At 48.5% G+C, this 56882-nt stretch carries 59 protein-coding genes and 4 tRNA genes; 10 read left to right on the top strand and 53 right to left on the bottom strand.

The genetic code is table 11. The annotated features are described in order from the left end of the window. Nucleotides 1-149 precede the first annotated feature (149 nt). From B3N34_RS08600 to B3N34_RS08575, 6 genes are all read left to right on the top strand, one after another. Nucleotides 150-803, top strand: a complete 654-nt coding sequence (locus B3N34_RS08600; protein ID WP_286976895.1) for a histidine phosphatase family protein — start codon at nt 150-152, stop codon at nt 801-803. A gap of 48 nt (nt 804-851) precedes the next feature. Then, nucleotides 852-1700, top strand: coding sequence for a dihydropteroate synthase (gene folP / locus B3N34_RS08595; RefSeq protein WP_286976893.1), 849 nt, complete (start codon nt 852-854; stop codon nt 1698-1700). 5 nt (nt 1701-1705) lie between these two features. Next, nucleotides 1706-2191, top strand: a complete 486-nt coding sequence (folK, locus tag B3N34_RS08590) for a 2-amino-4-hydroxy-6-hydroxymethyldihydropteridine diphosphokinase (protein WP_286976890.1) — start codon at nt 1706-1708, stop codon at nt 2189-2191. A 20-nt stretch (nt 2192-2211) separates the two neighbouring features. After that, complete coding sequence (locus B3N34_RS08585) at nt 2212-2913, top strand: hypothetical protein (RefSeq protein ID WP_286976887.1); 702 nt, start codon at nt 2212-2214, stop codon at nt 2911-2913. 211 nt (nt 2914-3124) lie between these two features. Further along, nucleotides 3125-3841 (top strand): DUF554 domain-containing protein, encoded by a 717-nt coding sequence (locus tag B3N34_RS08580; RefSeq protein ID WP_286976884.1) that lies wholly within the window; start codon nt 3125-3127, stop codon nt 3839-3841. A 58-nt stretch (nt 3842-3899) separates the two neighbouring features. After that, complete coding sequence (locus tag B3N34_RS08575; protein ID WP_040348203.1) at nt 3900-4061, top strand: hydrogenase expression protein HypA/HybF; 162 nt, start codon at nt 3900-3902, stop codon at nt 4059-4061. Nucleotides 4062-4131: 70 nt separating this feature from the next. On the opposite strand, the gene B3N34_RS08570 is transcribed toward B3N34_RS08575, so the two are convergent. The 4 genes from B3N34_RS08570 to B3N34_RS08555 form a co-directional block, all read right to left on the bottom strand. Next, entirely contained in the window at nt 4132-5052 is a 921-nt protein-coding gene (locus B3N34_RS08570; protein WP_286976908.1) for an ArsA family ATPase, read from the bottom strand. A 72-nt stretch (nt 5053-5124) separates the two neighbouring features. Beyond that, complete coding sequence (locus tag B3N34_RS08565) at nt 5125-5400, bottom strand: hypothetical protein (protein ID WP_009201624.1); 276 nt, start codon at nt 5398-5400, stop codon at nt 5125-5127. A 97-nt stretch (nt 5401-5497) separates the two neighbouring features. Further along, nucleotides 5498-7138 carry a carbon starvation CstA family protein gene (locus tag B3N34_RS08560; protein ID WP_286976879.1) on the bottom strand — a complete coding sequence of 547 codons (1641 nt, stop codon included), beginning with the start codon at nt 7136-7138 and terminating at the stop codon, nt 5498-5500. Between the two features lie 6 nt (nt 7139-7144). Then, complete coding sequence (locus B3N34_RS08555; RefSeq protein ID WP_273701970.1) at nt 7145-7678, bottom strand: hypothetical protein; 534 nt, start codon at nt 7676-7678, stop codon at nt 7145-7147. A 204-nt stretch (nt 7679-7882) separates the two neighbouring features. On the opposite strand from B3N34_RS08555, the gene rimI reads away from it, so the two are divergent. Next, a complete protein-coding gene (gene rimI / locus B3N34_RS08550; RefSeq protein ID WP_286976874.1) occupies nt 7883-8368 on the top strand; it encodes a ribosomal protein S18-alanine N-acetyltransferase in 486 nt (161 codons plus the stop codon). Between the two features lie 59 nt (nt 8369-8427). On the opposite strand, the gene B3N34_RS08545 is transcribed toward rimI, so the two are convergent. From B3N34_RS08545 to lpxK, 7 genes are read right to left on the bottom strand one after another with little or no spacing between them, the layout of a single operon-like run. After that, nucleotides 8428-9633, bottom strand: coding sequence for a DegT/DnrJ/EryC1/StrS family aminotransferase (locus B3N34_RS08545; protein WP_286976872.1), 1206 nt, complete (start codon nt 9631-9633; stop codon nt 8428-8430). After that, the gene (locus B3N34_RS08540; RefSeq protein ID WP_286976865.1) at nt 9633-10796 is read right to left on the bottom strand and encodes an iron-containing alcohol dehydrogenase family protein; all 1164 of its coding nucleotides are present in this window, start codon (nt 10794-10796) and stop codon (nt 9633-9635) included. The genes B3N34_RS08545 and B3N34_RS08540 overlap by 1 nt, the downstream gene beginning before the upstream one ends. Nucleotides 10797-10818: 22 nt before the next feature. Then, nucleotides 10819-12015 (bottom strand): 3-deoxy-D-manno-octulosonic acid transferase, encoded by a 1197-nt coding sequence (locus tag B3N34_RS08535; protein ID WP_286976861.1) that lies wholly within the window; start codon nt 12013-12015, stop codon nt 10819-10821. Between the two features lie 60 nt (nt 12016-12075). Further along, complete coding sequence (locus tag B3N34_RS08530) at nt 12076-13095, bottom strand: KpsF/GutQ family sugar-phosphate isomerase (protein WP_286976859.1); 1020 nt, start codon at nt 13093-13095, stop codon at nt 12076-12078. A gap of 5 nt (nt 13096-13100) precedes the next feature. Continuing rightward, nucleotides 13101-13949, bottom strand: a complete 849-nt coding sequence (kdsA, locus tag B3N34_RS08525) for a 3-deoxy-8-phosphooctulonate synthase (RefSeq protein ID WP_286976857.1) — start codon at nt 13947-13949, stop codon at nt 13101-13103. Beyond that, nucleotides 13934-14686: a 3-deoxy-manno-octulosonate cytidylyltransferase gene (kdsB, locus tag B3N34_RS08520; protein ID WP_286976854.1), complete on the bottom strand. Its 753-nt coding sequence runs from the start codon at nt 14684-14686 to the stop codon at nt 13934-13936. Before kdsB ends, kdsA begins: the two co-directional genes overlap by 16 nt. Then, entirely contained in the window at nt 14679-16979 is a 2301-nt protein-coding gene (gene lpxK / locus B3N34_RS08515) for a tetraacyldisaccharide 4'-kinase (RefSeq protein ID WP_286976851.1), read from the bottom strand. Before lpxK ends, kdsB begins: the two co-directional genes overlap by 8 nt. A gap of 144 nt (nt 16980-17123) precedes the next feature. Between lpxK and B3N34_RS08510 the strand changes: the two genes are divergently transcribed. After that, nucleotides 17124-18722 carry a Na/Pi cotransporter family protein gene (locus B3N34_RS08510; RefSeq protein ID WP_286976849.1) on the top strand — a complete coding sequence of 533 codons (1599 nt, stop codon included), beginning with the start codon at nt 17124-17126 and terminating at the stop codon, nt 18720-18722. Nucleotides 18723-18729: 7 nt separating this feature from the next. Here the strand turns inward: B3N34_RS08510 and B3N34_RS08505 are convergent, their stop codons facing one another. From B3N34_RS08505 to B3N34_RS08305, 41 genes are all read right to left on the bottom strand, one after another. Then, a complete protein-coding gene (locus B3N34_RS08505; protein WP_286976846.1) occupies nt 18730-20502 on the bottom strand; it encodes an ABC transporter ATP-binding protein in 1773 nt (590 codons plus the stop codon). Beyond that, complete coding sequence (locus B3N34_RS08500; protein ID WP_286976843.1) at nt 20490-21596, bottom strand: cdisaccharide synthetase; 1107 nt, start codon at nt 21594-21596, stop codon at nt 20490-20492. The genes B3N34_RS08505 and B3N34_RS08500 overlap by 13 nt, the downstream gene beginning before the upstream one ends. Then, the gene (locus B3N34_RS08495) at nt 21593-22696 is read right to left on the bottom strand and encodes a lipid-A-disaccharide synthase (RefSeq protein WP_286976840.1); all 1104 of its coding nucleotides are present in this window, start codon (nt 22694-22696) and stop codon (nt 21593-21595) included. Before B3N34_RS08495 ends, B3N34_RS08500 begins: the two co-directional genes overlap by 4 nt. After that, entirely contained in the window at nt 22693-23499 is an 807-nt protein-coding gene (locus B3N34_RS08490) for an LpxI family protein (protein WP_286976905.1), read from the bottom strand. The genes B3N34_RS08495 and B3N34_RS08490 overlap by 4 nt, the downstream gene beginning before the upstream one ends. A 5-nt stretch (nt 23500-23504) precedes the next feature. Beyond that, complete coding sequence (gene lptG / locus B3N34_RS08485) at nt 23505-24614, bottom strand: LPS export ABC transporter permease LptG (protein ID WP_286976838.1); 1110 nt, start codon at nt 24612-24614, stop codon at nt 23505-23507. Between the two features lie 9 nt (nt 24615-24623). Continuing rightward, the gene (locus tag B3N34_RS08480) at nt 24624-25094 is read right to left on the bottom strand and encodes a KdsC family phosphatase (protein WP_286976835.1); all 471 of its coding nucleotides are present in this window, start codon (nt 25092-25094) and stop codon (nt 24624-24626) included. After that, nucleotides 25081-25902, bottom strand: a complete 822-nt coding sequence (gene lpxA, locus B3N34_RS08475; RefSeq protein ID WP_286976832.1) for an acyl-ACP--UDP-N-acetylglucosamine O-acyltransferase — start codon at nt 25900-25902, stop codon at nt 25081-25083. The genes B3N34_RS08480 and lpxA overlap by 14 nt, the downstream gene beginning before the upstream one ends. 2 nt (nt 25903-25904) lie before the next feature. Further along, entirely contained in the window at nt 25905-26372 is a 468-nt protein-coding gene (gene fabZ, locus B3N34_RS08470) for a 3-hydroxyacyl-ACP dehydratase FabZ (RefSeq protein WP_286976828.1), read from the bottom strand. Beyond that, entirely contained in the window at nt 26369-27220 is an 852-nt protein-coding gene (gene lpxC / locus B3N34_RS08465; RefSeq protein WP_286976825.1) for a UDP-3-O-acyl-N-acetylglucosamine deacetylase, read from the bottom strand. The genes fabZ and lpxC overlap by 4 nt, the downstream gene beginning before the upstream one ends. Next, the gene (gene lpxD, locus B3N34_RS08460) at nt 27180-28247 is read right to left on the bottom strand and encodes a UDP-3-O-(3-hydroxymyristoyl)glucosamine N-acyltransferase (RefSeq protein WP_286976823.1); all 1068 of its coding nucleotides are present in this window, start codon (nt 28245-28247) and stop codon (nt 27180-27182) included. The genes lpxC and lpxD overlap by 41 nt, the downstream gene beginning before the upstream one ends. A gap of 22 nt (nt 28248-28269) precedes the next feature. Then, nucleotides 28270-29433, bottom strand: coding sequence for a hypothetical protein (locus tag B3N34_RS08455; protein WP_286976820.1), 1164 nt, complete (start codon nt 29431-29433; stop codon nt 28270-28272). A gap of 93 nt (nt 29434-29526) precedes the next feature. Next, the gene (locus tag B3N34_RS08450) at nt 29527-31401 is read right to left on the bottom strand and encodes a BamA/OMP85 family outer membrane protein (RefSeq protein ID WP_286976817.1); all 1875 of its coding nucleotides are present in this window, start codon (nt 31399-31401) and stop codon (nt 29527-29529) included. A gap of 16 nt (nt 31402-31417) precedes the next feature. Next, a complete protein-coding gene (locus tag B3N34_RS08445; RefSeq protein ID WP_286976814.1) occupies nt 31418-32068 on the bottom strand; it encodes a hypothetical protein in 651 nt (216 codons plus the stop codon). Nucleotides 32069-32100: 32 nt separating this feature from the next. After that, nucleotides 32101-32670 carry a sigma-70 family RNA polymerase sigma factor gene (locus tag B3N34_RS08440; protein WP_286976812.1) on the bottom strand — a complete coding sequence of 190 codons (570 nt, stop codon included), beginning with the start codon at nt 32668-32670 and terminating at the stop codon, nt 32101-32103. A gap of 22 nt (nt 32671-32692) precedes the next feature. Next, nucleotides 32693-33340 (bottom strand): histidine phosphatase family protein, encoded by a 648-nt coding sequence (locus B3N34_RS08435; protein ID WP_286976809.1) that lies wholly within the window; start codon nt 33338-33340, stop codon nt 32693-32695. Nucleotides 33341-33459: 119 nt separating this feature from the next. Next, a tRNA-Thr gene (locus tag B3N34_RS08430) sits at nt 33460-33535 on the bottom strand. A 14-nt stretch (nt 33536-33549) separates the two neighbouring features. After that, nucleotides 33550-33625: transfer RNA gene (locus B3N34_RS08425), tRNA-Glu, on the bottom strand. 28 nt (nt 33626-33653) lie between these two features. Next, a tRNA-Lys gene (locus B3N34_RS08420) sits at nt 33654-33729 on the bottom strand. A 67-nt stretch (nt 33730-33796) separates the two neighbouring features. Then, entirely contained in the window at nt 33797-35206 is a 1410-nt protein-coding gene (gene argH, locus B3N34_RS08415) for an argininosuccinate lyase (protein WP_414632111.1), read from the bottom strand. Beyond that, nucleotides 35203-36150 (bottom strand): phosphatase, encoded by a 948-nt coding sequence (locus tag B3N34_RS08410; protein WP_286976806.1) that lies wholly within the window; start codon nt 36148-36150, stop codon nt 35203-35205. The genes argH and B3N34_RS08410 overlap by 4 nt, the downstream gene beginning before the upstream one ends. An 11-nt stretch (nt 36151-36161) precedes the next feature. Next, nucleotides 36162-36794: a DUF501 domain-containing protein gene (locus B3N34_RS08405; protein ID WP_286976804.1), complete on the bottom strand. Its 633-nt coding sequence runs from the start codon at nt 36792-36794 to the stop codon at nt 36162-36164. Continuing rightward, nucleotides 36763-37194, bottom strand: coding sequence for a S1 RNA-binding domain-containing protein (locus tag B3N34_RS08400; protein ID WP_286976803.1), 432 nt, complete (start codon nt 37192-37194; stop codon nt 36763-36765). The genes B3N34_RS08405 and B3N34_RS08400 overlap by 32 nt, the downstream gene beginning before the upstream one ends. Before the next feature lie 289 nt (nt 37195-37483). After that, nucleotides 37484-38308 carry a GTP-sensing pleiotropic transcriptional regulator CodY gene (codY, locus tag B3N34_RS08395; RefSeq protein WP_286976898.1) on the bottom strand — a complete coding sequence of 275 codons (825 nt, stop codon included), beginning with the start codon at nt 38306-38308 and terminating at the stop codon, nt 37484-37486. 24 nt (nt 38309-38332) lie between these two features. Beyond that, on the bottom strand, nt 38333-39745 hold the full coding sequence (hslU, locus tag B3N34_RS08390; RefSeq protein WP_286976801.1) for an ATP-dependent protease ATPase subunit HslU: 1413 nt from the start codon (nt 39743-39745) through the stop codon (nt 38333-38335). Beyond that, the gene (hslV, locus tag B3N34_RS08385) at nt 39738-40274 is read right to left on the bottom strand and encodes an ATP-dependent protease subunit HslV (RefSeq protein WP_213698373.1); all 537 of its coding nucleotides are present in this window, start codon (nt 40272-40274) and stop codon (nt 39738-39740) included. Before hslV ends, hslU begins: the two co-directional genes overlap by 8 nt. Continuing rightward, a complete protein-coding gene (locus B3N34_RS08380) occupies nt 40267-41160 on the bottom strand; it encodes a tyrosine-type recombinase/integrase (protein WP_286976797.1) in 894 nt (297 codons plus the stop codon). Before B3N34_RS08380 ends, hslV begins: the two co-directional genes overlap by 8 nt. 90 nt (nt 41161-41250) lie before the next feature. Continuing rightward, nucleotides 41251-42588, bottom strand: a complete 1338-nt coding sequence (gene trmFO, locus B3N34_RS08375; RefSeq protein WP_286976796.1) for a methylenetetrahydrofolate--tRNA-(uracil(54)-C(5))-methyltransferase (FADH(2)-oxidizing) TrmFO — start codon at nt 42586-42588, stop codon at nt 41251-41253. After that, nucleotides 42560-44644 carry a type I DNA topoisomerase gene (gene topA / locus B3N34_RS08370; protein WP_414632110.1) on the bottom strand — a complete coding sequence of 695 codons (2085 nt, stop codon included), beginning with the start codon at nt 44642-44644 and terminating at the stop codon, nt 42560-42562. Before topA ends, trmFO begins: the two co-directional genes overlap by 29 nt. Continuing rightward, on the bottom strand, nt 44625-45749 hold the full coding sequence (gene dprA, locus B3N34_RS08365) for a DNA-processing protein DprA (protein WP_286976791.1): 1125 nt from the start codon (nt 45747-45749) through the stop codon (nt 44625-44627). Before dprA ends, topA begins: the two co-directional genes overlap by 20 nt. Continuing rightward, complete coding sequence (locus tag B3N34_RS08360; protein ID WP_286976789.1) at nt 45739-47241, bottom strand: YifB family Mg chelatase-like AAA ATPase; 1503 nt, start codon at nt 47239-47241, stop codon at nt 45739-45741. The genes dprA and B3N34_RS08360 overlap by 11 nt, the downstream gene beginning before the upstream one ends. Beyond that, on the bottom strand, nt 47242-47619 hold the full coding sequence (locus B3N34_RS08355; protein ID WP_286976787.1) for a YraN family protein: 378 nt from the start codon (nt 47617-47619) through the stop codon (nt 47242-47244). Further along, complete coding sequence (locus B3N34_RS08350) at nt 47612-47833, bottom strand: EscU/YscU/HrcU family type III secretion system export apparatus switch protein (protein ID WP_286976785.1); 222 nt, start codon at nt 47831-47833, stop codon at nt 47612-47614. Before B3N34_RS08350 ends, B3N34_RS08355 begins: the two co-directional genes overlap by 8 nt. Beyond that, nucleotides 47823-48404: a ribonuclease HII gene (locus B3N34_RS08345; RefSeq protein ID WP_286976782.1), complete on the bottom strand. Its 582-nt coding sequence runs from the start codon at nt 48402-48404 to the stop codon at nt 47823-47825. Before B3N34_RS08345 ends, B3N34_RS08350 begins: the two co-directional genes overlap by 11 nt. 1 nt (nt 48405) lies before the next feature. Continuing rightward, nucleotides 48406-49224, bottom strand: coding sequence for a YlqF/YawG family GTPase (locus B3N34_RS08340; RefSeq protein ID WP_286976780.1), 819 nt, complete (start codon nt 49222-49224; stop codon nt 48406-48408). Further along, on the bottom strand, nt 49224-49730 hold the full coding sequence (lepB, locus tag B3N34_RS08335) for a signal peptidase I (RefSeq protein WP_213698412.1): 507 nt from the start codon (nt 49728-49730) through the stop codon (nt 49224-49226). The genes B3N34_RS08340 and lepB overlap by 1 nt, the downstream gene beginning before the upstream one ends. A gap of 92 nt (nt 49731-49822) precedes the next feature. Next, complete coding sequence (locus B3N34_RS08330) at nt 49823-50353, bottom strand: type II secretion system protein (RefSeq protein WP_273003250.1); 531 nt, start codon at nt 50351-50353, stop codon at nt 49823-49825. After that, nucleotides 50343-50903 carry a 2-oxoacid:acceptor oxidoreductase family protein gene (locus tag B3N34_RS08325; protein ID WP_286976777.1) on the bottom strand — a complete coding sequence of 187 codons (561 nt, stop codon included), beginning with the start codon at nt 50901-50903 and terminating at the stop codon, nt 50343-50345. Before B3N34_RS08325 ends, B3N34_RS08330 begins: the two co-directional genes overlap by 11 nt. Then, on the bottom strand, nt 50903-52762 hold the full coding sequence (iorA, locus tag B3N34_RS08320) for an indolepyruvate ferredoxin oxidoreductase subunit alpha (protein WP_286976774.1): 1860 nt from the start codon (nt 52760-52762) through the stop codon (nt 50903-50905). Before iorA ends, B3N34_RS08325 begins: the two co-directional genes overlap by 1 nt. A 23-nt stretch (nt 52763-52785) precedes the next feature. Beyond that, nucleotides 52786-53199, bottom strand: a complete 414-nt coding sequence (locus B3N34_RS08315; RefSeq protein ID WP_286976773.1) for an acyl-CoA thioesterase — start codon at nt 53197-53199, stop codon at nt 52786-52788. Between the two features lie 140 nt (nt 53200-53339). Continuing rightward, nucleotides 53340-53753 carry a CoA-binding protein gene (locus B3N34_RS08310; RefSeq protein ID WP_286976770.1) on the bottom strand — a complete coding sequence of 138 codons (414 nt, stop codon included), beginning with the start codon at nt 53751-53753 and terminating at the stop codon, nt 53340-53342. Between the two features lie 59 nt (nt 53754-53812). Beyond that, nucleotides 53813-54196: a hypothetical protein gene (locus B3N34_RS08305; protein ID WP_286976768.1), complete on the bottom strand. Its 384-nt coding sequence runs from the start codon at nt 54194-54196 to the stop codon at nt 53813-53815. Nucleotides 54197-54356: 160 nt separating this feature from the next. On the opposite strand from B3N34_RS08305, the gene B3N34_RS08300 reads away from it, so the two are divergent. Further along, a tRNA-Ser gene (locus B3N34_RS08300) sits at nt 54357-54444 on the top strand. Nucleotides 54445-54483: 39 nt separating this feature from the next. Next, nucleotides 54484-55380, top strand: coding sequence for an ROK family protein (locus tag B3N34_RS08295; RefSeq protein ID WP_286976765.1), 897 nt, complete (start codon nt 54484-54486; stop codon nt 55378-55380). On the opposite strand, the gene B3N34_RS08290 is transcribed toward B3N34_RS08295, so the two are convergent. Continuing rightward, the gene (locus B3N34_RS08290) at nt 55363-56769 is read right to left on the bottom strand and encodes an MATE family efflux transporter (RefSeq protein WP_286976762.1); all 1407 of its coding nucleotides are present in this window, start codon (nt 56767-56769) and stop codon (nt 55363-55365) included. The two genes, B3N34_RS08295 and B3N34_RS08290, sit on opposite strands and share 18 nt — an antisense overlap. Nucleotides 56770-56882: the final 113 nt, after the last annotated feature.

Here is a 56882-nt window from a genome sequence, read left to right as displayed (position 1 = left end):
CCTACAAATATTTTACGCGATCCAAATAAAGCTCTCTTTGGGAGGCCCCGATGAATTGCGCAAGTTTTACGACATCCCTATCCTGCGTTTTGGCTGAATTTAGGTGTAAAATTATCTGAACGAAGACCCGTACCCTGGAGGATGATAGAATGGCAAATCCGGCTGAAACAACCAAAATTATACTCGTCCGACACGGAGAATGTGAAGGAAATGTAGCGGGTTTATTCAGAGGGCGAAGCGACTTTCCTTTAAACAAAAATGGACTCAGACAAGCCCAATCTTTGGCAGAGGAGATAGCAAATTTGGAAAGGGTGGACTTCATATTCACAAGCCCCCTGAAAAGAGCCGTGGAAACCGCTCAAATAATTTCCCAAAGAATGAGTAATATCCCCGTGACGGCACTGCAGGGCTTTACTAATATATCTCTTGGTCCCTGGGAAGGGAGAAAAAAGAAGGAAATAATGCAGGAATACCCAGAAGAATGGAGCCTGTGGATAAAATCTCCGGAACGCCTCAAACTTCCAAACGCCGAAAGCATTTCAGACGTACAAAAGAGAGCTTTCTCCACTTTGGAATTTTTGGTACAAAAGCACAGAGAAAAGACTTTATTAATCGTCAGCCATCGTGCCGTACTTAAACCTTTGATAGCAGCATGCATTCAAATATCCGATCCCTATTTTTGGCGGATACACGTCGATACAGCTTCATATAGTATAATCGTGCACGACGAAGCTAGAGGCTATTGCCTAACCCTGCTCAATCAAACGAAACATTTAGAAAACTTCACGAGCGAATGGGTGTAAACTTTTTATAAAAAATCATAAAAAGTACCTAGCAGGGAGGTCGAAACCGTGGAAACCTTAATGTTACCGGGAAACCGCAAGTTGAACCTGGGAGAAAGACCCATGATTATGGGCATCTTAAATTTGACTTTCGATTCTTTTTACCCCCAAAGCAGGATAGGAGACGATAGAGAGACCCTTCTTCAAAGGGCGAAGAAAATGATAGAAGACGGTGCAGACATTTTAGACATCGGAGCAGAATCGACCCGCCCAGGAGCCGAACCCTTGTCCCTCGAAGAGGAAATGAAAAGATTGATCCCCGGCGTAGAATGCCTCAGAAAAAACTTTCCCGAGGCAGTGATATCCGTCGACACCTATAAAGCTGCCGTAGCCGAGGCCGCCGTCGAGGCAGGAGCTGATATAATAAACGACATATCGGGACTATCCTTTGATTCCAACATGGCGGATACAATTGCCCGCCTTGGGGTTCCCGTAATAATAATGCACATAAAGGGCACGCCGAAGGACATGCAAAAAGACCCGAGATATGACGACGTAATCGGAGAAATAAAGGAGTTTCTTGAGGATAAGATGGCATTGGCCGCAAAATCTGGGATAAAAAGAGAACAGATCGTCCTGGATCCCGGGTTGGGATTCGGTAAAAGAAACGAGGATAATCTGTGCATATTGAAAAACATCATGGAGTTCAGGTCTCTGGGAAGGCCAATTTTAATAGGGCATTCGAGAAAGGGAACCATTAGCAAAGTATTGGGATGCAAGGGCCCGGAGGAGGCGCTCTACGGCACTTTGGCTATTTCAGCATATTGTGCCTTAAATGGCGTAGAGATTCTTAGAGTTCACGATGTGCTGGAAAACAAACAAGTCGTTACCATGATAAGCGCTATTCAAAGGGCCTGATGGACATGGAAGCGGTAGGAATCGGCCTTGGCAGCAACATGGGAGATCGTTTAAACAACCTGCGCACGGCGGTACAGCTGCTTAAAAACGCCGGTTTTATAGTAAAAGGACAAAGCGATATCTTCGAAACGCCCCCTTTTGGCGTAAAGGAGCAACCATATTTTTTAAATGCATGTCTTATGGCTGAAAGCGACATGGAGCCGAAGAAAATTCTGCGACTTCTTAAAAGCATAGAGCTAAAGATGGGAAGGAAGCGACGGATGCGATGGGGGCCAAGGGAAATAGATCTTGATATTTTGTTTGTGGACAATTTGATCTATAGAGACGACGAATTGGTGATACCTCATCCGCGCCTTCAGGAAAGACCTTTCATAATAGTACCGTTGTTTCAAATATGTCCCAAATGGAAGCATCCTTTGCTTGGGGTTACCGTAGAAGATCTTTACAGAAACGTAAATATATCCGAGATCGTTAAAATAACAAACCTCTGATACGAAGGGAGATTTTGCCGGTGAAAAAAGCACTTCTTTCTATTTTCGTTGTCTTTTTCTTCCTGTTCATGCCTTTGGCGGAAACTGGTGCTTGGGCACTTACCGTTACGACCGCAAAAAAGTGTCCTCTTTATTTAGTTGCTGATGTTAAAAACGGTGTAATCGCTCAAGCTCATCTTGGCACGCCGGCCGGTTCCTACCCAATTAAAACTATAGAGGGCTATCTCTTATCTCGCCATGAGATTTTCACATTGAAAAACAAGGTGGAATCTCCAAGATATTTGTGGAGGCTGCACTTCGTTAAAGGAGACAGCTCCAATGAAATGATGCAGCTATGGATCGCCTATCTTCCCAATGAGCGAATAATAGAGGTAGCAAGCGGCAAAACGATAAATAACGACTGGACCAGGATCGTCTCTAAGCTCCCTTTGCCCGAGAGCGTCTTTCTTTTTCCCTCCTACGACCCCTTGGTAGAGGAACAAGCATTGCCATGCGTTTTCACTATTATCCTATCGCAAAAGGGATTATCCTTCGCACCTATGCCTAAAGTTTACGAACAGATCATTCCTTTGGCCATAACGTTCGCTCAATCAAAGGGCATATTCGAACAGGAGAAGGTTCAAAGGACGATCGGGATATTTACGCAGCTCGCCCAAGGCGAGAACGCCGATAATATAGCAAAAACCTTAAGCCTTAAGAAGGACTTCAAAATCACGTGGTAAACATAACTTCAAAAAAACTTCAAGCCCTATTTCTGCCTCTACAATCGGAAGATGGGGTTTTAGTGATCACCAAAGCTCAGTCGCTTCACGATACCCCCTTCGCCATAGCTGAATGGGGGATTTTCCGGGGATTAAGGTTGAGTATAGAATAAATTCCGTCTACCATGTAAAATTTCTTGCATGTATCTTTCGAGCAAGAGGAGGCTTTTAAATGTTCGACTTCATCAGCGCCATTCCTGCGGCCGGCTCTGTCATAAATGCCTTGGCTATTATTGCGGGCAGTTTAATAGGATTAATTATCAAGAAAAGGTTGCCAGAGCGCATCACAATGGTAGCATTTCAAGTCATCGGGCTTTCTGTATTAACCCTGGGGATACAGATGACTTTGCAGAGTAAAAACGTCTTAATAATGATATTGAGCCTGCTTCTTGGAGCAATTTTGGGAGAGGCTTTAGAATTGGAGGATAGGTTACAAAACGGGCTGAAGGGTCTTAGAACCAGGATGATAGAAAGGGGCTGGCAATTCGGAGGAGATCATCTGGTGGAAGGTTTTTTAACGGCCTTCCTGCTCTTCTGCATGGGATCGATGGCAATCTTGGGAGCCTTTGAAGAGGGCGTGGGGAAACCGCCCAACCTGCTCTTGGTAAAATCCATGATGGACCTGGTGTCCTCCATAGCGTTGGCATCTACTTTAGGGATTGGAGTCCTCTTTTCTGCCATACCGCTACTGTTATATCAAGGAGGTTTAACGCTTGGCGCCTTTTATCTCAACAGCTTCATATCCAACGCTTTGATAGACGAAATAACGGCAGTGGGTGGAGTGCTGCTTTTGGGGTTAGGTTTTTCCCTACTTCATTTAAAACACTTCAAGGTATTTAATATGATACCTTCCCTGCTCTTGGTGGTGATATTTTCTCTTTTTTTGTAAAACATAAATTCTCGAAGTCATGTATAATATAGGCAAAGGTAAGATGGGAGGTGTCATCATGAGAAAATTTCGTTGCCTCGTTTGTAAACATGAATTTGAGACAGAAGACGTCCCCCCAGTAATGAAGTGTCCGAAATGTTACTCTCGCTTTGTGGAATTGGTAGAAGGGGAACCGCTTAAAGGCAAGCCTTGGAGCAGCAAGACCTTCAGCGTACGTTAGAGCCCTTTCAGGTGAATTCGGTTTTAACATAAAAGCAGTAGGGGTANNTACCCCTACTGCTTTTATGTTATCACAACATTTCGGCAATTCGTCTTAGATTGTCCATTCCCCAGATGTCTTCATCGAGCAAATCAATTTCCGCCAATACCTTCTCTTTAAATTTCCCGTGGATTTCCCTTATATACCTGTTTTGAACCTCCCTGCGCTTATTCATAAAGGCGCCCTCCGCCGCTTGAGGTATAACGCCATTTACGACAACACCTGCGACTTTTATGCCCGAATGCTCCAGATATTGCATGGCCCTTTCCGTCTCGAAGATGGGCAACCTCTCCGGTGTCAATACGAACACAAAAGCCGTCTGCCGGAAATCGCTTAAAATATCCCAAGCCCTTTCAAACATGTTCTTCCTATTTTGAAGTATTCGCAAAACAGGATCATCGTTTTTGACCCCTGAGGCTTTTTCCAAAAGCTTTACGGCATTTTTCCTCTTTTCGATCAGGCTATTAATCCATAGCCCTAAAAGCTTGGGCAAAGACAAAAGCCTTAGAGTATGTCCTGTCGGCGCGGTATCGAAAACCACCACGTCGAATTTTCCCTCCGAACTTTCCATTATCTCAAGGAATTTATCGAAAATCGCAGCCTCCTCGGAGCCTGGGGACATGTACGCAGCATCAATTTGTTTTTGAAGTGCCTCTACGACAACATTGCTTACGACGCCAGAAAGTTGTCGTTTTATGCCTTCGACGTACTTTTTAGCCTCTACTTCCGGGTCTATTTCGACGGCAAACAGGCTGTCCGAAAGTTGCGCTCCCTTAGGACCGATGGATGTATCGTAGATGTCCGACAAGGAATGGGCCGGGTCTGTCGAAACGAGCAAAACCTTTTTTTTCATCTCCGAGGCTTTAAGAGAAAAGGCAGCGGCACAGGTAGTCTTACCGGTGCCGCCCTTGCCGCCGAAGAAAACATATTTTTTGTCGAATAAGGCAGCCATATTCAATAAAATTCACATCCTTCCAGTTGCTTGGTATAACCCTTATCGCTCACACGGAGCGAATGATTAACATCAGAAATCGAATTGAGCGGCCTTCTCCTCGAGCACCGTTCCTTTGATCGCCATCCGCTGTTGCCAGCCCTCTATTTCGTCAGCCAAATAGGGCAATAATTCTAAGGTGTAATAGGATGCAGGGTTGGGTATACCCAGAAGATCTCCGAAAAGAAGTAGCATGAAGGCATCGTTAGCTGCATATGCCTCTTTCATGACCATGGGGTGAGTTCTGTCGATGGGCCGCAACAAGGTAGCAAAGAAATCCTTCAAAAATGCCGAGGCTTTTTCGAACATCACCTTTCACCTCCCTTAAGAACTGAGCCGATAAATGGAGGGGCCGAAGGAAGACTTCGAAGCCATCCCTTCGACCCCTCCATTTGCCTTTTATTTTCTACGCTTCCTGTTTTTTTCTCTTCTTCGAAAGCACGTTATAGCTCAATACGATCAGAACGATTGCCAGGACGAAAAGCAGCCCTGCAAAGAATACTAATATGAAATTACCCTTTGCAATGTTGGATTGGACTAAAAAGACCAGGGCCGTCAGGGTAACGATAAACATAAAGATCATTGGGGCGATCAACATCTTGTTATTCATACCCTTGTTCGCCAGCCATGTAGCTACTGCCAGCAAAGCTACAGCAGCTAAAAGCTGGTTTGCCGATCCGAACATTGGCCAAATAACACTCCAACTTGTGAAGGCAAGATAAATCGAGATGCCTATAGTTATAACGGAAGCTACGTATCTGTTCGCCAAAAAGGACATTGGGGAAGAAGAACTACCGCTACTGCCGGCTTCGGCCGTTGTAGTCTCCTGGAAAAACTCCTGGAAGGCAAACCTGCCAAGGCGGGCAGCGGTATCCAGGGTGGTCAGGGCAAAGGCCGACACGGCCAATGCCACGAAGGTTTTGCCTGCCGTAGCCTCAATGCCGAAACTGGTCATGAAAGTAGCCAGGCCCGTTGAAAACACGTTTACGGGTCCGCCCTTCAACAGCGTAGCATAACCATCCGTCGTGAGGTAGACAGCCGAAAGGGTCGCCAAAATCGCCAATGCTCCCTCGATGAGCATGCCGCCGTAACCTATAACCTTTGCATCCCCCTCTTTATCCAGCTGTTTTGCCGTGGTACCTGAGGCCACCAGCGAATGAAACCCCGAGATGGCTCCACAGGCTATCGTTATAAAAAGCATAGGAAAAAGATACCCCTGAGTCGGATGTTTGAAGGTCGTTACCGCCGGCATGGCAATGGTCGGATGGTACAGAATCACTCCTACAAAACCTCCCAATATCATGGCATAGAGCAGAAAGGAATTGAGGTAATCCCTTGGCTGAAGCAGCATCCACACGGGCATGACCGAAGCACATATGATATAAAAGGATATCAAAATCAACCATGCCGATTTGGAGAGCTTGATCGGAAAACTAAGCCCAAGCCATATGCAAAGGGCCAACACTGCCAGCCCAACAAGAGTGCTCACCAACAGGGGCGCGTTTCTCCTGTATATGGAAAATCCAAATACCATAGCCAGCGGTATAAACAAAAGCGACGCCGTGGCAGTCTGCGGTGTAGCCACAAAGGTATCTGCCACGATATTAGCAAAGGCGGCAATGATGAGGACCAAGGTAAGCCAGGAGAAGAGCAGAAAGAGCCTTTTGGCCCCTTTGCCAACGTTTGCATCGATGATACCGCCAATGGAAAGCCCCTTATGCCTGATGGAAGCCATTAAAGACCCAAAATCGTGAACGGCTCCCATAAATATATTGCCGATGACTATCCAAAGCGTGACCGGCAGCCATCCAAAGACGGCGGCCAAAACGGGACCGTTGATGGGACCTGCTCCGGCTATCGAAGCAAAATGGTGACCCAGCAGCACCGGTGCCTTTGCTGGAACATAATCAACTCCGTCGTAAAGCTCATGGGCAGGGGTCTTCCCTTGAGGGTTCAAACCCCACTGCTTCGCTAGCCAACCACCGTAAAATATGTAAGCCAAAATAAAAAGCAAAAAGGTAACCAAAAGCAATAAAACACCACTCATATTACTTCACCTCCAAAACAGTATTTTTTCAAGGAAACCGCTCGATGCCGGTTTAACCTCAAAGTCTTCTTTCACTCCTTTGCCGCTGCCGTTACACCAAATCCTGCCGCTCGTCAAATCGACCAGTAAAAACCTCAATTCGCACCAACCCCTGAGGCCGAATCTGAAATAACGATTATGTTTTACTTTTTTAGAAAAGCTGATGACATCGCTAGCAGGCTTTTCGCTTAATATTACCACTAAGGTGAGAAAAGTGCACATATGATCGTCCCTTGGATTAACCCAAATATCACAGTGCGATGTAACCCAACTGCACAGCCCTTCTATCTCCCTTAAAAGAGGCCTGTCGTAACATTTAACCATCCTGTAATCGTGACTCTCGTAGGAATCGAGAGGAAAACCCAAGACAGTGCGTTCCGTCTTTACGTGGCACTCCGCATATAGATCAAAGGTCATCTTTTCTATTTTATAATCTTTGAAGACATCGAAATAATGCCTGTGCCTTTGCTCCAACATGGCCAGATAAGATCCTTTATCCAAAGCCGAACACCTCTTGCCAACTCGCTGAAAGGTAGCGAAGACGTCAAATATAAATTTTTATATATTCTACACCTAGATTATATAAGCAAGGTCACATATTCTCCACCCCTTCGACAATCTATCGTAATATTTAAAGGTTTGCCAATTCGCTTATAATTAAAAACAGAGGTAAACTTCGAGAATAACGATTGGAGTCCTTCTGAGATGTTGTTAGTCGATATTGAGTTTTGCGATTTTCATGATCTGGACGATATTTATTCGATAGAAAAGGAGGCACATCTCAACCCCTGGCCCTACGATGTCTTCGAAACCGATTTGAAATATAGAAGCAGTAGCATCTTTTACCTTGGGGCACGGTGGAGGGGAAAACTGTGCGGTTTTGGCGTATGCCGCCGAGAGGGGAGGGCTCTCAAAATAATGAACCTGGCAGTCCTCCCCGAGTTCAGGCGCCACAAGGTGGCCTCCCAGCTACTACTTGCCCTGGGCGAAGTAGGGCAAGAGCTCAACTGCAGGAAGGCCCTTCTGGAGGTGAGGATTACCAACCGTCCGGCCATAACGCTTTACGAGCAATTTGGATTCAAGAAATTGCGCGTCCTCTCCCGTTATTACGAAGACGGGGAGGATGCCTATCTAATGACTTCGCCTCTTCCGTTTCCAGGAGTCAAAGCAGAGGAAAGTGTCGATGCATAAATGCGAAAAGGCGATCCGGCCGTAAAAGGTCGGATCGCCTAAGCAGACCACAAAAAATCCTATAGTGCCGCCTTTATTCCTGCGTTAATGGCCGATACAAGCCTTTCGATCCTGGCATCGTCCATAACAACATCGATGGCGAACATAACCGACCGCGTCAAAATTTCGTCGGTTTGAGTCCATTCGATAGGACGATACAAAGGCATGTCCTCGGCATAAGGACAATCGAAGGGACATCGTGTCCTGGAATAATATTTGCCCTCTCTGAGAGTAACCCAATGTTTGGCGTAATGCCATGTGTTGTCGGACAAAATAGAACAGCCCGCTCCTGCATCAATGCAGGCTTTTTTGAACCGCTTGGCAGCATCGCCGTCGGGCAAAATCAGCACCAGATGGGAAGCGATCTCGCCGTCACGATCGGGAAGATCCCGCAAAGAAATCCCTTCGACGTCGCCAATGGCTTCCAATATCTTTCTCTTATTCTTTTTCTGGGATTCGATGGCGATATCGAGCTTCGAAAGTTGAACCAATCCCAAGGCCCCCTGGAGCTCGCTCATCCTGAAGTTGAACCCGAGACAGGCCTTCCCCTCGGCTCCCCTTTCTATGCTTGCATTATGAATGTGACCATGGTCATGATAATACTCCATCTTCTTGTAAAGCTCTTCGTCGTCGGTGAAGATCATTCCGCCTTCGCCGACGGTAATCACCTTGTAAGGATCAAAGCTGAATGCACCCCACATTCCCAAACCTCCGCAGGCTTTTCCTTTATACGTAGCCCCCACCGCCTGACAGGCATCTTCTATCAGGTAAAGACCGTGAAGATCGCAAATTTCCCTGAAGGCATCCATATCGGCAGCCGCACCGAACATGTGTACGGGCATTATGGCCTTAGTCCTATCCGTGATCAGGCTTTCCACGGATGTGGGGTCCAAGTTCAGGCTCTCATCTATATCGCCCAAAACAGGGACGGCGCCGCACTCCAGAATGGCTTCGATGCTGGCTATGAACGTAAAGGCACTGGTTATTATTTCATCACCCGGCCCTATCCCCAATGCCTTAAGCCCCACGTATAAAGCTGCGGAACCGTTACTTACTCCCAAAGCGTATTTAGCTCCAACGCGCTTAGCAAAGGCATCCTCAAATTCGGCCACCCTGTAAATCCCTTCTCTGACACCTTGAAAGGAATACCTATGGACCACTTTTCTTTTAATTACGTCAGTCAGAGCATCTATTTCCTTCTGATCGAACAGCTCAAAACCCGGCATTACTTCATCGCCTCCTCATAAATTTTGATACAAAGATCCTTGTCGAAAACTCTTGGATTATTCTCCATTGGCCTGCTGACTGCTAAAGCTTTTTCCGCCATCTCAGGAAAATGTTTTTCCGTGATGCCCACGCCGAGAGACTCTAGACTTGTAGGCAGCTCTAAATCCTCGAGCAGTTCCTCAAGGGCCTCCGCACAAAGCAAGGCACCATCTCTTGGATTAATTTTGGCTTCTTCGTCAATATATCCCAACCATCTCAGAACGTCAGTGTAACGCTCGGGACAGCATAAGGCATTGGCACGTACCACATGGGGGATTAACAGGGCGTTTGCCACTCCATGTCCGACTCCAAACATCCCCCCCAAGGGATACGAAAGGGAATGGCAGGCCCCCACCCCCGCATGGACCAAGGCCAATCCTGCCATATAGGCTGCGTATTGCATCTGGCTTCTTGCCTCCAGGTTTCTGCCATTCCAGGTGGCCACCCTGATCCATTTTCCTATTCTTCTTAGGGCTTCTTCGGCAAACATGTCGCTGAACCAAGTCGCATACCTGCTGGTATAGGCTTCCAAAGCATGTATGAGGGCGTCCATCCCAGAGGAGGCTGTAACTTTTGGAGGTGCCGTCACCGTGAGCTCGGGGTCCAATATGGCGTAATCGGCAAACAATTTTTCGTCGTTGATGCCGCCTTTGAAACCGTCGCTTCTTCTGATCAAAACGGCGGTGAAAGTCACTTCCGAACCGGTACCGGCCGTGGTAGGTATCATTACCTTTAAAACACCGGGGTTTGTGACCAGTCCCAAGCCCTGGTAGTTGGCAGCCGACCCCTCATTCGTTAAAAGGACGCTTACGGCCTTTGCCACGTCCAAACAGCTTCCTCCCCCTAAACCCACTACAGCCTGGGCGCCAAATTTTTTGGCCAAGGAAGCAGCTTCGTCGGTAGTTTCGACAGACGGCTCAGGTTCCACCGAATCGAAAATTACCGTATCTACCCCTCTGGCTGTAAGAATTTGCTCGACCTTTTTCGCCGTACCGTGCTTCGCTAAATTCTTATCCGTGACTATAATGACCTTTTTCATGCCATCTCCCATCAAATCCCCTACCTTAGAAACGCTGCCGATTCCAAAAAACGCCTTTCCCGGAACGAACATCTCAAAAGACAAAGCAACCCCTCCTGTTAATGCGTTAAATTCTACCTTTCAAGCAATTCAGTATCTCTTTTACGGCAAGTCCGGCTGCTCCGCCCAGGCTCTCTGCATATTCAACGGCTCTTTTCCTGCTTTCGGTCTTCATTTTCAGGGAACTCAGCCATAAGCGAGCCAAACTTGCGCTGTCTTCCACCACTTGAGCAATACCGATCTTGCTGAGCTCAGAAGCGTGCATCGAAAAATCCTCCATGTGGGGACCAAAGGCTATGGGCACGCCAAAGCAGGCCGGCTCGAGCACGTTTTGACCTCCTTTAGGAACCAAACTCCCGCCGACGAAGGCCGCATCGGCCAAAGAATAGAGCTCGAACAAAAGACCGACTTCGTCTATCACCAAAATGTCCCATCTTTCCTTCAATCCTGAATATAATGATACTCCGAATTTTTCGCCGATCAAAGCGCACACCTCGGGAGCTCTCTCGGGGTGCCTGGGCACCAAGATCAGCTTGGCTTTTGGGAATTGTTTCTTCACCAATTCAAAAGCCTCGAGGACAACGGCTTCTTCCCCATTATGGGTGCTACCGGCTATCAGACATTGTTCTTCCTCGCTTATATGCAATTTATCCCTCAAAGCGCCGGAGTCGACCCTGTCACGCCTCAAAAGCAAGGCATCAATTTTAACGTCGCCGATGATCTTTATTTTATCCGGACTAACGCCCAAATAGTAGAGTTTATCGGCGTCATCGTAGGAACGGACCAATATCCTGGAAAAACACTCGAGGGTCTCTTTCCAAAACTCGCGGGATCTGCAGGCCTTCTTAAAGGACCGCTCCGAAAACCTACCGTTTACCAAAAAAGAGGGTATCTCCCTTTTTTTCAACTCATGAAGCAGACAGGGCCATATCTCCGTCTCCAGCCCCACATAAATCCTGGGAGTGAGGTCATCGAGAAAACGCCTTATAATCCAAGGCACATCCCAGGGAAAATAAAAATGCCCGTCTACAAGCTCCGAAAGCAGCTTTTCGGCCATCTTTTTTCCCGTACAAGTCACGGTTGATAAGAATATAGGAAGAGAGCAGCCGTCTTTTCTGGCCTCATATATGAGAGGAAAGGCGGCCTGGACTTCCCCTACGGAAACGCCGTGAACCCAAATTGGGCTATCCTTTGTATTATTAAATTGCCCTTTTGCAAGCTTGCCTATTCTCTGATGAAACCCCTCCCTATAACGTATTCTCAAATAGGGGAAAAGCCCCAAATAGGCAAGGCTGATCAACAAAGAATAGGACTTTAGGTTCAGTTAGGCCACCCCCGCCTTGAGCATATCGTGTAGATGCACCATGCCTATGGGCAATCCATCTTTTTCCACTACCAAGACGCTAACTTCATGTTTTTCCATTAGAAGGACGCCTTTGGCGGCAAGCTCGTCAGCGTCTATGGTCTTAGGATTTTTCGTCATCACCTCTGCAATGGGAAGAGAAAGGACGCCACCCTCTCCTCGATCCTCTATTAATCTGCGCAGGTCGCCATCTGTAAATATCCCTTTCAGCTTGCCCTCGTCGTCCACGACAACCGTAGCCCCATATCCTTTACTTGTTATCTCGAATAGAGCCTCTCTCACCGTGGCCCTATGGGATACTGAGGGAAGTTTATCCTCACTGCCCATGACATCTCTTACCTTTAAAAGGAGTTTTTTCCCCAGGGAACCTCCCGGATGAAAAAGCGCAAAATCCTCTCTCTTCAGTTTTCTCAAGTCCGCGACCATAACTGCAAGAGCATCTCCGATGGCAAGCTGAACCACGGCGCTGCTGGTAGGAGCCAATCCCAGGGGATCGGCCTCTCTTTCTACGCTCGCATCAATAACGAGATCCGCCTCTTTTCCAAGCCTAGATGAAACGTTACCGGTTATCGCTATTATGGGGATACCGAATCGCTTAAAATAGGGGACCACTTCCAGCACCTCGTTGGTTTGCCCGCTGTTGCTCAAAAAAATCCCCACATCGCCGCGGCATACCATTCCCAGATCTCCGTGCACCCCTTCCGTGGCATGAAGGAAGATGGATGGCGTGCCTAGAGATGCAAAGGTGGCGGCAATCTTTTTGGCTATGATGCCCGACTTTCCCAGGCCGCATACCACAACGCGACCCTTGCAGTCAAATATCAACTTTGCCGCCTCTATGATTTCCCTCCCGAGACGCGACGACGCATTGACCAATTCCTTCGCTTCCTGCTTTAATACCCTTCTGCCGACCTCGAGCAACTTTCCGTCCTCTCGAGACAAGGTAAGCTCTCTGTCGTCTTTATATATTGCCTTTTCCATATCGGTTACGCCTCCTCGATCTCGACACAACCCAGCTTGTTTTTGACCAAGTCGTCAAGGGCAATCAATTCCTCGAGAAGCCCCCTCAAATTCGAAAGAGCAACCATGTTCGGGCCATCGCTTTTAGCGTTGTCGGGGTCGGGATGGACCTCCATGAAAAGAGCGTCTATGCCCATCGATACCGCGGCACGCGAAAGAGGTAAGACGAACTGTCTCTTCCCGCCGCTGGAGGCCCCCTGACCGCCTGGCATCTGAACGCTGTGGGTGGCATCGAACATCACGGGGCAACCGAAGGAACGCATTATGGGAAGAGAACGAAAATCCACCACCAGCTGCTTATATCCGAAGGTGGTGCCTCTTTCGCACAAAATAACCTGATCGTTGCCCGATTCCTTCGCCTTTTCCAGAACAAAACGCATATCATAGGGGCTCAAAAATTGTGCCTTTTTGATGTTCAGGGGTTTGCCCGTTTTGGCAGCTGACATTATCAGGTCGGTCTGCCTGCAGAGAAAGGCGGGGATCTGAATGATGTCAACTACGTTTGAAACCACATCGGCCTGGTTCGGCTCGTGAATATCGGTGAGGACAGGAACCCCCACCTTCGTTTTAACTTCTTCCAACCACTGCAATCCCAATTCCAGCCCGGGACCGCGAAAGGAATATATAGATGTGCGATTCGCCTTATCGAAAGAAGATTTGAATATATAACCCAGGCCCAAACCGTCACATATTTTCTTCACTTCGCGGGCGACTTCAAGAGCCAGCTCCAAGCTTTCCAGCACGCAAGGGCCGGCAACCAAAACAAACCGCCCCTCCCCTATTGTCATGCCGTCAATTGTTATTTTCTTAACCAAGGCAGATCATCTCCATGTTCTCTTAAATATCTCTCGAAGGCTGAAACATCATCGGGCGTATCTATCTCTATGGTGTCTCTTTCGGTCTCAAGGCACAAAATATCATAGCCCCTCTCTAAAATGCGCAACATCTCCAAGCTCTCGACCCTCTCCAGGGGAGTCTGGGGCCACGAATCGAATTTAAGCAGGAAGCTTTTCCTGTAACAATAAGGGCCAATATGTTTATAATACGTCGCCCCCCTGTTCCTCTCGTAAGGAATGGGAGATCTGCTGAAGTAAAGAGCACGCCACCTTTGGTCGAATACCACCTTGACGATATTGGGGTTTGGAATTTCCTCTTCCTTCTCAATCCGTTTCACTAGGAGAGCAACATCTATTTCTTCCGATTTACCGAGTGCCGCTATCAAGGGGTCGATCATATCAGGACCTACCATAGGGTCATCTACTTGCACATTTAAAACTATATCGGCGTCTCTTTCTCTCGCAACCCAGGCTGTCCTGTTGCTTCCAGAGGGCAGATCCGAGGGGGTCATCACCGCCTCATAGCCTTCCCCTATGGCATAATCGGCAATCTCCTTATGATCGGTAGCAACTACTATCTCGTTTACGTTACATGCCGACAGTCCCTTTAACACCCAGAAGAGTAAGGGTTTGCCGCAAATATTTACGAGGGGTTTGCATGACAATCGAGTGCTGCCGTATCTTGCTGGAACTACCGCTAAAACATCTTTATTCAACGCCTGATTTAACCTCCTTCTTTTCGAGCGTTTCATGATAACCGTGAAATCTGCTTCGCAGGGCGCAGTATAGGTCATGCCTATGTTTCCATCCTAGCTCGAATAGGACGTATCTCGATATTTCTTCTATCGCACCCGGTTTGCCCATTCTCGACTTCCCTGCCGAAGACATGGCTTCGTATCTTTCGCTATCCCTAAGAATCGATATTGTTTCGTAGGCAAGGGTTTTGGGATCCCTTTTAAGGAGGATCTCCGCCTCTCCCAAGAGCCTTTTTTGGACCCTTTTTCCCTTGTCATCGACGGAAACGACGGGAACGCCCAATCCCGCACACACCTGATTGGCCGTGCCGCCCAAACCGAGCAGTATGTCAGCTCTTCTGGCAGCAGCCGAAACAGGACAAAAGGATACGAGGACTTCCATTTCCCCCTTTTTTACAAATCCATCTTCCAATGAATAACCGTCAAGACTCGACGCCATCCTGTCCCACTCGATGCTTGGAGCTATAACCATTAAAAAATTTGCTCTTACTTGTTCTCTTATCAACTCTGCAGCACTTAATAACAACCTTACATCCCTATAGGCGTTCTGTCTGCTTCCGGGCAAGAGAAGCACCCGGTATCCCTCTGCCTTGGGCCAAGGATCTTCTAAGGTCCAATTATTATTATCACTTGCCAGATCCATTATTGGATTTCCAGAGTAAACAGCATTGACGGAGCTTTTTTTCAGTTCGCGAGCCGTATGTTCGTCCCTCGTCCAAACTATCCTGGACTTCTTTTTTAAGATCAATTTCTCTATAAAGAAATGACCTCTTAAATGGACGGTCTTGGCAGTCGCCAAAAGCATGGGCGGAATTCCCTGGCCATACAAAGCGTGCAGTAAAAGATATACATCGCCAACGCAGAGCGGAGTCCTGATCTTTCCCCTCAGCCTGCCCCAGGCATCCAGCTGTCTTTTGACGTGGCCGAGCAATCCTGCTCTTATATCCCTCAAGAGCTCGAGGAAGCTGTATTTGATGACCCCACCGCTTGGAGTATCAAGCGGTGGGGGATAGACCTCTATGCCTGAATCCTGAAAAGGCTTGCCTCTGCCTACCAGAGGAAAAGCATATATCTTTGCTTCAGGCAGGTCCTTTCTTATCCGCTCGATCAACATGCAGGCCATGGAATCTTCGCCATGTCCGTTGGAAGATACCACTATCTTGGGTCTCAACGTTTCGACAAGGCTTTCAAAGAAACTTCTCTCCTCGCCCATGGCAGTCACCACGCTTGGGATGAGGATCGGAAAGCCCATATCGAAACCTCCGGGAAGGTTATAGACATCCTTTTCGGTGCATATGGCAGCTTTAGCTCCCAAAGCGCCACAATAGTTCTTTATGTCGATTAGATCTTTCCCGGAGTATAGGTGATGATCTCTGAAACGCAATTCCCCCCTGACATCCAACCCTATCTTTTCGACAAAGCTGCGAAAGCTTGGCGGGTTTCCGATGGCAGAAAATATTACTACAGGAGTCCCTGAAGCCAAGGGTTCTGCATCGATCAGCCTGCTTCCATCCCATCGTTTCCACTTTTCAAGTGCCAATCTAGATGTAAAAATCGGCTTGTCCGGGACATATTTACGTACCTCTTCTATCAAGGCATCCAGCTCTTCAGCCTTAACCTGATCGGCCTTGGTTATTACTAAGATATGGGCTCTTTTTAGGTTTTCCGGCGATTCCCTCAAAATACCGGCAGGAAAGAGCTTTCCGTTGCCAAAAGGACAGGTTGCATCGACTAAAACAACGTCCGCATCTCGCACCATTCGCCTGTGTTGAAAGGTATCGTCGGATATAACTATGTCGACGTTACCCTCGGACGACAGCTTTTCCAGGGCCGCAAGCCTGTCCAACGAAACTGACACGGGAACGCCGGGCAACCTGGAAGAAAGAAGCAGGGATTCGTCGCCCACTTCGTTACGATCCCCTTTGCCGTTCATTATGAGGACAGGAGCTTTGCCTTTTTGTTTTCCGCCATAACCTCTGGTAATGATCCCGGGACGTAACCCCAATCCCATGAATTTTCTTGCAAGCATCTCCACGAAAGGGGTCTTATTGGTACCTCCCATAGTTATATTACCGACGCTTATAACCGGCAGGGGCGGTTCATGTGAGCTTCTGAATCCATGATCAAAGGAGAAATTTCGAAAGGCCACCCCCAGGTTGTATATGTATCCTAAGGGGGTAAAGATAAGGCTGAAGAGGAAGTTTTTGGCCCTCCCCCTCGTGTACTCCAAATATTTATTGAGAAATCCTTTCATTTTAATCACCATGTGCAATAATAAAATTTTCTTTTCATGGAAATCTCGGCCAAACGCGGAAGTTATCGTTCATTATATCACCCAAGAGGCCAAAATTATGCTATAACATAAGGGAACAAAATCTCAAAAGCGGGGGATTTTGATTTGGAAACGGCACTTGTTGCTTTAGGCGGTATAGCCCTGTTTTTATACGGAATGTCGAAAATGGGGGAAGGGCTACAAAAGATAGCGGGGGATCGTTTGAGGAGGTTTCTCGAGAAACTTACATCGAATCGATTCTCGGGCGTGATAGTAGGTATGATAGTTACCGCTATAATTCAATCCTCCAGCGCCACTTCGGTCATGTGTGTAAGTTTTGTAAACGCAGGAATAATGAGGCTCGAACAGGCGATTGGAGTTATAATGGGCGCCAACATAGGTACCACCGTAACAGCACAAATGGTAGCCTTTAAGCTCGAAAGAACTGCCCTGCCTGCAATAGCTCTTGGAATGGCTCTAATGCTCTTGGGAAAGAGAAAGAGTATAAAAGAAGGATGGGCCGATTGTTTTCTCGGATTCGGCCTATTATTTTTGGGCCTCTCCATCGCCGGCGATGCCATGTCGTCCCTCCAGTCCTACGCGCCCTTCGTCAATTTCTTATGCATCGGACAAACCCACCCTATAATCGGCATAATTGCCGGAGCGGCTTTGACAACACTATTACAGTCTTCCTCTGCGATGACCGGCCTTCTGGTAGCATTGGCCGCAAGAAACGTCGTAGACATAAGCGCTGCACTGCCCATGGTACTTGGCGCCAACATCGGCACTACTTCAACTGCCCTGCTGGCATCCATCAATACTTCCTTAGCCGCAAGAAGGACTGCCTACGCCCACCTGCTCTTCAACGTCATTGGGGTGCTGATTTTCTTGCCCTTTCTGAAGCCTCTGGAAAGCGTGGTTGCACGCTCCGGGTTCGATGCTGCAAGGCAAATAGCCAACGCTCACACCATATTTAACGTTACGACCACTCTTGTATTGCTACCCTTTGCCCCTCGATTTATCGCCTTAGTGTGCAGGCTCGTCAAGGGATCGGAGATGACTATAGAGCACGGGCCAAAATACCTGGATGCGAAGCTGGTCTCCGTTCCCTTCATGGCTGTCGTACAGACCCAAAAAGAAGTCGTGAGAATGGCAAACCTGTGCCTCGATAACCTGGAAACGGCCATCGCCATATTTAGAGGAGATCCCAAAGCAGATCGAAAGCGCTTCAACAACATCGAGGAGGTAATCGATGAGATCGAAGAGGCCATAAGTTACTACGTCGCAAAGATATTTCAACAGGAAGTTAACAGTGCGCAAGCGAAAATCCTAACTTCAGCAATAAGCATATCCGCTGACCTGGAACGAATCGGCGATCACGCCACAGCCATAGTAGAGCTCGCCGACTATCGCGAGAAACACAACCTCCCTTTTTCGCAACAGGCGGTAGAGGAGCTGGATGAGATGATGAACAAGGCTGTCGAATCCGTGAAAACAGTGGTCGAAGCCCTCGAGAAGGACGACAAACAAAAGGCAGCCAGCATCATTGCCATGGATGACATACTCGATGATTTGGAACGAACGCTCCGCGCAAAACACATAAAGAGATTGAACCAAGGAATATGCTATCCCGCCTCGGGCGTCGTATTTCTTGACATGCTAAGCCACCTGGAGAGAATAGGAGACCATGCGGTTAACATTGCAGGAGAAATAATGGCTTCCTGAGGATCAATTAAGCTCTGGATTTTTCACCCATTTGAAGAGAGTAAAGATTTGCGTACACTCCTTCCCGTTTGAGCAGGGTATCGTGGTCGCCTTCTTCGACGATTTCTCCTTTCTCCAACACTATGATGCGATCGGCGTTTCTGACCGTAGAGAGCCTGTGAGCAATGATCAGCGAAGTCCTCCCCTCCATCGCCCTTTGCATGGATTCATGAATATGCTGTTCCATAGCGGCATCCAAAGAAGATGTTGCTTCATCCATTATGAGTATTCTGGGATTTCTCACGATGGCCCTCGCAATAGCGATGCGTTGACGTTGCCCGCCGCTTAAAGTAACCCCCCGCTCTCCGACCTCGGTGGCGAAACCCCTTGGCAAGCTCTTGACGAAGTCGAGTATGCCTGCCCTGTCCGCCGCCTCCACGATTTCTTCGCGGGAGGCCCAGGGGCATCCGTAAGCAATGTTATAGGCTATGGAACCTTTAAGGAGAACGGGATCTTGCGGCACTATTCCAATGTGCCTTCTAAGGGTCTTCAAATCGAGCTGTCTTACATCATGACCATCTATCCTGACGCATCCCCGATTCGGATCGTAAAACCTGGGTATCAGGTCGACCAGGGTGGACTTCCCGGCCCCCGTATGACCCACAATCGCCACTTTCTCCCCCGGACAGATGTGAAGATTTATACCCCTTAAAATCCAATTTTCATCCTCGTAGGCAAAATAGATATCCTCAAAATCGATCATGCCCTTGACATCCTTTAATACGACAGGCGACCTGGGGGGGCGCACCTCCGTCGAAACGTTCAGGACTTCAAATATCCTGTCAGCGGCCGCCAGACCCCTCTGCACTCCCGAGACTACTTTGCTCAACACTCTGACGGGCTGCACTAACAGGCCAAGATAACCGATGAAGGCAATCAGCTCGCCCGGCGTGGCCCTTCCCGCCACTACGTCCCTTCCGCCGATCCATAAAATCAGGGCAAGGGCTCCTATCAATATGACCTCAACAGCTCCTTCCAAAAAGGCATGAATTTGCATGCCATGCATGAGCGCCCTGAAGTTCGATTTATTTTGCCCCTTAAACTTATCCAGCTCCTCGTCTTCGGTGGCAAAGGACCTGACTATCCTTATCGCAGAGAGCGCTTCCTGGGCTATGGCAACCACCCTCCCGAGCTCTTCCTGTATCTCATAGCCCACCACGCGCAACTTCTTCGAAGCCACGTTTAAAACATAGGCCGTGATCGGCAGGACTACAAAGGTAATCACTGCAAGTCGCCAGTTCAAAATAAGTAAAAATATTATCACGGCAACGAAGGTTATGCTCTGAACGACCAAATCGATAATAACGTTAGTCACCAAGTTTTGGAGAATCATAACGTCATTGGTAATCCTGGAAATCAAATCGCCGATCCGCGACTTGTAGAGATAGCGAAAGGACATCTTCTGCATGTGGTCGTAAAGTTGGACCCTAATATCCATTATCACCTTCTGCCCTACCCAGTTCATTAGATAGGTCTGCCCGTAAGAAAAGACTGCCTTGCAAAGGTAGATTAATACTATCCCCAAGGCAAGAAAGTTTAGCATAAAAAGGTCTTTTCGTATCAAGACGTCATCGACGATGTTCTTCAACAGCCAAGGAGGCAGCACAGCCATAATGGAAGATAAGGCCATGCACGCTACGGCAGCAGACAGCCTCCCAAGGTATGGCCTTAGGTATCGCACCAAGCGCATATAGATACTTCCAGAAGCAACGTTCAAAAGTTTATCCTTCAAACGAGACATTGTTTTATCTCCTCGACCAACTTTTTAGAAGCCCCCTTTGCGGGCGAAAATCTGTCCATAGATGCAGAAGTTTCTTTAAGCCAGGTGTCGTCCTTTAAAAAACGAGCCATGGCCTCTGCAATCTGCTTTGGCGTAAAATCTCCGATCAGCTCGGGCATTAATTCTCTTCCCAGTATTTTGTTGGGCCAGGAAAGCATGCCTCTCTTTTTCGATAAAAGATCGAAAAGCTTGCCTTTGATCCAAGGCAAGCGAAGCAGTGCCCCCTTAAAACCGCTAAAGGGTATATCGCTCAAAAATGTGTACGGAACGGCCACCAATGTGGGGACTTTCAAATAAAGAAGCTCCAGAGTATTAGTGCCCGGTTGCGTCAATGCCAAATCTACGCCTTTCAATACTGTAGATGCGGGCTGTCTTCTTGGGTTTAACCCCACTTCCTCCCAAGCATACACCTCATCGTTCAATGAAAAGGGCGAAAGTAACGTCACTACTTCAACGTCCATGACGGACTTAAGGTACAAGCAAACCTCATGCAGGAAGGGCAACGCTTTCCTTCTTATGGAGAATCTACTTCCTGGGAAAAAGGCTACCCTTCTATAGGATGACGATCCGTTGGACGACAATTCATCCTCACCAGAAAACACGGAATTTAACCTCAAAGAATCGGCGACCAGATCTCCGATGACATGGGGGTATACTCCATCGCCCTTGATGCTCCTTGCCATTACCTCATAGGCGGTGAACACCTTAGAACATCTTGGCAAACCTCTTTTCCTGCCGTAGGTGTAGCAAAAAAGCCTGGCCCCTGAAGTCTTCGACAAAAACCTTCCAAACATGAGGTCACCGCCTAACTGCATTACCAGGCCCACGTCCTTCGCCTTCCTCATCTCGGCAAAGGTCTTCGCCCAATTGTAGGGACCTATAACGTCATGAAAGGGAATTAACTCGGCACAAGCGCGCTCCATACCCGAAGCGTACTGACAGGGCAACAACCAAAGAAGGGGCTTAATTTCGTTTTTTACCAGTTCATATGCCAGAGGTCTGGCCCAATCCCACAGCTCTCCAGGTCCGTTGCTGAGTATGTATACGTACTTCATCTTCCTACCCTTTCAAGAATGACATCGGCCCAGAGCCCGTAAGCACCCCTTCTTCCCATTTTATTTTTCGCTTCTAGCAAATCCTTATGTATTTTTGCGGAATTTTCCAGGTACATGCATATCGCCCTTTTTATCGCACCTACATTTGCCTTGCCCTGCAACAATTCGGGATATACCTCCCGTCCGAGCAAAACGTTTGGCATGGATACCCACTTTGACTTAACCATGACCTTAAAAACTACATAACTCAAAAGCGACGCCTTATACAGGACCACCATGAACTTATCGAACATCATCGCTTCTACCGCAGCAGTGCCGCAAGCTCCGACAACAAATTCGGATTGGGAAATTAAATCTACCCCCTTGCCCTCGAAGAGAGTCAGGGGATGGCATATGCTTTTTATCATTCCCCTGTCTTGAGCGGATAGATTTTTCGCTATGGAAATCACCGGATGATATCCCATCTCTTGCAGCATTAAACCGGCACCCTTTAAAACAGGAGCAAGACGCCTCGTTTCGCTTGGCCTGCTTCCCGGCAAAAGTGCCGCTATGGGCGAAGCGTCGGTATTTTCCAACACCCTTTCACCCGGAACGTAGCCCGACAGATCGTCGAGGAGGGGATGACCTGTCCAATGACTTTCCACGCCCCTTTGTTTATAAAAAAGGTGTTCCATCTCGAAGAGAGGAAGACAAACGACCTTTAAATCCCTCAACGCAGAGGCTCTGCCCCTTCGCCAGGCCCAGACAGTGGGAGGCGAGACATAAAATACGGGCCTAGAGTACCCCCTCTTCCTCAAGGCTTTAATCAGGGGGATGTGATAATCGGGGCTATCTATGACTACCACGCATGAAGGCATTTCACTCAAGACCCTATCGGCCATTGCGTTCTTTAAACGCATGAGCCTAGGAATCTCCCTAAAGGCTTCCGAGATGCCCATTACCTGGAGTTCCTCCAAACCCCACAGAGCATGGCCTCCGGCCATCGTTCCTTCGGGGCCGAACATACCCCAGACAGGGGCAATTTTGCTTTTAACGGCCTCTATAAGCCTCCCGGCATAATGGTCTCCGGAGGCTTCGCCGCAACTTAAAAAAAGACTCAATGCCTAACCCCCAAAACCGCGATATCGAAGCTTTCTGCATAACGTTTGAACTCATCGGGTTCGATGATAATCGTTCTGTCCGCTTCGATAGCCAAACACTTGAGCCCGGCATTCAACATGTTCTGCAAGGTTTTTATGCCCACGGTGGGCAAATCGTAACGTTCGTCCTGATCGGGACGCATCATTTTAAGAACTATTCCGCCCCTTGTCAAACTGCCGGCTCGAAGCAGCATGGCGTCCGTCCCCTCCATGGCCTCTACGGCAACAACAGCTCTTTTGTGGACCACCAGGGTTTGGCCGAACGACAGGGGAAGAAGCGCCTTTGCGACCTCCCTGCCGTAATCTACGTCATCCAACTCCTCCTCCGTAGCATATCTGCCTGCTATGTGCCCTTCCGTCGCCAACCAGTCAGATATGAGATCCCTATACCCGACGACGAGAAAACCGCTGTCCTCGAAGGCGGAGACGATATTGGCCAAAAGATTGTGATCGTCCCTGGAATGCAATTTTTTAAGCAGCTGCCTTAGCTTCGAATCCTGCAGCCCCTGATGGTACATCAGCGTTTTGGGAACGACCCCGGCCATTATTATTTCTTTAATACCCCTAGATCTCATATCGTCGAACAAAAAGCCGAGACTTAACCCCGATAACCTCACCAACTCCAGGGCATACTTGGAAAGACGCCCCGCATGTTCCCCAAAAGAATATACGACAGGGGGGCAGCCTTTGCAGGTAAGGCGGCGGGCAATTTCCAACGGCAGTTGTCCGTCTCCAGCTATAAGAGCTATAGTTTTACAGTCCATCGTCTTCACCTGTTAGCCCCTTTAACCATAAAGGCGCCACACGCAAGGAATATCAAGTTGGGCATCCAGGCAGCCAATAAGGGAGGAATATAACCTCCCTGACCCAGAGAACGGCAGAAGGACATGAACACATAGTAGGAAAAAACCAATAAGATAGAAACCCCTATGCCCATTCCCGAGCCCGACCTCCTTGTTCCGGCTCCTACGGACGCTCCCACCAAAGCCAGCACCACGCTTGCCCAGGGCACGGCCAACCTCAGGTGCAACAGCACCCACAGCGAATTCACGTCAGAACCCTGTACATTCATGAGCTTTATATAGTTATACAGTTCAAAGGCGCTCATTTTTTTCGGATCCTGCGAACTCGCTACAACTTGAGAAGGCGACAGGGGCAGGGACAGCTGTTGTTTTTCAAAACTGAAGAGCGGCTCTACGAATCCTTCCTTGGTGACATTAAAAACCTGACCGTTGTAAAGCCACCATTGGCCATCCCTCCAATCTCCGTTCTTGGCCGTCATGATACGGGTAATTTCTCCCGACTCAAACTCCTGAATGAGGACGTCATCCATGTTGCCCTCCTGGGGAAACAGCTTGCCTATATAGATCACTCTCGACAGAGCGCCATCCCTCTCCTCCTTTAAAAACATCTGCTCCTTGAGCAGGGATGGTTTCTGCCTGGCAACTTCGTATCGCATTATATTATCGGCAGCCCTATCGGCCAAAGGCACCAAGGTTTCGTTGAGAAGGAGGGCAAAGCCGCCAATTAAAATACTTGCAAGGAACACAGGGCGCAGTATGCGATAAAAACTAATCCCCGAAGCCTTGAGGGCTGTGAGCTCCGATTGCGTTGCCAGCTTCCCGAAGCTCAGTATCGTGGCAAGCAGAGCCGCCATAGGCAAGGTGAGAACTATCACGCCGGGCAGGCGGTATACGAAAAGCCTCATTACTATGCTGAAGGGAACCCTGCTTTGGATGAGCAAATCGGCGATATCAAAAAGCAAGTCGCCGGCAACCAAAAGCACGGTAAAGACCATTACTCCAAAAACGAAAGTAGGATAAAATTCGGTTATTATGAATTTATCCAATAACCTAAATTTCAGGCGAAATTCAGCCATAACCCCTAACTACACTCCTTCTTTCAGCAATAAATCGGCCACTTCCCTCACAGCTCCCATGCCGCCAGAAGACCTGGTAATATAGCCGGCCGCTTCCAGGACTTCAGGCCTCGCGTTAGCAACGGCAATGCCAAGACCTGCCCACTTTATACAGTCTATGTCGTTTACATCATCACCTATATAGGCTACCTCCTCATCTCTCAAGCCCAATTTTTCGGTTAAGGACTTCAAGGTGCCTAATTTATCTCTTACGCCGTTAAAGACCAAAGAAATCCCCAGACCCTTGGCCCGCTGATCCGTCGACGCTGAAAAACGGCCGCTTATTAAAGCTATTTCTATGCCCTCGCGCCTTAAGAGAGCAATGCCCATCCCATCCTGGATATCGAAGCGCTTGAATTCGTGTCCCTCTCCGTCCATATATACCGATCCGTCGGTCAAGGTACCATCCACGTCCATGGCCAAAAGCTTAATCTTCATCATTCGACATCTCCCATGTAGGACGTACTCTCGGCCAGGGCGCCAATCCTCTGCGCGATTTCTCTAAGAAGCTCACGATTTCCCTCACTATCGGGTCTTCGACGTCTTCGTTGCGAATCATATCCAGCGCCTGCCGTAAGGGAAGACCGTTATGATAAAGCCTTTTATATATTTTCTTTACGTGATCCCTCTGGGTCGAATTGAAACCGGCTCTCTGCAAGCCGATCCTGTTTATCCCATAAAGCCTCGCCGGGCGTCCATCTGCCAGGGTAAAGGGAGGAATATCCTTCACGACCTTTGACAAGCCTCCAACCATGCACAACTTACCAATCTTTACGAACTGATGAACACCTACCATTCCACCCAGATTGGCGTTATCTTCGACTTCGCAATGCCCTGCAAGTCCGCTTTTATTTGCCACCGTAACTTGGTTTCCTATTTTAACGTTATGCCCGACATGAACGCCTTCCATCAAAAATACGTCGTCTCCTATTCGCGTCACATTGTTCTTTCCCGTGGCACGATGCACGGTAACGTTCTCTCTTATAATCGTTCGATCGCCGATGATGACCTTTGTCATCTCACCTTTGAAGGAGTGATCCTGAGGTTCGCCGCCAAGTATGGTGTTTTCGTATATCCTGCAGTCTCTGCCTATTTCTACGTCGCTTAGAATCCTGACATAGGATCCAATGTATGTATTTCTCCCTATACGAACTTTGGGCTCTATTATGCTATAGGGCCCAACCACCACCCCTTCCTCCAACTCCGCTTCGGGAGAGACTATTGCCGTCGGATGTATTGTCACTCTCATAGTTACCCCTTCTGTAATAAATTCTTGGCCACCACAAAGCTAAACGTCGCCTCGGCTGCCATTTCGTTATTAACCCTGGCCGTAGCCTTAACTTGTCCAACGCGCCCTCTTAGCTTACACACCAGCGCTTCCGTGATCAACTGATCGCCAGGACATACGGGCCTGCGGAACTTGGCCTTATCCACTCCCGTCAAATAGGTGACCATCCCCTGCATCTCCGGACGGAGTACTATCATCATGGCAGCGACCTGACCCATGGCCTCCAAGACAAGCACGCCCGGCATGACAGGCTCATCGGGGAAATGTCCCTGAAAGAAAGGCTCGTTGATGGTGACATTTTTTAACCCTACTATTCTCCCTTCGCCGAGCTCCAAAATCCTGTCTACAAGCAAAAAGGGATAGCGATGGGGAAGGCACTTCATTATTTTATGGATATCAATATCAACAATTTTATCCTCGTCAATCGTCAACTCATATCACCTCTGCACAACCGTTTTAAACGTTCCACCATCCGCAAATGCAGCCTGTGGCCAGCCTTAAACCCGACGACGTGAGCGCAAAGGGACTTGCCCACCAAAGACAGATCCCCCAGCAGGTCCATCGCCTTGTGCCTGACGCATTCGTTTTCAAAGCGCAGGGAAGTATCGTTTACCAATCCCTTATCATCGAACACCAATGCATTGTCCAGGCTGCCGCCTAAGGCCAAACCCTGCTTTTTTAGCTCATCCACATCTTCAAGCCTTACGAAAGTCCTGGCAGGAGCAAAATCTTTAAGGAAAGTCTCCTCCGTTACGACTGAAGAAAAAACCTGCGTCCCTATGAAGTCGTTGTCAAAGGATATTATATAGCTCACTTTTAGAACATCGGAGGGAAAGCAGGCAACCCACGCCCCAGCCTCATCGTCTTCCACAAGTAGGGGAGATGACAAATTTATGGGCCTTTCTTCGCCGTCATCCTTTTCCGCCAGACCGGCATCTTTTATGTGCTCCGCCCATGGCAAGGCGCTGCCGTCAAATATGGGGACTTCTCCTCCCTCTACAACTACAACTGCATCATCTACACCCATACCATAAAGGGATGCCAGAAGATGTTCCACGGTATAAATTATCTCGCCATCGGGCAAAACCAGACAGGTAGACCTGCCGGGCGAGAAAAGCTCACAATCTCCGATGGGATAAAGATTTTTCCCCTTCGAAGCGCGGATCATTATACCACTTTCCCGATAGGAAGGAATCAAGGCAATAGCGCTCTCCCTTCCGCTGTGAAGCCCCTTGCCATTAACTTCTATTGTTCTTCGAAGGGTCGTTCTTTTTGCCATCGCGATCTTTCGCTCCTAATTTTCGTTCCAAATGCACTAGCCTTTCGTATATTTCGGGCAACTTCTGCATTAACGCCTGAATCTTTAATTCTTCCCTGTGGTCTCTCGCCGGAAAACCGGAGACCATCATTCCCGGAGGAATGTCCTTGGTCCCCCCCGATTTGGCCGCCACTATCGTCCCTCTCCCCACCTTAACGTGATCCTTGACACCGCTTTGGGCGGCCATAATCACGTTATCTTCTATTACCGCGCTTCCGGCGATTCCGGTCATGGCTACTATTATGCAGTTTGAGCCTATTTTTGCGTTATGACCTATATGGACGCAGTCTCCTATCTTGGTGCCTGGACCTATATGGGTATCCCCGATTGTTCCCCTGTCTATGCTCGTCAGGGCACCGATCTCGACGTCGTCTTCCACAAATAAACCTCCCACTTGAGGGATCTTTATAAGGCCTTTCTTGTCGTTGTAAAATCCGAACCCTTCGCAACCAAGGGAAGCGCCTGTATGGATGAGACACCTTTTTTTCAAGGTTACATCGTGGTATATACTCGCATTTGGTTCAATTACAGTTCCTTCGCCAATAAAGACGTTTTTTCCGACATAAACGTGTGCCTCAAGGATGGCGTTAGCAGATATCACGGCTCCCTCATCCACTACACACAAAGGACCTACATATGCGGAAGGATCCACTGAAGCTCTTTCATGTACGACGGCTGAGGGGTGAACGCCTCCTTGCGAGGAACGCGGCCTTTCGAAAAGGGAGAGCAACTTAATCAAAGCCTTCTTCGGATCTTCGATTTCCACTCCCCTTTGAACGGGACTCAGCCAATTCATGGGAGCTATCACAAAAACCCTCTCCCCCAGCTTCTGAAGCCACTTCTTCTCCCACACGACGCATAGATAATTTGGTGCGGCCTCCTCGGGGGAAGCAATCCCCAAAACGACTTCTTCCGGATCTCCCGCCAACCTGCCCTCCAAATAAGTCGCAACTTTGGAAAGACTCCAGGCCCTGTCGAAATTCTTCATAACTCTCTTCCTTTCAAAAACCTCAAAAATTGCCTACCGCTCGCACGCTGACCTCGTCATCGTCTCGCTCGTCCAGGTAGATCTCCAAGGAAAGATGTTCCGTAAAGCGGTAGCCCAATGCAGCATTGTTTTCGCTGTCCTCGGAATAGCGCCACCAAGCGTAAAAGGCCTTGATGCCGCCCTCTATCCACAGTCTATACCATGTCTTATCTTCCTCAAGCTCTCTCTCGGTGCCCACCCAAATATCTCTGTAGGGAGACCACCTCAACCCCAACCTCTCTTCGCTGTCTCCGTCATCTAAAAAAAGGATGGCCTCTCCGTAAAGTTCCACATCCCAGGATGGAAAAGGTTGTGCCTTACGTCCGAAGTGCAACCCCAGTTCAGTGGATTTGTCCTCCGTTCCGCCGTAAGCTGCCCCCCAAACGTAGAATGTATATCTTTTGCTTTCTACGTTCGTTTCGACCCTTGCAATCCTCGAGGGCATAAATTTGGTGTCTACTTCTATCTTTGCTGTATCAGCAAATGACATATCTTTCAATTTTTCCTCGACAATAAGCTCTATATCCCTCTCGTGCTTGGCAGCCCAGTTAACGGGAATCCCGACGAAGCAAGACAGGCTTTCAGCCATCTTCTCGCGCATGTCATACTGCCAAAAGGAGGGCAGGGACCTGGAAAAAATGTGGGCATCGAAGGTCAAGATCAGATCCTGAGTCGCCGTGAAGGATATGTTAACAACGTGAAAATCGCCCTCTCGGCTCACCAAAACGTGGGGCTCCCAACCGGGAAGGAGGGAGGAGACGATCCCTTTAACTTCCCTCAAAAACACATCATCAGCCCATTTTAAAGCCTCTACGGGAACGCCTTTCAGCATATTTAGAACTTCTTCATCAACCCCCGAACTATCCTTTAAAAACCAGCCGTCACAAGGTTGTCTCAGTCTGGGAACGGAGATGGCGACCTTCCACTTGGGCTTTTCCTTTGGCACAAAGTCCATAAATACCTCTCTTTCTCCCGTTATGTTCACACGCTTTATTTCATATCCCTCGAAGATCCTCTCCGATACCATGCGAAGAAGTCTTTCCTGTCGGCTCACTTCGTAGTCGGGCATCTCATTCATGACGGCAATGACGCTTTCTCTCATTGCCACAGCAAGCCATTCGGGAGGACCCATCAAAGAGACTTTCACGTCCCCATGAGCGGCCCCGCAGAGGAATCCCGCCCAAAGAAGGAGAAAAAAGATCCCTTTTGTCGCCCCCCTAAGCTGCCTCATGACCCATCTTTAGAAGAGCTCGCCGAACCCGAAGTGCGTGTAGGTTTCGTATTCTCCTTCGGCCAGATCTATGCGTAAGTTGCCGAGGGGAGTTCTCACGCGAACTCCTATGCCATAAGAATCATGCAGATCCGAAATATCGAAGCTGGAAGACCGTCTTCCGCCATGGCCTACGGTCCTATAAAGATGATCTATCAAAGGATCGCTATCCCCCCAGGCGTTTCCGGCGTCGTAGAAGAAGACTAGCCCGAAGGCCTGCTCGATGGGTATCCTCAACTCGAAGTTTGCCAAAAACATCTCCGTACCGTAAAACTCGTCCTCTTCGTAACCGCGAAGGTCCCTGTCACCACCCAAAAAATACTGATCCATGAATGGAATTTCGCCGCTTGAAAAGCCCGCCCTCACGCGGGCGGCGAAAATCACGGGCGTGTCTTCCGTCCCAAGGTCGATATCGAAGATCTCCCCTATTCTGGTTACGGGCGTGTAATATCTGGCTTCGAGCCAGTATTTGGTGAAGTCCCAGTCGCTACCCAGGAAATCCAGCGCTTGTTCTACGTTTAAGCTGACGACATCTCCCTTTGGATAGCTCAAATACTCGTCCAAAGTAGAACGTTGCAGCCTGCCCGTGATGGAGAAGGTCTTCCCCGATTGCATGTGTTCGTCGAAGTATATCCTTTGAATTTCTTCCACACTCTTGCCTTTATATTTCCCGGTGGTATCACTCTGGCTAACCTCCTCCGCCGCGCTGCGGAAATCACTGTACCAGCGTATATCATCGTAGGATATATCCGAATCGTGCCAATCAAGCGTTGCATACCAGCTAAGCCTGGGATCGTGTTTGAACTTCTTGCCCGCTCCCACGGATATGCCGGTCCTGGTTTCTTCGTACTCAAAGACCGATTCCCCGCCTATGTAGTTTTCTATGTCGTCCCACTCCCACCTATAGAGGTTTACTCTCCAAGAGTAATAATCGACATCCATAAAGGGCTCTTCATAGCTGATCCAATATTGGTCCCGTTTACCCGTCTCAAATCCGACAGACGCGGTATGGCCCAACCCCTTCCAGTTGGTGTCCTCGTAAGACAAGCCACCGCTCCATCCGCTGCTTGAGCCGTGACCTATGGTAAGGCCAATCCTTCCAGTTCTCTGCTCCTCCACTGAGACTATGATGTTTACGAAGGCGGGGTCCTGAGTGGGCTCGAAACCGACGTTCACCGTCTCGAAGTACCCCATCCTCTGAAGCTTGTTGAGGGAGTGTCTCAGCACCTTGGCGTTGAAATGATCTCCCGGTTTTAGCTTTATCTCCCGCTCTATAACGTAAGTCTTGGTTTTTTCATTTCCCTGCACGGCAATTTCTCCGACCTTGGGTTCAAGTATCTTTACCGTAATGACACCTTCTTCAATTTGCACATCCCGCACTCGCATCATCGCATAGCCGTCTTCCTGGTATTTGTTTCTGATCCTCTCGAGGTCGTGCCTGAAGAAGACGGAGTTGAAGATGTTGCCCGGCTTCGTAAAGACAAGCTCTTTAAGTTCATCCTCGCTATATACTTCGTTGCCTTCAAACCTTATTTCCTTTACGACAGGGTTTTCCTGTACCACGTAAACTACCTTGATGCCATCCGCTACAGGCTCGACTCTGACGTCGACATAGGAGAAAAAGCCCAAATTATATATGGACTCTACATCCTTATCGATCTGTTCCCGCTCTGCCGGTTGGCCTGCTTTTGTGCCGACTATTGACAGTATGTAGTTAGTGTCCACCTGCCGATTGCCCTCTACCTCTACGGCCACGACGTTGGGCATCGTCTGGGCAAAAGCAAGGGGTGAATTTAAAAGCATGAAGACTAGGCTGAATATCACGATTCTAATGAAAAATTTCATCCCCGAGATCACTCCTTCAATTTGAAAACTCTACGGCAGCCTCCTCTTGACCCTTGAGGGCTTTCTCTCCAAGGCGAACCAACCTCAAGAAATCCTCCAACATGGCCTCCTCAAATGATACACCACTCTTTTTCTCTTCGGGTAAGTCCTTTGACTCATTTTTTCCGTTTTTTGCAAAATCTTTTCTGCCAAGGTCATCCTTTTTGCCCTTTAAGGTTCCCTTTTCCTCGGGCTTCGCCTCAGCCACGGAAGCTTCTCCCGGATCGTAGAGGCGCCCCAGGTTTGTGTCGCTTAAACTTTTTCGCAGAGCCATGATTAGCCTTTCCTCTTCATCGGTTATCAGACTCAAACGAAGGGATTCGACATCTCTCGGCCTTGAAGCCTGCGCTCTTTCGCCGCTGCTTCCGATAACCTCCATAGAGGTCGGCAAAGCCAGCGCCACTAAAATGACAGCTGCCACTAGCATAGACACGAAAGCCTGCTTCAACGGCAAAAAAATGCGATGGCTCTTTGAACCTGAGATGAGGGTCAGAATTTCTTCCCTGGCGATTCGCATCTCCGCCTCGGCACATTCAAGTTCGACGACCACATCCCTTGGCCTGCCTCGCCTGCAGGCCTCTATGCTTCTGTCGATCCAACGTCTTATCCTCAAAAGACGTCTCTCCACGGTAAGTCCCCCCAAATAAAAATAAAAAATGCTTAAGTTGCTCCCAAAACCTTTTTTAGCTTCGCTATGGCCCTTCTCCTCAACCTGTAGATGTAGCTTATATCGACACCCTTTTTCCTGGCAACTTCCTTTACAGATAACCCGTTTAAGTCGATGGCTCTTACTATCTCAGCCTCTCTCTCGCTCAAAGATCGAATAGCCGCCTCAAGATCGATCAACCAGCCCTCATCGTCGTAGCTGGCCATGTTGCTTTCGTAGAGATGGTCGTCAATATCGACGGGCTCGGGCGCTCTTGCTTCCGATCTTTCGAGAAAATTCACCATACGCCCCTTAATGCGATAATAGGCGTAGGTGATGAATTTAGCACCTTTTTTGGCATCGTATCTATCGACTGCCTCGATCAGTGCCACCATTCCCTCCTGTATCAAGTCCTGATAGGAATCGGAGGATACGTGAAACTTCTTAGCAAGCCAAAAAACCATAGGTCTATAAGAAATTATCACTTCTTCCCTGGCTTTTTCGTCACCGAATTTTATCCTTTGCCACAATTTTTCTTCGAAAGTTATATCACCTTCAGGATAAATTGGCTCGTAACCATCCATCGTAAAATCCCCCTCTTGAATGTTAAATCAAAACGGGAAGATTGCGAACGAAATCGGGGTCTTCGACGAGAAGGTGAAGTGTGTCATTTGTAAAGCTCAACATTACCCGATCCCTCCAGAGCTCAAGGGAGGTCAAGCTGCAATTGTCGATCCTTGTCCTCCAGGCCGCAGAGGCATCCATCGCAAAAAATCCCGTTAGGGCAGCCCTTATGGAACCTCCGTGGGCAACGACCAAGACGTTTTCGCCTCCATCGTCCAAAATTTTCTTCATTCCCCGATTAACGCGCTCTACAACTTCAACAAAGCTTTCCCCACCGGGGATTTTGACTTTTTCGGGGAACTTTCTCCACTGAGCGTAAACTTCTTTGTAGGCATTTTCTACTTCTGCTACCTGCATCCCTTCCCAATTGCCAAAATCCATTTCGACCAGTTCTTCCAGCAAACCGCCCAAAGGAGCGCCTAAATGCCTTGATACTCTTTCGGCAGTTTCTCTTGCACGGGAAAGCACGCTTGCATATATGACGTCAACCTTTAGGGAATTCAATCTCAACGCAGTCCGGTCGGCCTGCATGCGACCTTCGTCGTTAAGAGGAACATCGGTTTTGCCCTGATATCGAAATTGTCCGTTCCACTCTGTCTTGCCATGGCGCAAAAATATGAGACGCCTCACGATGCATCACCTCATTGCATGTTATTATAAGGATTTTTACGTCAAAAGTCTTCGTAAATTCATCCAAAAAAACAGGCCTCCCGATATCGGGGGCCTGTTTTTTTATTTCTTTTACAAACTGGAGCCGGCGGGCGGATTTGAACCGCCAACCTGCGCATTACGAGTGCGCTGCTCTGCCTGTTGAGCTACACCGGCCTACAACTATACAATGGCGGTCCCAACGGGATTCGAACCCGTGCCGCCGCCTTGAAAGGGCGGTGTCCTAGGCCTCTAGACGATGGGACCGCTTCAATGAACTGCTTAAATTTTGTAATGGTGAGCCGTGCAGGATTCGAACCTGCGACACCCGGATTAAAAGTCCGGTGCTCTGCCACCTGAGCTAACGGCCCCCTCATTCAAATTACCTCAGACTGCTCCGAGCGAGCAATAGGAAATTATCACAGGTCGAAGAAATAGTCAACATTTTTCGCCCCAGGTTGCCAAATTTTTTTCCATCTCCCCCAACAAAGTCTTTCCTCTCTCCACCTGTCGCTTCACTTCAGAAAAGGCAGTACCCCCGTAGGTCTTGCGCCTTTCCACAGATGATTTGGGGTTTAAGCACCCGAAGATATTCTCGTCAAATTGAGGTATAAGGCTTTGCCACTCCTCGATTGAGAGGGCAGAAAAGCTTTTGCCTTCTTTTAAACACCACTTCACGGCCTGTCCCACCAATTCATGGGCGCTTCTGAAGGGTACGCCCTTCAAAACAAGAAATTCCGCTATATCCGTGGCCAGGATGTAGCCATCTTCAAGAGCTCTCGACGCTGCCGCGAGGTCAATTTCTATTCTTGAAATAAGTTGGGGCAAGACATCTAAAATGCCGTGCAGGGTTCGCAGGCTCCTCATCAAGCTCCTCTTGTCTTCCTGCAAATCCCTGTTGTACGCCAGAGGAAGGCCTTTCAACACAACCAGAAGATCGACGTAGCCGGCCAGAATCTGTCCGGCCTTACCGCGAATCAGTTCGAGAACGTCAGGATTTTTCTTCTGCGGCATTATGCTGGAACCTGTACAAAAGGAATCGGGCAACTTAACTATGCCAAATTCATCGGTGTTGTATATTATCAGATCCTCCGCCAATCTGCTGCAGTGAATTGAGAACATCGACGCAAAGTGGTGAAAGTCCGCTAAATAGTCGCGGCTTGCTATTGAATCGATGCTGTTTTCTGTGGGCTTAGAAAATTTGAGCAACTCCGCCGATAAGTGCCTATTCAAAGGAATAGTGGATCCCGCCAGAGCCGCAGAACCCAAAGGGCACTCATCCAGTGCTTCAAGCGCTGCCATGAGACGCGAGAAATCTCGGTGAAAAGCCCAAAAATGGGACATCCAATAATGCCCCATGCTTATGGGTTGAGCTCTCTGCAAGTGGGTATATCCCGGCACCACGAAATCGATATGCCTTTCGGCGCTATCCAACAAAGACTCGAGGAGATTTCTTATTTTACTTCCTATTCCTACAAGCTGCCTCCTCAAAAAAATGCGCAACGTCGTAGCTATCTGATCGTTGCGGCTTCTTCCGGTATGAAGCTTTTTGCCCCTTTCGCCCAAAATATCTGTAAGACGGGCCTCTATATTCATATGAACGTCCTCAAGCTCCATCAAAGGCTTAAAGGTTCCGATTTTTATCTCGCTCAACACCTGATCCAAACCCTTTAAGAGGTCAATTTTCTCTTCTTCCGTTATCAGGCCAGCCGATGCCAAAACCCTTACGTGAGCTTTGCTTCCTTCTATATCAGCTTCTGCAAGATCCCAATCCATGTCCAGAGATTGGGTGAAATTCACCACCACATCTGCTGTATCTTCGCTAAACCGACCTTTCCACAACCTCACTCACACCTCCAAACTACATCGTATAGCTTTTTCGCCTCACCACTTTCGACCATCTCTGCCGCCAATCCCCAAAGAAGGTCGCACTCGCTATGAAAATAACAACTTGCCTCGAAAAATTCAAGAAGTGCCTTTATGACGCAAAGTCCGCTCACTATGATATCCGATCTGCCAGGCTCTAAGCCCGCTACGGATTTTCTCTCTTCCGGCTTCATTTTCTTCAAAGCTAGGATCAAATTCCTTATATCGTCGACCTTCACCATGCTTCCGTGGACCTTCGACGGATGATAGGAATTGACGGCTATTTTTTTCAAGATCATTACTGCTGCCGAGGAAGTTCCTCCCACCCCAATTAACGACTTTGCGCTTTCTCTCCTTGAAGATTTTTCGAATAGACCTTTTAAGCCGGATCTGACGTAATTCTTTATCGCCTCTTCGTCTTCGCCAAAGAGGTTTTTAACCCTTAAAGCACCCACAGGTAAAGAAAAGCCTTTCTTCCCGTCCGAAATCTCCAAACTGCCTCCTCCCAAGTCGAAAACGAGAGGATCGCTCAGCCCTGTCCCCAGCAGAGCCCCCTTAAAGCTGTAAAAAGCCTCTTCCCAACCCTCTAAAATTCTGACCTTCAAACCCGCTCGTTCCTCGATAAGACCTATTGCATCCGAAACGTTTAGAGAGGATCTAAAGGACTCGGTAGTAAACAAAAGCCTCCTTTTTAAAGATACGGACAGTCGGTCCAGCCGATGACAAACCTCTTCCAAGGCAACCACAGTCCTTTCTAAAGCCTTTTCCTTAATTTGGTACTTGCCCCTTCCCATTCCTTCGGCCAAACGAACCGTCCAGATCCCAGAATCAAGATAACACAAACTGTCAGCACAACTTTCCACAGCCAGAAATCTCAAGGAATTAGACCCTATATCAATAGTAGCGTAACGAGACAAAGTGTTCATCTCCAAACCAATTAATTGCAATATCTATCGGGATTATCGCACTCAAGCATTGTGAAGCGACCCTTAAGCCAATCCTCCGCAGGATGCTCTCCAAGGGCGAGCCATGATGCAACCTGAAGGTGCAGGCATTTCATTCTCATTTCAACAAGACAACCGATGCCGCCTATGCCAGAGAGGCGAAGCCTGTCAAATATGTTTTTGCTTACTTTAGACAGAAACAACTTTTCTCCATCCGACAACAAAAAAAGCCTAATGACGCTGTGTTTTACATTAAAATTAATCCATCTTTCCGAATCGATATAATTTTTGGCGTAACTTTCGAGCTTCTTTACTCCCCCTACAGCCTCCTCTTTGCCGCACTTATCGACCAGATAAGGACAGGACAGCCAAAAGGTGGTGGGAAAGGGCTTTAATTCGAATAAGGGAGTGCAGAGTAAAACTTGAGGTTTGCTCAATCTGCAACGCTTTACAATTCCAACGGCGATGGAGGAATTGAAATTTCTGCCCCTCATTTGGCGCAAAATCAGCCTTTCGTCCCCGGGGAAGATTTGCTGAATATATAAAAGGGGCTGTAAAAGCCCCTTTATGTTTGAAAGGTTGTTTTGAAGTGTCTTACTTTTTGCTTCCGGCCTTGCGCCTGCCACTTTTTTTACCGTCTCCAATTTTTTGATAGAGATCGGAGATCTTTTCGTCGCTCAGCTTCATGAACTTCATCAACTTTTTCTCGAAATCATCCTCGTTGTGCTGATGGGAAGTTTTAGCCTGAAGCTCAGCCCGTTCCCCGGCGGAACCAAGAGCTTTCAGAGAAAGGTCTATGCGACCTCTCTCATCTATCTTTATCACCTTGGCTTCGACTTCCTGGCCCAAGGAAAGTACATCTTCCACTTTTTTCACGTAGCCTTGAGATATCTCCGAAATATGGATCATTCCCCTCTGCCCGTTCTCGATCTTAACGAAAGCTCCATAGGGAGTTATCTTCTCCACCACGCACTTGACAACATCGTTGACCTTTGCCGAGGTGATTACCTCTTGCTCGTTGCTCATCTGATAAACTATACCTCCATTTTTAGTAATTAACATTTTTTTACAACTTATATCTCGATAATCCCGACTTACTGTATCCTTTTACCCTATATCCCTAAAGCGTGAGCCGACCACCTCCGCTACATTTATCCTTTAGTGGAACCCATTGCCAAAGGATATTGCTTTGCTCCACTTTTGAAAAACATTATCCTATTTTTTCTCATTTGAGGCAATAGGGAGCAGAAAGTCAAATAAACTCCAAAGGCGCTTATCTAAACAATATATCAAATATATTGGGCAAATCGGCCTTTTATTTGCTTAACTCCTCTAAAAAGATGGGGGACAAGATCTTTATATAGGTCCCCTTCATGCCCAAGCTCCTGCTTTCGATCAGGCCTGCGCTCTCCAGCTTGCGCAGAGCATTGACGATGACGCTCCTGGTAACCCCTATCCTGTCGGCAACTCTGCTTGCCACTACTACCCCTTCGTAACCCCCGAGCTCTTTAAGAATTACTTTTATGGACTCCATCTCCGAATAGGAAAGAGCTCTGACCGCTATTTGGACCATAAACCGTTCCTTTGCCCTCTCCTCGATGTGATGTGTCCTGTCGTACAAAATTTCGATTCCCACAACGGTGGCAAGATACTCAGACAATACAAGATCGCGCGTATCGAAAGGTGCGCCGAAACGAGCCAAGATAAGCGTTCCCAGCCTCTCTCCGCAACCGAAAATGGGCACATATACTACATGCTTATTGAAATACCTGCAGGGCTCGTCAGCGTAGGCGCAATTGCCGTGATCGCTGTGATTTAAAACCGATTCGCTGTGTTGGTTCAGTCTTTCGGTATAGTTTTTGGGCATATAGCCCTCATTAAGCAACTGTTCCATATAATCGCACTTGTAATCGCTTATCCAGGCATAACCCAATATTTTGCCCTCTCCGTTGATTATATATACGTTAGCGGTTGCCAGATCGCACAACAACCTGGCAATCTTTTGATAATCCGGATGGGGCGTCATGGCGGAGGATTGAAGTGTCCTGCTTATTATGCGCGTCTTATTCAGCAAATCCTCCATTGCAGTGGGGTTAACGATTTTGGGCCTTGCTTCAATTAGCTCACGAGGCGTTTCCATGACCATAAATTTCACCTTCTTAACTTATAATAAATACCTTCTGAGATCGGCGTTCTCCACTAAATCAGCGAGACGCTCGTTGACGAAGGCTTCATCGATTCGCACTTCCCTCTCCCTTAATTCCGGCGCTTTGAAGCTTATATCTTCCAAAAGCTGTTCCATCATGGTATGCAGTCTTCGCGCCCCGATGTTTTCCATCTCCCTATTCATCTTTGCCGCAAAAAAGGCGATGGCTTTAAGGGCTCCGTCATCGAAAATCATTTCTATGCCCTCTGTTTCGAGCAATGCCTTATATTGCTTGACCAAACTGTTTTCCGGCTCGACAAGGATGCGCAACAATTCCTCTTCTTCAAGGGCGTCCAGTTCAACCCGTATGGGAAACCTGCCCTGTAATTCCGGTATGAGATCCGAGGGCTTTGTTTCATGAAAGGCTCCGGCACCTATGAAGAGTATATGATCCGTTTTCACGGGGCCGTATTTAGTCTGCACCGTCGTCCCCTCAACGAGGGGAAGGAGATCGCGCTGCACTCCCTCTCTGCTCACGTCAGGGCCGTATTTCTGCCCGCCGGAGGAGGCAATCTTGTCCAGCTCGTCTATAAACACTATGCCCTCTTCCTGGACCTTATCCAAGGCTTCCTGAACCACGGCATCCATATCTATAAGCTTTTCCGCTTCCTCCTGCTGGAAGATCTTTAAAGCATTAGCTACGGTAACTCTTTTGCGTTTGATCTTCTTGGGCAAAATGCCGCCCAACATCTCGCCCAAATTCAAGCCCATCTCCTCCATGCCGGCTCCGACGAAGGGGATGTTCGACAGCGGGCTTTCTGCAACTTCGATCTCTATTTCCCTGTCGTTTAACTTCCCCTCCCTTAAGAGTTTTCTAAACTTCTCCCTCGTCGTCCTTTTAGTCTCCCTCTCGGTCTCGTCGGACTCCTCCTCTTCTTCCGTGGAATCGCCGAGCAAAAGCCTCATAAAATCCTGAGGCTGCCTGCTTTTATGCTTAGTCGGAAGGAGGGCATCGAGAACCCTCTCCTCCGCCAGCGCTTCCGCAACGGAACTGTTTTCTTCGATCTTTCTGGATTTTACCATGTGCACGGCAATATCAGCCATTTCTCGAATCATGGATTCCACGTCCCGGCCAACGTAACCAACTTCAGTATATTTGGATGCTTCGACTTTAACGAAGGGTGCATCCACGAGCTGTGCCAGACGTCTCGCTATTTCGGTCTTTCCCACGCCAGTGGGGCCTACCATTAAAATATTTTTAGGAATTATCTCCTTCGCAAGCTCCTTTGGAAGTCTTTTTCTTCTGATGCGATTGCGTAAGGCAACTGCTACAGCTTTTTTCGCCTTCATCTGCCCTATGACGTATCTATCCAAATAGGCCATCACCTGGGATGGCGTAAGTTCGTCCCCTTTAATCACTGCCTCATTCACCTTTTATCACCTCTAATGTGATGATATCGTTCGTATATATGCATAACTCCGAAGCTATCTGCAGCGATCTTTTCGCAATTTCGCCAGCCCCCATGTTGGAAACCTCTATAAAGGCCTTTGCAGCGGCCAGAGCGTATCCCGAACCGGAACCTATGGAAGCTACGTCGCTATCGGGCTCAAGGACATCGCCCGCACCGGAAAGTAGAAGTGTCTGTCGCAGATCGGCCACCAACATCATTGCTTCCAGCCTGCGCAGCGCTTTATCTGTGCGCCACTCCTTTACCAGGTCAACTGCAGCGCGCATCAAGTTTCCGCTATGACCTTCGAGATATCTTTCGAAGCGCTCGAGCAAGGTCATGGCATCAGCCGTGCTGCCCGCAAAGCCCGCCAGGACATTTCCTCCTGCAAGACGCCTCACTTTTTTGGCTCCGTTTTTTATAATCTGGTGCTCTAAGGTTACCTGACCGTCTCCGGCCATGGCGACCTCATCGCCCCTTCTCACGCAAATGATAGTAGTTCCTTTAAACATCTTTTTCACCTCTCCCCCTGGGATGGGCATTTATATAACTTTTTTTCAATTGCTCGTAACTGATCTTGAGATATCTTTGAGTGGTGACCAAACTCTGGTGCCCCAACAATTCCTGCAGTACCCTCAAGGAAGCTCCCCCTTCCAGCATGTGAGTTGCAAAGCTGTGACGAAGCATGTGGGGGCTTACGCCTGCTAGCCCAACCCTTTTCGCAGCCCTGGAGACGACCCTGTGCACCGTCCGCACGGCAATACGTTCGCAACCGTCTCCGGGAAATAAGGGGCCGCTCAATTTTCCTAAAAAAACCTGCCATTCCCTCAATGCCTTCTGGGCATGCCTTCCCATTGGAACCAAACGCTCCTTCTCCCCCTTACCCTTGACTCGTAACCATCTTTCCTCTATATCCACATCTTCCCAATCCAGGGCGACCAACTCGGCAACCCTCAAACCACAACCGTACAGAAGTTCTAGTATAGCTCTGTCCCTTATCTCAAATTCACCGTTAGGACCGTGCTCAAGCATCATTTTAACATCTTCGTATGCCAACGCTCTGGGCAGCCTCTTGGGCTCTTTCGGCCCCCTAACACCTTTGGTAGGATCAGAGGTCAGCTTTCCGCTTTGAAGCAAGAAGTTCGTCCAACTTCTCAGAGACGACAGCTTCCTCAACACCGAGCTTTTAGAATATCCATATGCCGCCAGTTCCCTGAGAAAGGCGCGAATGTGAGCCTGCTCGATTTTCTCGACCTCCTCCACACCTTGTGAGATTACGTAGTCGACAAACTGAGAGAGGTCAACTGCGTAATTTATGACGGTGTTGTCCGTCCTTCCGCTTGCATATTTCAAATATTCCAAAAAGGCATCGACCGAGGAAGAAATATTTTCGCTCATGCGCAAATTATATCATATTGCTGAAAATAAAAGTATATTCTGATTAATTGCGTCTTTTCGATAAAATTGACACGAAGAATTGTCATTACATTAAAACAGCTCACTCCGGGATTCCATAAAGGCACGAAGAGACTCCAGTGCTTTGCTAGCTATCGCTTCACAACGTCGCCTTTTGTCCTTTATCTTTTTCGGCAGGGGTGGCAACAACCCCAGGTTGATGTTCATGGGTTGAAAGGATTTGGGATTGGCATTGTTCAGATACCATAACAAAGAGCCAATGGCAGTCTCCCTGGGCCACGACAGAAGGGCGTTACCCTTTAGCAAACAAAACATGTTTAAAGCGGCGACCAATCCCATGGCCGTGCTCTCCACGTAACCTTCCACGCCCGCCAATTGGCCTGCGAGAAAAAGATCATCGAAACCCTTCAACCTCAGATATTCATCGAGCACTACAGGAGCATTGACGTAGATGTTTCTGTGCATAACACCATATCTTGCAAACTCGGCTTCCTCCAACCCCGGGACGAGGCGAAAGATCCTGTCCTGCTCGGACCATCTCAAGCTAGTCTGAAAGCCGACAATGTTATAAAGCCTTCCTTCTTTATCGTCCTGTCGCAGCTGAACGATGGCGTAAGGCTCTCTCCCGCTTCGCGGATCTTTGAGGCCCACCGGTCTCATGGGCCCATACCTCAGAGCATCACGTCCTCTTTTCGCTATCACCTCTACGGGCAAACATCCTTCGAAGAAATGCTCCTCTTCGAACTCATGGCGCATGGCCACTTCGCCTTCTATTAGAGTCTCATAGAAACGCTGATATTCCTCCTCGTTTAGCGGACAGTTAATGTAATCTTCGCCATAACCGTAACGACTGCCGTAGAAAGCTATCTCCATGTTTATACTCTCCCGCAGCACCACAGGAGCGACGGCATCGTAGAAGTACAAAAAATCTTCGCCGACCAAAGCCTTAAGGTCGGAGGCCAGCGAAGGCGAAGTCAGGGGGCCACTCGCAACTATCGCAGGCCCTCCTCCGATTTTTTCGACCTCATCCCTTATTATTTCCACCGAAGGCATCGACCCTATCCTGGAGGTAACCTCTTCGCTGAAGGCCTCTCTATCCACGGCAAGGGCCCAACCGGCAGGAACTTTATGCAGATCAGCGCATTTTATTATCAAGCTATCAAGTTCTCTAAGCTCGGCCTTTAAAATGCCAGCAGGGCTTGAAAGCACGTCGGAACCGAGGGAGTTGCTGCAGACAAGTTCAGCAAATTTCGATGTCCTGTGTGCCGGAGGATATTTTTTGGGCCTCATTTCGTAAAGCCTTACCTTAATTCCTCTCTTGGCGAGCTGATAGGCAGCCTCGCTTCCCGCAAGCCCTCCCCCGACGATAGTCACCGCCAAATTATCTTTCTCCAACGGCTCCGGCATCATCGGGAATTTCCTCCTTTTCATATCCGCAATCGGCGCACTTTACTGCCTTTCTTTTAACCACAATAGGGCCGCCGCACTTGGGACAAATTTCTCCGGTGGGCTTGCTCCAACTTACGAAATCGCATTTGGGATATCTAGAGCAACCATAAAAGGGCCTTCTGTTTTTTGAACGAAGGAGCACCACCTTGCCTTCGCCGCACTTGGGACAGGGTATGTCTAAGCTGTTTTTGAAATTTCTCGTATATTTACAATCAGGATAGGCCGAACAGGCTATAAATTTACCGTAACGGCCGTGTTTTACGATTAACTGGGCACCGCAAAGGGGACACTTTTCGTCTATAGTTTCGACGGGCACTTCCACCTTGGCCACGTTTTGGACGCTTTTTAAAATGCCCTCAAAGTGAACCCAAAATTCCCTGACTACCGAAAGCCAAGATGCCTCGCCCCTCTCCACTTTGTCCAGCTCGTCCTCCATCTTCGCCGTAAATTCGACATTGATCAGAGACTGAAAGTGTTCCACCAAAAAGGAATTTACCGTAATCCCAAGCTCCGTGGGAAAAAGCTTCTTGGCTTCGTCTCTCTCTACGTAATGTCTGTCGTAAAGCGTCTGTATTATTGTCGCATACGTCGACGGTCTGCCTATTCCCTTCTCTTCCAAGACCTTAACTAAGCCCGACTCCGTATATCTGGAAGGCGGTTTGGTGAATTTTTGTTCTTTATCGAGTTTCAACAACTTCAACACCTCTCCGACCTCCGCCTCGGGCAAGATTTCCTCCTTCATTTCTAGCGGCCAAAGCCTGCTCCAACCGTCGAAAATCAAAGTCACTCCGCTTTGTCTCAAGGTGTAAGGCCCTGCTTCCACCTCCAGGTTAGTCCTGGCCACGACAGCAGGCTCCATTTGGGAAGCCAAAAAACGCTTCCATATCAGCTCGTACAAGGCCTTTTGATCTTTCGTCAAGTGAGCTTCTATTTCTTCGGGCACCAAACGGACATTAGTAGGCCTTATAGCCTCATGAGCATCTTGAGACCGCTCCTTGGATATATACTGATGGGGTTTTTCCGGCAAATACCTTTCTCCGTAGTTTTCCTCTATGAACTTGCGAGCCATAGCTATACCTTCCGGAGCTATGCGCAGGCTATCTGTCCGCATATAGGTAATCAGACCCACAGGCCCCTGCCCGGGCAGATCGATCCCTTCGTATAAGCTTTGGGCTACGCGCATGGTCTTCTGGGGAGAAAAACCAAGCCGTCTTGCCGCTTCCTGTTGGAGGGTGCTGGTTTTAAAGGGCGGAAGAGGGTTTCTCTTACCCTCTTTCGTATCGAACTTCGAGACCACATAGGACAAAGACAGCAATTCGTTATATACGGCCTGGGCATCAATGGCATTCGTAACCCTTATGTTTTTGCCGTCCTTCTTGGCAAGCTTTAGCGAAAACTGTCCCCTTTCCCCTTCTGCCACTGCGGCAATGACCCAGTATTCCTGGGGGACAAAGGCCTTTATTTCCGCTTCCTTCTCGCAAATAAGCCTAAGGGCTACCGATTGAACCCTGCCTGCCGAAAGCCCGGCCTTAACCTTTTTCCACAGCAGAGGGCTCAAGCTATAACCCATGAGCCTGTCCACAAGCCTTCTGGACTGTTGTGCGTCGACCTTATCCATGTCTATCGGTTCGGCCTTAGAAAAAGCCTCTTTTACGGCTCGGGGCGTTATTTCATACATACGAACCCTGCAAGGCTCTTCGCAAGATATGGACAATAGATTCGCCAAATGCCAGGCTATTGCTTCTCCCTCCCTATCCGGGTCAGAAGCAAGCAATACATTCTTTGCCTTCTGAGCAGCTCTTTTAAGCTCTCGAACCAACGGGCCCTTGCCTCTGACGAGGATGTATTCCGGCTCGAAATTATTTTCTATATCGACGCCCAATCTGCTTTTGGGAAGATCTCTTACATGCCCGTTACTTGCCTTTATATCATATTTACGACCTAGTATTTTTTTCAAAGTCTTAGCTTTAGTAGGTGATTCGACTATCACTAAAGTTTTATCCGACACCTTTTTCACCTTCCATAAAAGCGTTTGCTCCCCATCGTCCCGGCCCCGTCGCTGAGACCAGGCCCCGAGACTCAAGTTTTGTCAACATAGTAAACACCTGGGCAGGCGTCATTTTACATTCTAGAGAGATATTGTCAACAGTCCTATCGCCCTTCTCCCTTAAAAGCCCGTAAACACGCCTTTCCCCATCGTCCAACTCCGCCAAAGACACTTCGCTTTGTCCCTTTACCAAAAACCCTTCGGGAGAGCCCTTCATCAAATGCACGAAAGAATCAACATCGATCAATGGGTACGCTCCATCAAATATCAGCAGATTGGAGCCCCTGGCCACTCCTTCGTTGATCCTTCCGGGAACAGCCCAAAGCTCCACTCCGCATTCCATGGCAATTCGCCCCGTTATCATGGCCCCGCTTTTGATGGGTGCCTCTACCACTACGACCACCTCAGCCAACCCAACAATGATCCTGTTGCGCTCCGGAAAATTCCACGGCATGCCCTTCGTCCCGAGGGGGTATTCAGAGACCAGGGCTCCCTTTTCCTTCAAACCCTCAAATAGGGTCTCGTTTTTGGCAGGATAAAATACATCCACTCCCGTTCCAAAGACAGAAAGGGAAACTCCTCCGGCTTCCAGAGCTCCCCTGTGAGCTCTTGCGTCTATTCCGTAAGCGCCGCCGCTTACGATGGGAAAACCCTCTTCGGCCATTTTAAAGGCCAACTCAAAAGCAACCTTTCCACCGTAGTTGCTGCATCTTCTCGTGCCCACCAAGGCCACGGCAGCTTTGTCTAATCTAGGATTGTTTCCCCACCAATAAAGCAACAGGGGAGGGTCGGACAATCGATCCAGGGAAGAGGGGTAACCCTCCTCTCCCCACACAAGAATTTCGATGCCCTTTGCACGACATCGCTCCAGTTCCCTGAAATGCCAACCCTTAGACAGCATCTCATACCACCTTTGAATGACGCTCTCCGATCTCGTAAATTCCCTTATCGCAGAGGGAGAGGCAGCCAGGTCAAGCAAGGATACGGATTTGCATTTCAAATCGTTTATCAAATGGCCGTTGAATTGCCTTAGAGCGTTCAATGCAAGAAGGATCGATAATTCCTCATCTTTCAAAGAAAAAACCTCCTCTATAGGCAAGCGCTTCAGCAAGGTGGGGCTCGTCGACCGTTTTATCTCCAGCGAGATCGGCTATGGTCCTTGCAACCTTGAGGACGCGACTGAATCCTCGCCCAGTAAGTTTAAATGCAGCGCCAAGCGACTTGAGAAAGGCCCTGCCGTTTTTGGACAAACCAAGATGCTTCTTTATCATGTTTTCGCTCAATTCGGCATTGCACTTCACGCCAAAGGAGCTCCATCTTTCAATCTGAAGCTCTCTAGCCTTTATCACCCGCTGTCTTATTTCGAATGAACTTTCGCCAGTTCCGTCCAATTCCAGCAATTCATCGGGCGTAAGCCTCGGTATCTGCAACCGAAGGTCAATACGGTCCAATATGGGACCGGACAGCTTTCTCGAGTACCTCTCTATATCGCCCGGCGAACACGTGCAGTTTCTCGCAGAATCACCCAAATAACCGCAGGGGCATGGATTAGATGCCGTTACGAGCAATACCGAAGCGGGATAGACAACACTTCCGGCCGCCCTGCTGACGGTTATACACCCGTCCTCCAGCGGCTGTCTCAGCGCCTCCAGTACGTCCCTTCTGAACTCGGTTATTTCGTCCAGAAAAAGTACACCCCTATGTGCAAGGCTGATCTCCCCCGGCCTTAGATCCGATCCTCCGCCGCAGAGTGCTACCACGCTTGCGGTATGATGCACAGGCCTGAAGGGCCTGGCCCTCTCGACTTCGATCGAGGCCCCTCGAGCGCTTCTTATCCTCATAACCTCTATCAATTCTTCATCCGAAAGAGGAGGAAGAATGCCGCGAAGGGCCTTGGCCAACATGGTCTTGCCCGAACCCGGAGCGCCGATTAAAGCCAAATTATGATGGCCCGCTGCAGCAATTTCCATGCCCCTCTTGGCAGCGACGTGTCCCTTTATGTCGGCGAAATCCGGCTCAACCTCGACCACCTTCGCCTCGGGTAGAGAGAAATCGAGCTTCTTCAGCCTACTCTCGCCCCTTAGATGTGAAAATAGCTCCGCAATGTTTGAACAACTGTAGACTTCAACACCTTGGACCATAGACGCTTCCTGGGCGTTTCCTCGGGGGATGAAAAGGGGAAGGCCCATCTCGCGGGAAAGGAAGGCTGCGGGCACTCCTCCCTTAACCTTGCGCAAACGCCCGTCCAAAGCCAGCTCTCCCATGAAAATCCCACTGACGTCCTTTGGTATAAAACCGGCTTCTCTGGCAATACCGACAGCCATGGGCAAGTCAAGGAGGGCGCCTTCCTTGGGCAAATCAGCCGGCGCCAGGTTTACAGCTATATGACCCTTAAGCTTAATCCCCAAGGTTCCCAGCGCAATGCGCACCCTTTCCCGTGCCTCCTTGACCGCAGTATCGGCTAAACCAACAATTGATATGGAAAATAAACCTCCGGTAACGCATACTTCCACTTCTACGGGAAGAGCATCGATACCTCTTAAGGTAAGACCGTAAATGCGATTCATCTATATCATTCCTAACGTAATATCTTTGATGTACTCACACTCATATCCTTTTGCAACGTCACCGCCCAACGTTATACCCATAACATCCAACCTCCAGGGGCCATCCCATTCAAGCCTCTCTACCAGCAGGCTGCCCGCGCGAAGAAGCCTTTTGACCTTTCTGGGACCGACGCTTTCTGTGGGAGACTGCACCTTTCCCTTCGTGCGCACCCTGACCTCCAGGATCACCAACTCATCGCCGTCCAGGGCGACAATGTCAAGCTCTCCTCCCCTGAAAGTAACGTTTCTCATCAAAATCTCATAACCCATCCGAGACACTATGGAAGCGGCCAAATCCTCCCCCCAGCGCCCCAAGTCCTTTTTATTCTTTTTATCCATCTCTCCCGAGTACTTCTCCTCTGGCCGAATCGATTTTACTGAGGAAAACCAGTATCCTGGCAACTGCAAGATAGGCTTCTTCTGGTATCTCCTCCCAAAGGTTGACACCCAAAAGCACCGATACCAACAGGGAATCTTCCACGAGGGGTATTCCCTTTTTTCGAGCTTCGTCTATTATCTTTACAGCTTCCGGCCCCTGAACGTTACCGGTCATCGTCTTTCACAACTTTCCATTTGAATGTTTTTCTGTGAATGGGAGAGGCGCCCATTAACGCCAAAGCTATCCTGTGTTCCTTTGTGGGATAGCCTTTGTGCACGGCAAAGCCATAACCCGGATAGAGCTTATCGTATGCGCACATCACCCTATCCCTTATGACTTTAGCGACGATAGAGGCAGCTCCTACTACCAGGACATTTTTGTCCGCCTTTGGCAAGGCTTTTTGGGGGAAGGTCAAACCGGGTATTTTTTGATTGCCGTCTACAATCACGATATCGGGCGACAGGGGAAGAGAGGAAACCGCCTTTTCCATGGCCCATAAAGTCGCTTGAAGGATGTTTGCTCTGTCGATAAACCACGGATTTGCAGCCTGGGCTCTATAGACAAAACCATAACGCAGAAGAAGGAGAAATATCTCTTCCCGCCTCTTTGGAGACAGGGCCTTTGAATCGGCTACGCCCACAGACTTCAGCAGAGACATCTTTTCCCTCGTAGCCGCAACGGCTGCAGCGACCACAGGCCCGGCCAAAGGACCTCTTCCAGCCTCATCGACCCCTACCACGATCATTTTAGGGCATCTCCAGCGTAAAGGATCCCAACTTGCCGGCGGCAAAGCGTTCGAGCAAATATTGACCCGCTCTCGTCAAGTCTACATCGCCTCCAGAGACAAGGGCGCCTATTTTACCACCAATCTCGGCGAGATATTCTGCCACATCTTTATCTTCGGAAAAACTCAAGGAAAACTTTTCAAGCAACCTGGGAATTGAACCTGAAGAGCGCAAAAACTCCAGCAGTTGGAGGGCCAACGTCTCATGATCTCCCACGACATCCGCCTTGGAACACCCAAGCCATGTCAGCATCACATGGGTTTCTCGATCAGCCTTTGGATCCAGGATTCCGGGAGAATCGACGACTAGCAGGTTACCCGATCTGTACCACGATACTCCCCTGGTTATACCCGGTATTCCTCCCACCTTGGATGCCTTTTTACCGATCAGAGCGTTGAGCAACATGGATTTGCCTACATTGGGTATACCCACAATGGCAACCCTCAATTCCCTCCACTTCGGCCGATTTTTGCATATTTCAAAAAGTTTGCCCGTCAACTCCCTTGGAACTCCCCTCCTCAGGTTCAAGGCGAAGGTGGGGTAAAGTTTGTACAACTCTTTAATCCAGATTTTCGTCTTTTCCTCCTCCGCCAGGTCTCTTTTGCTCAATACTATACAAACAGGCTTCAGCTTGGCCAGCTCGCCGATAAGGGGAGAAGAAGTGGTAAAAGGGGCTCTGGCATCCCTTACCTCTATAAATACATCGACTTGAGAAGCCAGTTCGGCCAGCCTTCTTCTCCCTTTTTCCATATGACCTGGATACCAGACAGTCCTCGCCATCACTTGGGCACCCCTATTCTGCTCAAGGGCCAATAACGGAAAAAGGCGGGGCCAAGCAGGTAGTTTCTGGGAACAAAACCCCAAAAGCGACTATCCTGCGAATTTGGACGATTATCGCCCATCATGAAATATTGCCCCCTTGGAACTGTCGTCTTCTCCATGCTGAGAAAGTCCCTGTTCTTCACGTAAGGCTCTTCGAGAACTTCTCCATTTATATAAACTATACCGTTTTTTATCTCGACAGTTTCGCCGGGAAGAGCTATCAATCGCTTTACGAAATCCCTCGTCGGATCGAGGGGATATCTAAATACCACTATTTGACCTCTCTTGGGTTCAGAAAACCGATACCAAAACTTTGCCACCAACACCCTGTCCCCCGGCATCAGGGTAGGTATCATTGAACCGCTGGGAATCCAGAATGCCTGAACCACAAAAGTCCTCAAAACCAAGGCCAAAATCAATGCCCAAATCAAAGTCTCGATTAATTCTCTCCACCATGGCTTCATGTCGATAATTACACCCCACAAGATTATTGGTTAAACTCCGTCACATGAATGTCTTTATAACCCTATTCAATGCCCAAAATCAAGAGGAAATGTCAATTCTTTGGCGGATCCTTTCTGATCGTTATATAACAATAGGGAGAAATAACTATATATCCAAGTTTTTTGGAACTACTTCCAGGACCTGTGGTCACCTTCAACGTCAGACCGGGAGTGAGCGTATGCCATTCAGGGGAATACACCGAAAAACTCTCCGACGCGCTCATCCCCCTGAAATAACAGCTTCTACCCGTATCAAATACTTTTTCATCGAGAGTGTCAAGCCATTGGATCCGCAGCGTGTCTGTGGAAGCAGAACGGGTCGTATATTTAAAGATGAAAGGCCTGTCGGCTTGGGCTGCTTCGATAAAGATGCCCTGAATCCATATGTGAGCCTTTTTGAATTCTATGAGAGCGAATACCTCTTTGGCCGCGCTGACGGCCAGTCCAATGCCGCCCACAGTTGAAGAAAAAATGAAAATTACTATCAACAGCTCGACAAGGGAAAGCCCGTTTCTTGGCGAAAAAAACAGGACCCTCCTCTCAAGAGAGAGGGTCCTGAACGTCTTTGAATTTTTAAGACTCATGCGTTGCCATTTTGCCGAGATCGAGCGCTTTCATGTTATCATCGAGAAACTTCGCAGGGCTTAGCTTGGAAACAGCATCCTTTACCTCGTCGAAAGAGATGCCCCCTAAGTTTAAAGCACCCATGGCACCCAAAATCAATACGTTCAAAAACAGATAATTACCCTTCATATGTTCGTTCAATATTTCGTATCCCTTCAAAAGAAAGGTGGAAATATTTCTTTTCGTAAGGTATTTCTTCAGGCTCTCGTTTTGAAAGACCTCCATCTTATGGACATTAATTATGCCGTATCCTCCATTTTTCAGGAAGTGGAGATTTCTTATCGCCTCGTTTTGATCGAAGGCCAGGAGCACGTTGGCATCGCCGGCACTTATCAATGGGCTTTTGTATGATCCTACTTTAAAGTGACTGATAACGGAGCCTCCACGCTGAGCCATACCGTGAACTTCGCTTCCAATCACGTTTTCTCCTCTTTTTATTGCTATCTCCCCTAAAACGCGACTGGCAAAGAGTATTCCCTGCCCGCCAAGACCAACGATGATGTATTGCATTACTTTCCCTCCTCCGATATGACCTGGATAGCCCCATGGGGGCACACGTTCACGCAAACGCCGCATTTGACGCAAAAGCGTTCATCTATGTAGGCCTTCTTGGAGCTTTCGTCGAAAACCAGGCCGGGACAATTGAAGAAGTTTATACAGAACTTGCAACCTACACACGTTTCGTCCTCGACGCGAACGGGAACCTTGGGTTGTTCTTGCCTCAGCAGCATGCAAGGATGGCCGAAGATAACCACTGCCGGCTCCTTATGATCCTTTGCATATTCCCACGCTTCCTTGAGCGCCTTTACTCCTTCGTCTATATCATAGGCTTCCACCCTCTTTACGAACTCTACGCCGCAGCCTTTGACCGCCCTTTCTATGGGCACTATCCTGCCAGAGTCGCCTTTCCTAAGTTTTTGGCCCGTACCTGGATGGGGCTGACCTCCCGTCATGGCCGTCACCTGATTATCGAGAATTGCCAATACAAAGGCATGTTTGTTGTAAACCCCGTTTACAAGCCCTGGCAAACCCATGTGAAAGAAAGTGGAATCTCCTATGGTAGCTACAATGGGACGCAACTGGCCATCGACCTTGTGGGCCAGATAAAAACCCGACGACTGCGTTACCGAGGCACCCATGCATATGGAGGTATCGACAGTTTTCTGGTTAACTCCCAAGGTATAACATCCTATATCCGAAGGATATATTCCGTCGGGAAAAGCCTTCCTTATGGCGAAAAAGCTCGCCCTGTGAGGACATCCCGGGCATAGCATCGGGGGTTTGGGTGTTATCTTTAATTCTTCTATCGCCTTCTTCAAATCCTCATCAGCATCGCGAGTGCAAGTTTCACCCAGAGCTTTGCAAACCAATTCCTCCACCACTTCAGGTGTCAATTCGCCGGCTCTTGGCACATAGCCGTTCCATCGCCCCTTCACATTTCTGCGGTCAGTGATCTGAAGTTCTATTACGGGATAGGTCTCCTCAAGTAACAAAACATTTTCGTGGCGGGCTATAAAATCGTTTACGAGGTCCAATGGCAGGGGGTGGGGTGTGCCTATCTTCAATACCGATATATCCTTTCTGCCCAGCTTTTCCAGCAAATCCATCACTACTGCAAAGGATATTCCTCCCGCAATAATGCCAAGTTTGGGTTTTTCCTGCGCCGCTATCTCAAAGTTGTACTTCGAGAAGTTTTTCGTAAATTCCTCTTTTACGGCATCCATCTTCTGGTTTAGCTTGGGATGGGTTGTCTTTACGTGGGCGGGAAGACAAACCCAACGCTTTACATCCTTTACGAATTTGGCCGGTCTTTCCAGCCTTAAGGGATCGTTAAGCTCCACATCCTGTCTGCAATGATCGACTCTCACCGTAGGACGCAACATCACCGGTATCTTGTGCCTTTCGGACAACTCAAAACCATCTTTTACCATTTCCATGGCTTCCTTCGCGGAAGAAGGATCCAAGACGGGAACCTTGGCAAACAGACCGAACAATCTGCTGTCCTGTTCCGTCTGGGAACTGTGGGGCCCGGGATCATCGGCTACGATCAACAGCATGCCGCCTTCAATGTCAAACTGAGCAGCGCTCATAAAGGGGTCAGCTGCAACGTTAAGACCAACATGTTTCATTGCGACACAGGACCTTTTTCCGGTAAAGGAAGCTGAAATCGCGACTTCGTACGCCACCTTTTCGTTCGTGCCCCATTCCACAACCGTTTTGGTATCGAGCAAATCGGCGAATTTCGCTATTGCCGGCAAAATTTCCGATGAGGGCGTGCCGGGATAGGCACAGGCTACCTCACACCCCGCTTCAACAACAGCCCTGGCAATCGCCTCATTGCCAAGCAGAACAGCCCTTTCAGTTGCCATTCGCATACACCTCTCTCGCCATTTTATTCTTTCAACAGATCCATGAGCTTGCTGTAAAAAGGCTCTGGTTTTTTGACCAACTTCCCCCGTCTGTCACAAAACCCGTGTTTGGTAAAGCCTTCGGCAAGAAGTTTGTCGTCACTATCACGATAGATTTTAAATTCAAAGGAAAGGCTGTGAGGTTTTATTTCTTTCAAAAAGGTCTCCACTCTAATGAAATCGTCATAGTGAGCAGGGTGTTTGTATCTGCATCTGACCTCGACAACGGGCATGAAGATTCCCTTTTCTTCCCACTCTGTGTATGGCATTCCGAATTCCCTGCAGAACTCGGTCCTGCCCATTTCGAACCACGTCAGGTAATTGGCGTAATATACTACTCCCATCTGATCGGTTGCGCCGTAGGGTACCCTAACCGTAAGAGACGCGCTTAAGGACATTGTTTTCATCTCCTAGCCTGAAATGTAATGTACGCACAATAAAAGGGTAGCAGATCTATCATACCACATAGATCGATAAATATTCCACATGGGCTTGCAAAAAAATATTTACAGTAAACAGCAAAGCTATGGAGGACAAACTAGCGACAACTTGCGCTATGCACTGCCATTATGCACTCACCGCTTACAACATCATATCCCAATTCTTTTAACTTTTCTTCCAGCTGTGGGTTTTCCGCACCTGGTTGGAACCATATAATCGGTTTATAGGCAATCTGCTTCAGTTCATCCAACAAAAATCCCTGATTTTTAGGACCAATGAATACCGAAAGGATATCGATGGCTTCCGGAATACCCTTTATCGAAGAGTAAAAGTCAAGATCGAAGATCTTAAGGCCCATATATTTCGGGTTTACGGGATAAATCACAAATTCTCTGGATTTTAAATAAGACAGCACTCCGGAGACAGGCTTTCCCGTTTCGACCGTAGCTCCCAACACGGCCACCTTGCAGGGGGAACATACGTATTCTTTTATTATCCTTTCCCACTCCATTCTCTCGCCCTCCTCTTTGTAAAATCCTTAGGGACACGCACGGTGTTCCTCGTTTATCTTCAACCTCCTCCCAAACCTTCCGTCACGGTCAACCTAAAATCAAAGACAGGCCTATCGACGTAAATCGTAGCTGCCACCTCCGTTTCCTCTCCGGGTAAGAGGGACACCCTTCTTGCCTTAAAGGACCGTTGCACCAATAATTTGTCCTCCTGTCCGTAAATGGTCACGATAAGCCCCGGCCCCTCGATCTCCCTCGATGAGACGTTTTTGATAGTCGTATTTAATTTAAAAACACCTTCTTCCCCGCTATATTTAAAGGACGACGCCACCAAAACTAAGGAATCGTTTTTCTCTTCGGAAAATAGAGGAACCGCAAAAACCAAAATTACGGGGACAATCGCCAATAAAAACAATGCAATCGATAGTTGTCTTCGTTTTTTCATAATATATCCCCCCTTCTTTTCTCAGGTCATCTATATATATTTTAGGATCAGCTTCAGGAAAATCCCAGTTTTATTTTAAGCGATAAGGGTGATATGGTGGCATTAAGTCCTCGCGCCTTGACTTCACGAACTGCGAAGTAGTTGCTATAATGGCTTGTGCGGAGGACTGGCCGAGCGGTCGAAGGCGGGTGACTTGAAATCACTTGTGCCGCAAGGCACCGGGGGTTCAAATCCCTCGTCCTCCGCCATTTTGTAAGCTCGAATTCACCACACGAAGGAGAGACGAAATGGGCGACCTTGCGATAGGAATAGATATAGGCGGGCACTATATAAAGGCTGCACTGGTTGAGGGAGACAAAATACTTCGAAGGTGGGAAGAACCAACCTCCGAGGGAAGAACCCTTAAAGGAGTTATCGAACAACTTCAACGTATCGTCGAAAAACTGGAACCTCCGGGTTACATACTCTCCGTCGGGATTGGAATTCCCGGTTTTTTGGACCTGCGGCGGGAGCACCTCGTTCTTTCTCCCAACTTTCCCGATTGGAAGGGTATTCCCATCAAATCCATGTTTGAAAAGAATTTGCAGAGAAGGATTGCAATAGAGAATGACGCCAATTGCTACGCTCTGGGCGAGCAAATGACCGGGCTTGCCAAGGGGCTTAGCAATTTCATCGTTTTAACTCTGGGGACGGGAATTGGCGGAGGAATAGTTTTGAACGGCAGATTGCTGATGGGGGCTCACGGCTACGCAGGAGAACCGGGACATATGGCCTTAGGTGACGATGAGCGTTGCGGATGCGGATGCCTCGGACATCTTGAAGCTATCGGAGGCACCGATGCAATCGAAAGAAAAGCAGGCCGTAACGACTTGCCCGAAGACATGAAGATACTTTGGGTGCGAAGGAAAGAGCCGGAGGTAGCACGAATCATAAACCCCTCTTTAGAGGCAATAGCCAAAGCTATCGCTTCGATGGTTCATCTCTTCGACCCCGAAACTATCATCTTGGGAGGGGGGCTCAGCCGAGCAGAGGGACTCCTTGCCGTCCTGGAACCCTTAGTCCACAAACATATCGTTCCCCTCTACAAAGGCGCCTTCTCTTTGAAGATCAGTTCCCTGGGAAACGACGCAGCCATATTTGGAGCCGCTTCCCTCGTAAGCGAGGAATCACCTGCATCCTCCTGACCTGTTTGCAACGACTTCAAGCTTTGGGTGAACTGTCTTTTCCTCTTCCCTGAGCTTCTTCAACTCCCGTCTAATGGCAAAAAAGGCCAAGATCGACCCGCCAAGATCGGTAGCCGGGAAAGCCATCCATATGCCATCCAAGCCCAAAAAACTCGGCATGATCAATACGGCCGGGTAGCAAATGCCGAGCTGACGGACAAGCTGAATGAACAACGCCTCACGAGCTCTCCCTAAAGACTGGAGAGTATAGGAAGTGACCACGAATACGGCAGCTGCCGGTAGAAAAATGTAGCCAACCCTCAATGCACGTGAGGTCATATGGATTAACGTTAAATTATCGTTGCAAAAGATTTGCACGATTCTCCCAGCAAAAAACTGAGTGGAGAACCAGGAAAGAGAAAAGACCAACAGACAAGCCCCAAAGGCAAGCAATATGGCCTTTCTAACGCGTTGATACAAGCCTGCTCCGTAATTGTAACCGATTATTGGTTGAGCTGCCTCGCTTATGCCGAGGGCCGGCAGAAAGAATAGTGTATCCAACGTGAGAAATATACCTACGGAGGATACGGCCAAATCTCCCCCAAGTCTCAGCGCTCTTTGATTTAAAAGCACCAACAACACAGCAAAGGATATTGAAGTTATACAGGGAGTTATCCCTATCGACAATATGGAACCCATTAAGGAGGCTCGTGGTTTTAAATTCCTATATTTGATCTTAAGTACGCTGTATTTAAGATAATAAATTGCAACCCACAGGCATGACAGGAATTCTGAAATTGTCGTACCCCAGGCGGCACCCTTTATTCCCCAACCCAAGTGGCAGATAAAAAGCCAATCCAGGAAGATGTTGGCCCCCGTTCCCAGAACCAGGGTACCCATTGCCCACCTGGGCGACCCTTCGGCCCTGATCAATGAGTTAAGGACAAAGGAAATCACAAAAAAGGGCATCCCGTACAATACGATGACCATGTAATCGCGAGCAGGGCCCAAGATATCTTCGCTTGCACCAAAGAGCTTCAAAGCCGACTCAAGGGACGAAGCCATGCCAAGGCAGATAAAGATCGCGATAATAACGGATAAGGTAAAGGCGTTCCCCAAGATCAGCTCAGCCCTCTTTTTCCTGCCGGCGCCCAAACTCCTGGAGGCAATCGAAGCCGCCCCCACGCAAACCAAAAGACAGAGGGCAATGGATAACTCAAAAAGAGGGAAAGCCACCGTAACGGCAGCAAGACCCGTCTCGCCGACGTTTCGCCCTATAAAAATTCTATCAACTATGTTGTAGAGAGCATTCGCAAACAATCCCGCAATTGCCGGAAGCGAAAATGCCAAAAGAAGTCTGCCGATAGGTTCCTTGCCGAGTCGTTCTGTTTTTTCATCGACATCGATCATCCAATTCCCCCTTTCGTGCTAAAATGCATACAATATTCGCCCATTGCCGTAACCCTATTATACCACATGCTTCAAAAGTAGCGAAGACGTCCTGATCGCGTAAAATATTTGTA

The organism is Acetomicrobium sp. UBA5826, assembly GCF_002433005.1.
Taxonomy (GTDB): domain Bacteria; phylum Synergistota; class Synergistia; order Synergistales; family Acetomicrobiaceae; genus Acetomicrobium.
Note: the sequence above shows the minus strand (reverse complement) of the source record. Positions and strands in the feature narration are given on the sequence as shown.

Bases quoted from the DNA above. Each gene is read 5' to 3' on its own strand.
- B3N34_RS08600 (WP_286976895.1), top strand. From the start codon at position 150: ATGGCAAATCCGGCTGAAACAACCAAAATTATACTCGTCCGACACGGA.
- folK (WP_286976890.1), top strand. From the start codon at position 1,706: ATGGAAGCGGTAGGAATCGGCCTTGGCAGCAACATGGGAGATCGTTTA.
- B3N34_RS08580 (WP_286976884.1), top strand. From the start codon at position 3,125: ATGTTCGACTTCATCAGCGCCATTCCTGCGGCCGGCTCTGTCATAAAT.
- B3N34_RS08575 (WP_040348203.1), top strand. From the start codon at position 3,900: ATGAGAAAATTTCGTTGCCTCGTTTGTAAACATGAATTTGAGACAGAA.
- B3N34_RS08570 (WP_286976908.1), bottom strand. From the start codon at position 5,052: ATGGCTGCCTTATTCGACAAAAAATATGTTTTCTTCGGCGGCAAGGGC.
- B3N34_RS08565 (WP_009201624.1), bottom strand. From the start codon at position 5,400: ATGTTCGAAAAAGCCTCGGCATTTTTGAAGGATTTCTTTGCTACCTTG.
- B3N34_RS08560 (WP_286976879.1), bottom strand. From the start codon at position 7,138: ATGAGTGGTGTTTTATTGCTTTTGGTTACCTTTTTGCTTTTTATTTTG.
- rimI (WP_286976874.1), top strand. From the start codon at position 7,883: ATGTTGTTAGTCGATATTGAGTTTTGCGATTTTCATGATCTGGACGAT.
- B3N34_RS08545 (WP_286976872.1), bottom strand. From the start codon at position 9,633: ATGCCGGGTTTTGAGCTGTTCGATCAGAAGGAAATAGATGCTCTGACT.
- B3N34_RS08530 (WP_286976859.1), bottom strand. From the start codon at position 13,095: ATGGAAAAGGCAATATATAAAGACGACAGAGAGCTTACCTTGTCTCGA.
- lpxK (WP_286976851.1), bottom strand. From the start codon at position 16,979: ATGAAAGGATTTCTCAATAAATATTTGGAGTACACGAGGGGGAGGGCC.
- B3N34_RS08505 (WP_286976846.1), bottom strand. From the start codon at position 20,502: ATGTCTCGTTTGAAGGATAAACTTTTGAACGTTGCTTCTGGAAGTATC.
- B3N34_RS08500 (WP_286976843.1), bottom strand. From the start codon at position 21,596: ATGAAGTACGTATACATACTCAGCAACGGACCTGGAGAGCTGTGGGAT.
- B3N34_RS08490 (WP_286976905.1), bottom strand. From the start codon at position 23,499: ATGGACTGTAAAACTATAGCTCTTATAGCTGGAGACGGACAACTGCCG.
- lptG (WP_286976838.1), bottom strand. From the start codon at position 24,614: ATGGCTGAATTTCGCCTGAAATTTAGGTTATTGGATAAATTCATAATA.
- B3N34_RS08480 (WP_286976835.1), bottom strand. From the start codon at position 25,094: ATGATGAAGATTAAGCTTTTGGCCATGGACGTGGATGGTACCTTGACC.
- lpxA (WP_286976832.1), bottom strand. From the start codon at position 25,902: ATGAGAGTGACAATACATCCGACGGCAATAGTCTCTCCCGAAGCGGAG.
- lpxC (WP_286976825.1), bottom strand. From the start codon at position 27,220: ATGGCAAAAAGAACGACCCTTCGAAGAACAATAGAAGTTAATGGCAAG.
- lpxD (WP_286976823.1), bottom strand. From the start codon at position 28,247: ATGAAGAATTTCGACAGGGCCTGGAGTCTTTCCAAAGTTGCGACTTAT.
- B3N34_RS08450 (WP_286976817.1), bottom strand. From the start codon at position 31,401: ATGAAATTTTTCATTAGAATCGTGATATTCAGCCTAGTCTTCATGCTT.
- B3N34_RS08440 (WP_286976812.1), bottom strand. From the start codon at position 32,670: ATGGATGGTTACGAGCCAATTTATCCTGAAGGTGATATAACTTTCGAA.
- B3N34_RS08410 (WP_286976806.1), bottom strand. From the start codon at position 36,150: ATGAACACTTTGTCTCGTTACGCTACTATTGATATAGGGTCTAATTCC.
- B3N34_RS08400 (WP_286976803.1), bottom strand. From the start codon at position 37,194: ATGAGCAACGAGCAAGAGGTAATCACCTCGGCAAAGGTCAACGATGTT.
- codY (WP_286976898.1), bottom strand. From the start codon at position 38,308: ATGGAAACGCCTCGTGAGCTAATTGAAGCAAGGCCCAAAATCGTTAAC.
- hslV (WP_213698373.1), bottom strand. From the start codon at position 40,274: ATGTTTAAAGGAACTACTATCATTTGCGTGAGAAGGGGCGATGAGGTC.
- B3N34_RS08380 (WP_286976797.1), bottom strand. From the start codon at position 41,160: ATGAGCGAAAATATTTCTTCCTCGGTCGATGCCTTTTTGGAATATTTG.
- trmFO (WP_286976796.1), bottom strand. From the start codon at position 42,588: ATGATGCCGGAGCCGTTGGAGAAAGATAATTTGGCGGTGACTATCGTC.
- B3N34_RS08360 (WP_286976789.1), bottom strand. From the start codon at position 47,241: ATGAATCGCATTTACGGTCTTACCTTAAGAGGTATCGATGCTCTTCCC.
- B3N34_RS08355 (WP_286976787.1), bottom strand. From the start codon at position 47,619: ATGGATAAAAAGAATAAAAAGGACTTGGGGCGCTGGGGGGAGGATTTG.
- B3N34_RS08350 (WP_286976785.1), bottom strand. From the start codon at position 47,833: ATGACCGGTAACGTTCAGGGGCCGGAAGCTGTAAAGATAATAGACGAA.
- B3N34_RS08345 (WP_286976782.1), bottom strand. From the start codon at position 48,404: ATGATCGTGGTAGGGGTCGATGAGGCTGGAAGAGGTCCTTTGGCCGGG.
- B3N34_RS08340 (WP_286976780.1), bottom strand. From the start codon at position 49,224: ATGGCGAGGACTGTCTGGTATCCAGGTCATATGGAAAAAGGGAGAAGA.
- lepB (WP_213698412.1), bottom strand. From the start codon at position 49,730: ATGAAGCCATGGTGGAGAGAATTAATCGAGACTTTGATTTGGGCATTG.
- B3N34_RS08330 (WP_273003250.1), bottom strand. From the start codon at position 50,353: ATGAGTCTTAAAAATTCAAAGACGTTCAGGACCCTCTCTCTTGAGAGG.
- B3N34_RS08325 (WP_286976777.1), bottom strand. From the start codon at position 50,903: ATGCAATACATCATCGTTGGTCTTGGCGGGCAGGGAATACTCTTTGCC.
- iorA (WP_286976774.1), bottom strand. From the start codon at position 52,762: ATGGCAACTGAAAGGGCTGTTCTGCTTGGCAATGAGGCGATTGCCAGG.
- B3N34_RS08315 (WP_286976773.1), bottom strand. From the start codon at position 53,199: ATGTCCTTAAGCGCGTCTCTTACGGTTAGGGTACCCTACGGCGCAACC.
- B3N34_RS08310 (WP_286976770.1), bottom strand. From the start codon at position 53,753: ATGGAGTGGGAAAGGATAATAAAAGAATACGTATGTTCCCCCTGCAAG.
- B3N34_RS08305 (WP_286976768.1), bottom strand. From the start codon at position 54,196: ATGAAAAAACGAAGACAACTATCGATTGCATTGTTTTTATTGGCGATT.
- B3N34_RS08295 (WP_286976765.1), top strand. From the start codon at position 54,484: ATGGGCGACCTTGCGATAGGAATAGATATAGGCGGGCACTATATAAAG.
- B3N34_RS08290 (WP_286976762.1), bottom strand. From the start codon at position 56,769: ATGATCGATGTCGATGAAAAAACAGAACGACTCGGCAAGGAACCTATC.